This window comes from Pseudomonas sp. HMSC067G02, from assembly GCF_001813485.1.
GTDB lineage: Bacteria > Pseudomonadota > Gammaproteobacteria > Pseudomonadales > Pseudomonadaceae > Pseudomonas > Pseudomonas aeruginosa.
Genome location: NZ_KV812729.1, coordinates 145,397 through 202,483, shown reverse-complemented (window position 1 = coordinate 202,483; position 57,087 = coordinate 145,397). Strand labels below are relative to the sequence as shown.

The following is a 57,087-nucleotide window of genomic DNA, read 5'->3' as shown; positions in this document are numbered from 1 at the left end:
GGATGATCGGGCAGTTGAAGGGCCTGGATATTTCCCGGACGGGCTGAGCTTCGCGCCGCGCACCGTCGACGGGCGCGGCGGTAACACTGGGCACAATTATTGTGCACAATTTTCCCAATACGGCCTCCTGGCGTCCCGCTTTTTCCCCTCTCCCTCGTCCGTCCGCATAAGCCTATGAATCGGTTCGAAATTCTTACCTGATCGAAGCGACAGCTTTTTCCCAAGCGGTTTCAGGGGCTTGCCGCCGAAAGGCCGGTTTCCGCAGAGCGCGGAAAATTCGATCGAGAATCGGTTGGCACACAACTGGCTTAAATATTCGAAATTCTTGTATACAAAAACAACAGACGAACCCGACCTCGCGCCGAGTTCTTCCGACTGCCGGAGGAGACCGCCATGTCCAGCACCCCGAAGCCGCCCGCCTCGCCCCGCGAGTTTTCTCCCTCGCTGCTCGACCTCGGCACCCTGGAAAGCCTCGACAGCCTGCCGCGCGCCGGTCAGCGGAGCGCGGAGTTCTCCGCCTCGCTGCTCGACCTGGGCACTCCGGCCAGTCTCGACTGCCTGCCACGCGCCGGGCTGCGCGCAGCGGAGTTCTCGGCGGCGCGCCTGGACCTCGGCACTCCCGCCAGTCTCGATTGCCTGCCCCGCGCCAGCCATCACGCCGGCCACGAACTGCCGCCGCTGAGCCCGCGCCTGTACAGCGCCGATCTCGCCCCGACCAAGGCCGAAGGGCGCCGCTGGGGACGCTACAGCCTGTTCGCGCTGTGGACCAACGACGTGCACAACATCGCCAACTACTCCTTCGCCATCGGCCTCTTCGCCCTCGGCATGAGCGGCGCGCAGATCCTCGCCGCGCTGGCCCTGGGCGCGCTGATGGTCTACGGGCTGATGAACCTGTCCGGCTACATGGGCCAGAAGACCGGGCTGCCCTACCCGGTGATGTGCCGCATCGCCTTCGGCATCCACGGCGCACAACTCCCCGCGCTTATCCGCGCGGTGATCGCCATCGCTTGGTTCGGCATCCAGACCTATCTCGCCTCCATCGTCCTGCGCGTGCTGCTGACGGCGATCTGGCCGGGGCTCGCAGCCTACGACCAGGACGCCATCCTCGGCCTGTCGAGCTTGGGCTGGACGACCTTCGTCGCCATCTGGTGCGTGCAACTGCTGATCTTCGCCTACGGCATGGAGATGGTGCGTCGCTACGAATCCTTCGCCGGACCGGTGATCCTGCTCACCGTCGCCGCCCTCGCCGCCTGGATGTACCTGCGCGCCGGCGCCTCCATCGCCTGGTCCAGCGGCGAACCCATGAGCGGTTCGCAGATGTGGTTGAAGATCTTCGGCGGCGCGGCGTTCTGGGTGACCCTGTACGGCACCATGATCCTGAACTTCTGCGACTTCGCCCGCGGCTGCCCGGACCGGCGCACCATCAGCGTCGGCAACTTCTGGGGGCTGCCGGTGAACATCCTGCTGTTCGGCCTGTTCGCGGTGGTCCTCGCCGGCGCCCAGTTCAGGATCGACGGCCAGCTCATCCAGAGCCCCACCGACATCGTCGCCGCGATCCCCGACACCCTATTCCTGGTGCTGGCCAGCCTGGCGCTGCTGATCGTCACCGTGGCGGTGAACATCATGGCCAACTTCGTCGCCCCGGCCTACGTACTCACCAACCTGGCGCCGAACCTGCTGAACTTCCGCCGCGCCGGGCTGATCAGCGCGACCATCGCGGTGCTGATCCTGCCCTGGCACCTGTACAACAGCCCCGGGGTGATCCTCTACTTCCTCGGCGGCCTCGGCGCGCTGCTCGGCCCGCTGTACGGGATCATCATGGTCGACTACTACCTGGTGCGGAAAGGCCGGGTGAACCTGCCGGAGCTGTACACCGAAAGCCGCGCCGGCGCCTATCACTACGCGCGAGGGGTGAACCCGCGGGCCATCGCCGCGTTCGTCCCGGCGGCGATCATCTCCACCCTGCTGGCATTGTTGCCGGCATTCGCCGAGCTATCGCCGTTCTCCTGGTTCTTCGGCGCCGGCCTGGCCGGCCTGATCCACTACGCCCTGGCCAAGCGCCGCACGGCCTACCGCGAAGTTTCCGGCGAAGCGATCGCGGTGGACAGCGTGCAGCACTGACGGATACCTGGCCGGCCTGGGCGCGACACCCGCCTAGGCCGGCAGTAGCGCCTGCAATTCTTCCTCGATCGCATCCAGCGCCTGGAACGACCGCTCGACGCGGGCCACCGCGACCGCCCCCTCCAGCGCCGCGAGGATCAGCCAGGCGCGCGAGGCGGCGAGCTTTTCCGCCAGTCCGTCGGCGCGCAACGCACGCTCGATGCTGGCGTGCCAGGCGCGGAGCGCCCGGCGGCATTCAGCGTGCACCGGGGCCAGCTCGGCGTCGATGCTCAGGCTGGTGGAAAGCACCGGACAGGCCTCTTCGAAACGCGAATGCTCCAGCCAGCCACGCAGGGTCGCGGTGAACTGGCGGAGGACGTTGCGCGCATGGGGGGCCTGGGTCCCGGCGCGGTCGAGGAAGGATGCCACCTCGTCGGCGACGAAGCCGATCGCGGCGCTGGCGATCTGCGGCTTGCCCTCGGGGAAATAGTGATAGAGCGAGCCTTTCGGCGCCTCGGCGCGAGCAATGATGTCGCTCAGCCCGGTGCCGAAATACCCGCGGCTGGCCAGCAGCGAGGCGGTGGCATGGACGATCCGTTCGGCGGCATTGGACTTCTTCGGCAAACCTGACTCCCCAACTCACGGCAGACGACCGGGCAAGCATGCCCGAGCCTCAGGGCAGATGAAACACGCCGCTGGCGCTGGCCACCAGGCGCTCGCCGCTGTGCAGCCGGGCCGAGGCGAAGGCCATGCGCTGGCCGAGCTTGTCGACCCGGGTATGCACCTCCAGCCAGTCGCCGACCCGCGCGACCCCGCAGAAGTCCAGGCGCAGGCCGACGGTGACCATCGGCTGCGGCGGTTCGCGGGAGAACGCCATGGCGTAGCCGAGGCCAACGTCGGCCAGGGTCGAGAGCAGGCCGCCGTGGGCGGTGCCACCGTGGTTGCAGTGCTTTTCGTCGATGCGCAGCGCAACCACCAACTGGCGCTGGGCGTCGTGCCGGCAGAAGAAAGGACCGAGCAGGTCGAGCAACGGACTGCTGCGGAACAGCGGCTGGAACCCTTCGGGGACGTTCATCACGGTGCGGCCTCCGTTTTATATAGACTGGTCTATATAAAATATGCCCGGACGCTGGATCCACCAGCGCCGCGAAGGTCTTATCGAGGCGCTGAATGGCGCTTCATCAGGACGGCGCCCTGGGCGCCGCCCGCACTCCCTCTCAGCGGCTCATCGGACCGCGCACCGGCCGCTCGCGGGCGTGGCTGGTCGCGCTGAGCGGCGCGCCGGCCTCGCGCAGCGCCTGGCGCTGTTCGGCGACCGGGGTCTGCGCGGTGGCCTTCTCGAAACGCGCCAGATGCTGGAAGGCCGGCAGGGCGAAAGCGTCAGCCAACAGGCGCGCCAGGCGCGGCCAGCGCTCGCCGTCGACCTGGTAGCGCGCCAACTGGGCATTGCGGAACAGGCAGGCGACGGCGACATCGGCGATGGACAGCTCGCCGCACAGCCAGCCGCTTGGCGGGACCCGCCCTTCCAGGTAGTTGCAGATCGATGGCAGGTCTTCGTCGTAGGTGCGTTGCAGGATCGCCTGGTCGGGTTCGCGCTGCCAGATGCCGCGGTTGATCACCAACTGGTGGAACAACTGCCAGATGATCACCTGGCCCAGCCGCGAATCGGCGTACTCCTCCAGCCAGCGGGCCTGGGCGCGCTGGCCGATGTCGGTGGGATACAGGCTCGGCTGCGGGTAGCGCTCCTCCAGGTACTGGCAGATCACGCTGGAATCGTTGAGGACGAAGTCACCGTCCACCAGCACCGGAATCTGGCGCAACGGACTGAGGCGCTCGAAGGCCTCGTCGCCGAAGAACGGCACGATGGGGTCGATGCGGTAGGCGATGCCTTTCAGTTCCAGCAGCACCAGCACCTTGCGCACATAGGGGGACAGATAGGAACCGATGATCAGCAAAGGTTCGGCCACGGCAAGACTCCTGTTCTTGTTATGGGAACGCCGATCCTCCGGCAAACCGGTGGGACGACTCAAGTGGCTTCCCGACGGACGCCAATTGCAGGGATAGTCGCACTTTGCGATCATTTGCGAATAATTCTCGTTTTTCCATTCAATCCCGTTTCGGGATGGGGAGCGGCCGTGTCGGCGGGTGACGTCAGCAACAGCGAATTCGTGGGTAGCCTGTACCGGGACCACCGCGGCTGGCTGCTTGCCTGGCTGAACCGCAACCTCGGCTGCCGCCAGCGCGCCGAAGACCTCAGCCAGGATACCTTCGTTCGCCTCCTCGGCCGCCCGGAGCTGCCCGGCCTGCGCGAACCGCGCGCGTTCCTGGCGAAGGTGGCGCGCGGCCTGATGATCGACCACTTCCGCCGCGCCGCCCTTGAGCAGGCCTATCTCGCCGAACTGGCGCTGGTTCCGGAAGCGGAGCAGCCTTCGGCCGAAGAGCAGTACCTGATTCTCGAGGATCTCCGCGAGATTGATCGCCTGCTTGGCACGCTGTCGCTGAAGGCGCGCAGCGCGTTTCTCTATAGCCGCCTGGACGGCATGCCCCACGCGGAGATCGCCGAGCGTCTCGGAGTCTCGGTGCCGCGCGTGCGCCAATACCTGGCCCAGGGCCTGCGCCAGTGCTACATCGCCCTCTACGGAGAGCCCCGGTGAACGCCGACGATCGTCATTCGCCGGTACGCGCGCGGGTGCTCGACGAAGCCATCGCCTGGCAATTGCTGCTCGACTCCGGCGAAGCCCATCCCGACGATCACCGCGCCTTCCACCGCTGGTACGCGGCGCATCCCGAACACGAACGCGCCTGGGAACAGCTCGGCGGCCTCGACCGGCACCTGGCGAGAGCCGCCAACGGGCCGGCACGCAACGCCCTGCTGTCCGGCAACGCACGCTTCAAGCGCCGCCTGCGCCGGCTCGGCGGCAGCGCCCTGGGGCTAGTGCTGGCGCTGGGCGTCGGGCTCGGCGTGGCCAACCGCTACGTCCCGGTCCGCTACCTGCTGGCCGATGCCTACAGCGCCACCGGCGAGCAGCGCGAGCTGACCCTCCCGGATGCCACCCATGTGCGCCTGAACAGCCGCAGCGCCATCGACGTCCGCTTCGACGGCGAACGCCGCCAGGTCGTGCTACTGGCCGGCGAGATCCTGGTGGAAACCGCCCATGGCGACCCGCGCCCCTTCGTGGTCAGCAGCGCCGATGGCGACATGCGCGCCCTCGGCACGCGCTTCCTGGTGCGCCGCGAGGAACCCGGCACGCGCCTCACCGTGTTGCAGTCGGCGGTGGCCGCGCGCGCGGAAACGCTCAGCGAAGAGCGTGTGATCAAGGAAGGCCAGCAGGTGCTGATCCTGCCGCAAGGCCTGCAGGCCAGCGAAGCGGCCCCCGCCCTGGCCGGCGCCTGGGCACAAGGCATGCTGGTGGTGGAGAACGCCCGGCTGGCCGACCTGGTGGCGGAACTGGGGCGCTATTCGCCGGCGCTGCTGCAGGTCGACCCGAGCATCGCCGACCTGCGCGTCACCGGCAGTTTCCCGCTGAAGGACACCCGCCTCGCCCTTCAGGCTTTGGAGCCGAGCCTGCCGGTGCGCAGCGTGAGACACAACGCCTGGTGGTTCGAAGTGGTGCCACGCTGAACCGAACGGGCCGGCGAAAAATTTTTCCCGCCGGCCCTATCACTTTTTCCAACTCGTCCGGCAAGGAGGCATTGAGACTCGTTTCCATCCAGGAGCCCCGCACATGCCCCGCCCGACGTTCCGTCCCGGCCTGCTCGCCCTAGCCATCGCCCTCGCCGTTCCCGCACCGTTCCTCCACGCAGCCCCGGCCGAACAGGCCAGCGTGCGCGACTACCGCATCGCCGCCGGGCCGCTGGCAGGCACCCTGAACCGCATCGCGGCCCAGGCCGGCCTGGTCCTCACCCTGGACCCGGCGCTCGCCGAAGGACGCAGCGCCCACGCCGTACAAGGTCGCTTCGACGCGCCCGGCGCATTGCGCGAAGCGCTCAAGGGCAGCGGCCTGGAGCTGGTGGAAAATGCCGGCGGCACCTACAGCCTGCGCAAGGTGCCGGAAGACACCCTGTCGTTGCAGGCGATGACGGTCAGCGGCGCCGAGGAAGACCCACTGGGGCCGACCAGCGGCTACGTGGCCAAGCGCAGCATGACCGGGACCAAGACCGATACGCCGATCCTCGAGACCCCGCGCTCGATCTCGGTGGCGACCCGCCAGCAGATGACCGACCGCGCCGTGCACAACCTCGACGACGCGGTGCGCTACATGCCCGGCGTCGTCGCCAGCAGCTTCGGCAGCGACACCCGCTCCGACTGGTTGAAGGTGCGCGGCTTCAAGCCGACCCAGTTCCTCGACGGCCTGCCGATGGCGGTCGGCGTCTACAACAACCCGAAGCTGGAAACCTGGAACCTGGAGCGTGTCGCCCTGTTGCGCGGCCCGGCCTCCTCGGTCTACGGCCAGACCCCGCCCGGCGGCATGCTCGACATGGTCAGCCTGCGTCCGCAGAACGTCACCAGTCACGAGGTGAAGGCCGAGGTCGGCAACTACAACCACAAGCAGGTCAGCTTCGACAGCACCGGCCCGCTCGACGACGAGGGACGCTTTCTCTATCGCGTCTCCGGCGTGGTGCGCGACAGCAACACCCAGGTCGACCATATCGACGACAAGCGCTACAACATAGCCCCGAGCCTGACCTGGAACATCGACGACGACACCAGGCTGACCTTCCTCGGCCAGTTCAACCGCGACGATACCGGCATCACCAGCCAGTTCCTGCCGCTGCGCGGAACCAAGTACGACGCGCCGTTCGGCAAGGTTTCCCACCACAAGAACCTCGGCGATCCGGACTGGGAATACTACGACCGCACCTACTACTGGCTGGGCTACGCCTTCGAGCGGCGGATCAACGATGTCTGGCAGTTCCGCCAGAACCTGCGCTACCTGCGCAACGACCTGTCGTTCCAGGCGGTTACAGCGGGCACAGCTCATGCCGACGGCACACTGGAACGCAGCACCACCTCGGTGGATGAAGACGTCAGTCAGTTCGTAGTAGATAACAACTTCCAGGCCGACTTCGAAACAGGCGCCCTGCGCCACACCCTGCTGCTAGGCCTGGATCACAACCGCACCGACAATCAATACACATCAATCTTTGGCAGCGCGCCGCCGAGCAACGTCAACAACCCGATCTACGGCCAGCCGATCGTCAAACCGGATCGTTCGACGGCCTTCTACGACTACAAGCAGAAGACCTACCAGACCGGCCTCTACGTCCAGGACCAGATCGCCCTCGACAACTGGCGCCTGACCCTCGGCGGTCGCGAGGACTGGGTGCACACCGGGGCCACCTTCTACAACAAGGGCGACGCCACCAATACCAGCCGCGACAAGAAGTTCAGCGGCAACGCGGCGCTCAGCTACATCTTCGACAATGGCGTGGCGCCCTACATCTCCTATGCGGAGTCGTTCCAGCCCACCACTGGCGCCGATATGAACAGCACCAGTTCGCTGAAGCCGACCGAAGGCAAGCAATGGGAAATCGGTGTGAAGTACCAGCCGGTGGGCTCCGACTCGCTGTTCACCGCCGCGGTCTATGACCTGCGCCAGGAGAACGTCAGCGTGTCGCAGAACATAGGCGGCACGCCGGTCACTTCGCAGACGGGCGAAGTGAAGGTCTCCGGGATAGAGCTGGAAGCCACCAGCAACGTCACCGACAACCTGAAGATGATCGGCGCCTATAGCTACACCGACACCGAAGTGAAAAAAGGCCAGTACGCAGGCAACCGCCTGCAACAGGCGCCGCGCAACCAGGCCTCGCTATGGGCCGACTACACCTGGCACGAGGGGGCGCTGAACGGTTTCAGCGTGGGTGCCGGCGCCCGCTACGTAGGCTCGACCTACGGCGACCAGGCCAACACCTACGACGGCTACGCCGGCTCGTACACCCTGTACGACGCCGCCGTGCGCTACGACCTGGGCCAATTGAACGGCAGCCTGAAAGGCGTCAGCGTGGCGGTCAATGCCAACAATCTGTTCAACAAGGACTACCTGGCGTCCTGCGACGGCTACTACTGCTACTACGGCGACCAGCGCAGCGTGGTGGGCAGCGTCAGCTACAAGTGGTAAGCGACGCGTCACAGGTGCGCAACGGCGGATAACCGCTTCGCGGTTATCCGCCCTACCGCAGAACGTACCTTCCGGGCACCGGATGCCCTCCTCCCGCCTGTGGGAGAGGGCCGGGATATCGGTAGCCGGCGCATCGGGGAGGACCTGCATTCCGGGCGCCGGAGATCGTCGTTCACCCCGCGATCCGACCCCACAGCGCGCTGGCGTCGTCGTGGATCTTGAAACGCGGGAAAGCCAGGGCCTGGTCGTCGCCCTGTTCGATCTCGCGCAACTCGTCGAGCATGGCGCTCACTCCGACGTCCTCGAGGCGCCGCAGCAACTGTTCGTCGGTATAGCGGCGGAAAGGCTCGACCAGCCGGTCGAAGCCGTCGGTCATCAGCACGAAGGAACGCAACGCGGCGAGCGGCAAGGTCTCGCGCTGCACCTGGCCGAGCCAGCGGTCGCTGATGTCCAGCGCCCAGTAGCCCTCGGGCTTGTTCATCAGCAGGCGGTTCTGCCGCACGCGCGGGCGGCTGGCCTTGAACAGTTCGGCGTGATCCCACTGCGGATGTTCCTCGCGCATCCGGCAGAAATGCGCCAGGGATTGCCGATCCAGTTCGTACAGGGCCGAATCGCCGAAGCTGCGTACCTGGCCGTCGGCGCCTTCGACGAGAATCCGGCTGTCGCCGATGTTGAGCAGTTCGATTTCTCCGCCGCGAATCCGCAGCAGGCTCAGGCAGGCCGCCGGCATGTCTTCGAGGTCGTGCCAGTCGCGGCCGCTCTGGGCGCGGAAGTCGCCCTGGATATCGTTGAGCAGGCGCCGCAGCAGGGTCTCGCTGGATTGCTCGGGCTCGACTTCCAGCAGCAACCGCAGGTGCCGGTCCACCGCCTGGGCCAGCCAGCGCGCGTCGCTTTCCACGCCCAGCACGCTGCGACCGATGCTGGTGGCACCGTCGATCACCCAGGCGGCCTGCGCCGTGCAGCCCAGCGCATCGTCGTTCACCGCGCCCCCCGCGCGGCATTCCGCCCCGAGTATTTCCACTGTGGCCATTCGCAGTTCCTCCTATGCTCAATGCGCTGCCAGAATAGCAAGACAGAGCCTTTCCACGTTCCGCTCGTCGTTCCGGGAGAACCGTATGCGTCACCTGCCCTACCCGCTGCTGGGCCTGCTCCTGGCCCTGTCGTCGACCGGCGCCGCCCTGGCCGGCGAACAGTACTACCCGCTGGACAAGGGCTCCGCGCCCTACGCGGTCGCGCCCAGTGCACAGGGTGCGGTCTGGTACGGCGCGGACGGCGGGCATTCGCTGGGGCGCCTCGACCCGACCAGTGGCGAGAGCGTGCAGGTGCCGCTCGGCGAAGGCGCGCGGCCGCGAGCCATCGTCAGCGACGAGAGCGGCAACGCCTGGGTGCTCGACAGTGGCCTCAACGCCATCCTTCGCATCGGCGGCGAGCGCCTGGGCAGCGAACGTTTCCCGCTACCGGCCAAGGCCGCGCCGGCCGGGCTCGAGTCCGCGGTATTCGACGACGACGGGCGCCTCTGGTTCACCGGCAGCCGCGGCTTCCACGGTCGCCTCGACCCAGCCAGGCGCCTGGTGGAGGTCTGGCCCTCGCCCCAGGGCAAGGCGGCGAACGGCATCTGCGTCACCCCGGACGGCGAGGTCTGGTACGCGCAGGACGACGCGCTGGTGCATGTCGATCCGCTCGACGGCAGCGCCGAGCGGTTGCCCGCGCCTGAAGGCACGAAGGCCTTGCGCGGGATCGGCGCCGACTCCATCGGCAGGCTCTGGGCCAGCGACAGCGGTGGCGCCCGGCTGTACCGCTACGATCCCAGCGATGCCTCGTGGCAGAGCTGGCCGCTGCCGGACAGCCAGGCCCGCCCGGACAGCCTGCGGGTCGACGCCATGGACCGTGTCTGGCTGCACGACGCCGCCAGCGGGGCGCTCTTGCGTTTCGACAGTGAGCAGGCGACATTCCGCGTCCTGCCCAGCGACCGGCCGGCGCCCGGCAACGCCCTGCTCGGCGGTCGCCCCGGAGAAACCTGGAGCGCCGAGCCTGCCGCCGATCGTCTGCGCGTCGTCCGCGACTGATCCTTCCAAGGAGCCCGCATGAGCGCTACCCATACGCTGTTCTACGCCGCCGCCTCGCCCTTCGTGCGCAAGGTCCTGGTCCTGCTCCACGAAACCAGCCAACGCGAGCGCGTGGCGCTCGAGGAAGTCACGCCGACGCCGGTCGCGCCCATCCGGCAGCTCAACGCCAGCAACCCGGCCGGCAAGATTCCCGCCCTGCGCCTGCCGGACGGCCAGGTGCTGCACGACAGCCGGGTGATCTGCGACTACTTCGACCAGCAGCACGTCGGCGAACCGCTGATCCCCCGCGAAGGCAGCGCCCGCTGGCGACGCCTGACCATCGCCTCGCTGGCGGACGCCGTCCTCGACGCCGCGGTGCTGACCCGCTACGAGACCTTCGTCCGCCCCGAGGAGAAGCGCTGGGACGCCTGGCTCGAGGCACAGCGGGAAAAGATCGCGCGGTCCCTGGCATGGCTGGAGAGCGACTGCATCGCCGAACTGCAGGCGCGCTTCGACATCGCCGCCATCGGCGTCGCCTGCGCCCTGGGCTATCTCGACCTGCGCCAGCCGGAGTGGGACTGGCGCGGCCGCTACCCGCGACTCGCCGCCTGGTTCGCCGAAGTCAGCCAGCGCCCGTCGATGCAGGCCACCCGCGCCTGACCCCGAGGCCCGCCGACGCCTGCTGCCGCCGCAGACGTTCGGCGCGTTGCAGCCAGGCCGCCGAGGGGCCGGGGAACAGCAGGCCGATCCGCATCGCCAGGCGCTCGCCGTCGCGACGGTCGTCGCGCAGGCCGACATAGCCGTTCATTTCCAGCACACCAGGCGGAACAGCAGCAGGCCCAGCAACAGCGCGCTCTGTCCGAGCCCCATGCAAAGCTCCAGGAAGGAGCGCACGTGCGGATTGCCGGCGGCGCCCTCGATGCCGCTGAGGCCTTCCCAGAATCCGTCCGGCATCAGCACCAGCATGGCGTGGGCCAGGGGCTTGCCGCTGGCGATCCAGTACTCGATCAGGCCGAACTTGCCGAAGAACAGCAGAAAGATCAGGATCACGCCGCTGACCAGCAGGCCGAGGGCGGCACAGAGGGTGAACTCGAAGAACAGGCGCATGCTTTTCCTCCTTGGAAATCGGCGGCGGCCGGCGCCGCCGCCCTCGTCGTCAGGCCCTGGCGGGTACCGCCGGGAGGTCCTTGCGGCCGACCCCGTACCAGTCCAGGCGGCGGGTCAGCACCATCACCGCGGCAAGCACCGCGAACAGCAGCAGCGAGCCCATCAGCAAGGCGTAGTCCTCCGCGCTCAGCAAGCCGTAGAGCAGGCCGTACAGCCCTGCCAGGCCGGCGCTGAAGCCCAGTCCTCGGGCCACGCTGCGCAAGACGAAGCACAGGTAGAAGCCGATCAGGCCGACGCAGGCTCCGGCGGAGACCAGGTAGGCCAGCTCGAAGCCGACATGCTCGGCCAGCGACAGCAGCAGCAGGTAGAAGAACGCCAGCGCCAGGCCGACCAGCGCGTACTGGATCGGGTGTACCGCCAGGCGCTTGAGCACCTCGAAGAGGAAGAAGCCGGCGAAGGTCAGGGTGATGAACAGCAGCGCGTACTTGATCGCGCGGTCGGCCTTCAGGTACTGGTCCACCGGATCGACCAGGCCGACGCCGAAGGCGCGCGCCTGGAAACCGTCGCAGCGCTGCTCCTCCACGCAACTGCGCAGCGCCTCTTCCATGTTGGTGGCGAAGAAGCTGGTCTGCCAGCGCGCGGTGAAGCCCTGGGCGGTGATCTCCCGCTCGCTGGGCAGGAACTCGCCGCCGAAGCTCGGGTGCGGCCAGTCGGCCTTCAGGATGACCTGGCTGTCGCGGCCCACCGGCACGATGTCCAGCCGCTCGCTGCCGAGCAACGACAGGTCGAAGGCGTACTCCAGGCGCTGCGCCTGGCGCCCGTCGACGCCTTGCAGCGGTGCGTGCACACCGCTGCCGAGCAGGCCGACCCGGCTACCCGGTTCGAAGTCGACGCTGGCACCGTTGAGGGACAGGCGCAGGGCATTCTCGATGCCACGGATGTCGCTGATGCCCATCGCCAGGAACGGCGTTTCGAACTGGTAGTCCTCCAGGTCTTCTTCGATGCCATAGTGCGCAGGCACCTGGAAGTAGCCGGCGACCTTGTTGTCGACGTGGTACAGGCGCGCCTGGTAGATGCCACGGTAGCGCAGCTCGGTGCGCATCTGCCCGTCGAGGGCGAAGCGGTCGGGCAGGAAGTACAGCTCGCCGCGCTGCTCGCGCTCCTGCAACACGCGCTTCTCGGTCTTCTCCTCGGTGACCCACTCGCGCACCGTCCTGCGGTACGGCACCACCAGCAGCGGGCCGGTGAGGCGCTGGCTGTAGCTGGAGCTGCGGGCGATATCCTGCAGCACGCCGTCACGAACCTCCTGGCGATCACGGATCAGGCCGTCGATCATCAACAGGGGAATCAGCAATAGCAGGATGAGTAGGGCGATGGCGCCGAGCTTGTAGGCCAGCGTGCGGTTCATGGGGGGACTCTCCGTCGGGGTGATGGCGGAAAGTCTGCGGCGCCGCGATGGCGGGCTTCGGGTCGCCGTGTGGAGAGTTGATGGAGTTTCCGTGGAGACGCCTCAGCCGCGCGGCAGCCAGAGCAGCGCCTCGACGCCGTCGTCGCGGTTGCCGACCTGCAACCGGCCGCCATGCAGTTGCGCCACCTCGGCGACGAAGTTCAGTCCCAGCCCGGTGCTCTTGCGCCCGCTGGCCGGGCGCGGCAGCGAGTAGAAGCGTTCGGTGAGGCGCGCCAGGGCGTAGTCGGGAATCGCCGGCCCCTGGTTGAACAGGCGCAGGGCGATACCCTCGCCGTCGGCCTCGGCGAGCAGGCGAAGGATGCCGCCGGGCGGGGTGAAGTCGAGGGCGTTGTCGAGCAGGTTGGCCAGCGCCTGGCGCAGCAGGAACTGCTCGCCGCGAACCTCGCAGGGACCTTCCAGGCGGTTCTCCACCCGCAATCGCTGGCGCTGGATACGCGCCGCCTGGCCTTCCAGCAAGGACGCGGCGATCTCCCGCAGGTCGACCTTGCCGACCTCCTCCAGGCCTTGCCGCTGCTCCACCTGGGCCAGACTCAGCAGGCGCTCGATCAGTTGTTGCAGGCGCTCGCTCTCGCCGGCGATGTTGCCGACGAAGCGCGCCCGCTGTTCGGCCGGCATCTCGCCGTCGAGCAACTCGGCGGCGCCACGGATCGCCGCCAGCGGGCTCTTCAATTCGTGGGTCAGGGTATGCACGTAGCGCTCGACGTAGTCCTTGCCCTCCAATTGCGTGCGCATGCGCTCCACCGCGTCGGCCAGTTGCGCCATCTCGCCGCCGCGATAGCGCGGCAGCTCGGCGCGGCGCCCCTCGCTGACCGCCTGTGCGTACTGGGTGAGGCGCCGCAGCGCGCCGCTGAGCCACCAGGAGAGCAGGCCGCCGACCAGCAGCCCGAGGGCGATCAGCCCGGCACCGAGCCAGGCCAGGCGCCGCTGCGAGCGGTCGATGTAGGGTTGCAGGCTGCTGTTCGGCTTGGCCACCGAAACCACCCCGATGATCTTCCCGGCATCCTTGATCGGCGCCGCCACGTACATCACCGAGGAATCCGGGTCGTCCGGGTCTTCGCGGCTGGAGCGCGCGCCGTACTGGCCACGGAGGGTCAGGTAGACGTCGTTCCAGCGCGAATAGTCCTGGCCGACGGCCACCCCGGCGGAGTCCAGCAGCACCTTGCCGCTGGCGTCGGTGACGTAGATGCGGTGGTTCACCGCCTCCTTGCGCAAGCCCCAGATATCCGCCTGCGGCACCCGCTTGCCGTAGTCCTCGAGCATCTCCGGCAGGTCGCTCTGCGCCAGGGTGCCGTTCTTCACGTCCTGGCGGAGGATCTCGGCGAGCAGGTTGGCGGTGTCCACCAGGGTTTCCTCGGTGGACTGGCGCACGCCGGGGCGCACTTCGTCCATCACCGTGCTCAGCACGAAGTAGCCGGTGAGACCGACGAACAGGAAGTAGACCAGGAAGATCCGAACGCCGAGCGGCATCAGGCGTGGTCCGGGCTGTAGCTGTAGCCCAGGCCGCGATGGGTCTGGATCGCTTCGCCGCGTTCGTTCACCTGGCGCAGCTTGGCGCGCAGGCTCTTGATGTGGCTGTCGATGTTGCGCTCGTAGCCGGCCTCGCTGGCGACGCCGAGGGCGTCGAGCAACTGCTCGCGGCTGAATACCCGCTCGGGCTGCCCGAGCAGCGTCTGCAACAGGCGGAACTCGTGGCGGGTGAGGTTGAGCGGGGTGTCGCGGTAGTGGATCCGCACGCGCTCCTCGTCGACCTGGAAGGGCCCGCTCGGCGCGACCCCTTCCAGCGCCGCCGGGCGCGGCGCCATGCGCTTGAGGATGGCCTTGACCCGAGCCGCCACCTCGCGCGGGCTGAACGGCTTGACCACGTAGTCGTCGGCGCCGATCTCCAGGCCGACCACGCGGTCGATCTCGGCATCGCGCGCGGTGAGGAAGATCACCGGCACCTCGGAGAACCGCCGCAGGCGCTTGCAGGCCTCGAAACCGCTGATGTCCGGCAGACCGACGTCGAGGATCAGCAGGTCCGCCGGCTGGCGCTCCTGCAACGCCAGCGCCTCGCCGGCGAGGGTCACCCAGGTGGTGGCGAAGCCTTCGGCCTGCAGGGCGTAGAGCAGGGTGTCGGCAATCGCGGCTTCATCTTCGACGATCAGGATATGCGGCATGGTGTGACGGCGGCTGACGGGAATGCCGGAACGGTGCCGCAAGCCGGCGCGCGCGTCAATCGCGCCGCCGGTGGCGTAGGACGCTTACTTGCAGGTGGGCTTGTCGGCGACGAAGCGCTCGGAGGGATCGACCGCGACGTGGAATTTGCGCAAGCCCTTGGTGCCCATCAGGAACGGATAGTTGAAGGCGCTGCGGTCGGTGAGGTTGACCTCGATGGTCTTCATCGCTCCGCCCAGGCAGACCTGCAGGTCGATCACCGGGCGTTCGCTCAGGCGGTCCTCATCCTCGTCCTCGCCGTTGCGGTTGTCGGCGCGGTTCTTGATCTTGCCGATGCGCGCCAGCTTGTGCTCGAACACCGAGCCATCGGCCTCCTTGGTGGCCAGGCGGAAGCGCACCCACTCCTCGCCGTCGCGCTGGAACAACTCGATGTCCTTGGCCGACAGCGAGGAGGTGTAGGCGCCGGTGTCCATCTTCGCCTGCAGGGTGCGGTCCAGCTCCGGCAGGGAGACCCATTCGTAGCGGCCGTAGAGGTTGGGCTCGGCGGCGAGGACCGGCAGGGCGAACAGCGAGAGCAAGGCAAGGGCACGCTTCACGCGGGCATCTCCTGAAGTGATACGAGGTCCACATAGGACTAGCACGGCGCGGTTTCGTTCGCCACGCCGGCGGCTTGGGCGGCGCGGCGCGGATGCGTATGATGGGCCGCGTCGACCCACACCCAGGACAGGGAAACCAACCATGCGGGAACTGTTGACCGGCCTGACCAGCAGCCTTCTGCTGCTTCTCAACACGCTGATCCTGATCGGCCCGATGATGCTGATCGCACTGCTCAAGCTGGTGCTCCCCGGCCAGCGCCTGAAGGATCTCTGCTCCAGGGGCGTGATGTGGATCGCCGAGACCTGGGCGGAGATCGACAAGTGGATCTTCGCCACCTGCACGCCGACGGTCTGGGACGTGCGCGGCGCCGGCGACCTGCGCCAGGACACCTCGTACCTGGTGGTGAGCAACCACCAGTCCTGGGTCGACATCCCCGCCTTGATCCAGGTGTTCAACCGGCGCACCCCGTACTTCAAGTTCTTCCTCAAGAAGGAGCTGATCTGGGTGCCCTTCCTCGGCCTGGCCTGGTGGGCGCTGGAGTATCCGTTCATGAAGCGCTATTCCAAGGCCTTCCTGGAGAAGCACCCGGAACTCAAGGGCAAGGACCTGGAGATCACCAAGGCCGCCTGCGAGAAGTTCAAGCGCATCCCGGTGACCGTGGTGAACTACCTGGAAGGCACGCGCTTCAGCGAGCAGAAGAAGGCCCAGCAACAGTCGCCCTATCGCCACCTGCTCAAGCCCAAGGCCGGCGGGGTGGCCTTCGTCCTCGCCGCGCTGGGCGAGCAGCTGGACGCCCTGCTCGACGTCACCGTGGTCTACCCGAGCGACAAGGTGCCGGGATTCTGGGACCTGCTCTGCGGACGGGTGCCGAAGGTGATCGTCGACATCCAGACCCGGCCGATCGATCCCGCCCTGTGGCAGGGCGACTACGAGAACGACCCGGTGTTCCGCCAGTACGTGCAGGAATGGGTCTCGCGCATGTGGGAAGAAAAGGACGAACGCATCGCCCGCTTGCGGCAACTGCGCTGAAGTACCGGCCGAAGCACACCCATCTCGTAGGGCGAATAACCGCAACGCGGTTATCCGCCGTTTCCACGGAGCGGCGGCGGATAACGCCGAGGGCGTTATTCGCCCTACCGGTGCGGGCAGCGAATACCCGGGCGCCGCACCCACTTCGTAGGGCGGATAACCGCAACGCGGTTATCCGCCGATCCGCTGGCGGCAGATCAGAGCAGCGACGAGCCGCCCGCCTTGCTCACTCCCCAGAGATTGCTCAGGCTGCCCAGCAGCTCGCTGTTGGCGCCCTGCTTGCCGAAGTAGTCGACCAGCACCTGGGCGAACTTCTCGGTCATCCCGCTATCCATGCCCAGGGTGCCGAAGGCCTTGTTCACGTCGCCCATGCTGTCCGCATTGCCGAGCAGCGAACCGAGGCCCTTGCTGTCGCCGCCGCTCTTGCCGAGCACGTTGCCGAGCCCGCCGAGACCGGCCAGGGCGTTGTTGCCGGCCAGCTTGTCGAGGCCGGGGATGGTCTTAACCAGTTGCGAATAATCGTTGCCGGCCAACTGGTTCTTGGCCAGGCCGAGCAGGGCGCCGGTACCGCCGACCGCCTGCTCCTGGCTGACCCCGAGCTGACCGGTGAGTGCGCCGAGCAGACCGCTGGTCTGCGGGGTGGTGGCTACCTGGGCGGAGTCGCCCTGGGACGCCCCGGCGACCGCCTTGGCGGCATCCCCGAGATTGAAGGCGAACGCGGAGGCGGCGCTGAGCAGCAGGGCCGCGGCCAGGGTAGCGTGAGTGGTGACGCGCATCGGCAATTCCTCATGAGATATCGAACGCCCCGGCCGCATTCGCAGGCCGGGGTGAGATTTCGACCGGCCGGCCGGTGCCTTGTTCCCCAACCTTGGTCGGGTCACTTGGCCTTCGGCTTGTCGGCCTTGCCCTTGGCGGCGGCGCCTTTCTTCGCCGCCGGCTTCCTCGCCGCCGTCGCGCGGCCCCTGGGCGTCTCGCCGGCACCGGACTTCTTGCGTGCCGCCGGCTTCGGCGCGGCGCCCTTGCGGTAGCCGACGCCGTCCTTGGCGTCGTAGAAGAAGGTGACCGTCTCGCCCTCCTTCACCTCGCCCTTGAGCATCGCCGTGGCCAGGCGCGTCTCCAGCTGCTGGCGGATCTGCCGCTTCAGTTCGCGGGCGCCGAACTCCGGCTGGTAGGCCTCTTCGGCGAGGTGGCCGACCAGGCTGTCGTCGATGTGCAGGTAGATGTCCTGGGCGTGCGCGGCGCGCTTCACCCGCTCCAGTTGCAGGCGCACGATGTCCTCGATCTGCGCCTTGCTCAACGATTCGAAGACGATCACCTCGTCGAGGCGGTTGAGGAATTCCGGGCGGAAATGCCCGCGCAGGGTAGTCATCAGTTCGCGCTTGAGCTTCTCCGGCGGCTGGGCGAACTCGCCGGCCTGGGCGTTCTTCATGATCAGCTCGGAGCCGAGGTTGCTGGTGGCGATGATGATGGTGTTGGTGAAGTCCACCACGCGCCCCTTGCCGTCGGTCAGGCGGCCGTCGTCGAACACCTGCAGGAGGATGTTGTTGACGTCGGCGTGGGCCTTCTCGATCTCATCGAGCAGGATCACGCTGTACGGCCGCCGGCGCACCCGCTCGGTGAGCTGGCCGCCCTCGTCGTAGCCGACGTAGCCCGGCGGCGCACCGATCAGCCGGGACACCGCGTGGCGCTCCATGTATTCGCTCATGTCGATGCGGATCATCGCGTCTTCGTCGCCGAACACCACCTCGGCCAAGGCCTTGGCCAGCTCGGTCTTGCCCACCCCGGTCGGGCCGAGGAACAGGAAGGTGGCGATCGGCCGGCTGCCCTGGCGCAGCCCGGCGCGGGCCAGGCGCACGGCGTCGCTGACCGCGGTGATCGCTTCCTGCTGGCCGATCACCCGCTGGTGCAGGCGCTCTTCCATCTGCAGGAGCTTCTCGCGCTCCTCGGCGGTCAGTTCGGTGACCGGGATGCCGGTGAGCTTGGAGATGATCTCGGCGATGTCCTCGACCCGCACCTCCTCGGTCTTCGACCCCTGGGTCTGCTGCCAGCGCTCGGTGATCTGCTCGAGGTGTTCCTTGCGTTCCTGGATGCGTTTCTCGAAGACCTTCGCCTCGTCGTACCACTTGCGGCTGGCGGCGTAGTCCTCCTCGCGCTTGAGCTGCGCCAGCTCGGCCTCCAGTTCCTGGATCTCGGCCGGCCGCGAGGTGCTGGCGATGCGCACGCGGGCGGCGGCCTGGTCGATCAGGTCGATGGCCTTGTCCGGCAGGAAGCGGTTGCCGATGTAGCGGTCGGACAGCTCGGCGGCGGCGACGAAGGCCTCGTCGCGGATGGTCACCTTGTGGTGGCCTTCGAGCTTGTCGCGCAGGCCACGGAGGATGGAGATGGTCTGCTCCACCGTCGGCTCGGGGACGAACACCGGCTGGAAGCGCCGCTCCAGCGCGGCGTCCTTCTCGATGTACTTCTGGTACTCGTTGAGGGTGGTGGCGCCGATCAGGTTCATCTCGCCGCGCGCCATCGCCGGCTTCAGCACGTTGGCCACGTCCAGCCCGCCTTCGCCGCCGCCCTGGCCGGCACCGACGATGGTGTGCACCTCGTCGATGAACAGGATGATCTCGCTCTGCGCCGCCTGCAGTTCGTCCATCACCTGCTTGAGGCGTTCCTCGAACTCGCCGCGGTACTTGGCGCCGGCGACCATGGCGTTGATGTTCAGTTCGACCAGGCGCTTGTCGCGCAGCACCTCCGGCACCTCGCCCTGGACCATGCGCTGGGCCAGGCCTTCGACGATGGCGGTCTTGCCGACGCCGGGCTCGCCGATCAGCACCGGGTTGTTCTTCTTGCGCCGGGCGAGCACCTCGATGGTGGTCTCGACTTCCTTCGAGCGGCCGATCACCGGATCGAGCTTGCCTTCGCGGGCCAGCCGGGTCAGGTCGCGGCTGAACTTGTCCAGTTGCGGAGTGTTGCTCGGGCCGTCCACGCGGCCGTCCTCGGCGCCCTTGCCGACCACCTTGACCGCTTTCTGCCGTAGCGCCTGCTCGGTCAGGCCGTACTTCTTCAGGAGCGTCCCGGCGAAGCTGTCCGGCACCGCTGCCAGGCCGAGCAACAGGTGCTCGGGGCCGACATAGCTGTGGCCGAGTTCGCGGGACAGGGCGAAGGCATGCTGCAAGGCGCTCTTCACCCGTGGCGAGATGGTCATGTCCTCGCTCGCCTCGCCCTTGCTGGCGCCGCGCACGGCGTTGGCCTCGATGTACTGCTTGAGGTCGGCCGGCGACAGGCCGAACTGCTTGAGCACCGCCTGCACCACGTCGGCGTCGGCCAGGGCGTAGAGCAGGTGCTCGGTGTCCACTTCGCGCTTGCCGAATTCGGCGGCGACCTGCGCGGCGCGTTGCAGGTACTCGGTGGTCTGCTTGCTGAAGTACTCGGCGATGTCCACCGCCTCCGGCTCGCGGGCGCGCACCGGGGTGACCGGGCTCTGCTCGCCGAAGCCGGAGAAGATCTCGTCGAACGGGCTGCCGCCGCCGAACAGCGACTCCAGCGGCGAGCGCATGCGCTGCTGGCGCATCAACTGGCGGTAGTGCAGTTCGCAGAGGGCGAGTTCGCGGCGCTGGCCGTTCTGTACCAGGCTGACGCGGGCGACGGCGGGACGTTCGTGGCAGATAGCGCAAAGTTCCTGGGCCATGGGAGGGCTCCTGTTTCCACGGAAGGTGGGCTTCGGCGACGGCGGCGGCGACCGGGGTCGCCGAGCGCTGCGTGGAGAACATCGCGACAAGGCGGTGAAGCACGCGCCGTCGAGCATGCAACGCGGGACATGTCCGTGCGATGACGAAGCGCCGGCGTCGCATCCGCAGCCACTGACGGGGTGACTCTTGAGTACTAGCACAGCAGCCGGCGAGCGCCAGCGCTTCGGCTTGACCCAGGACAATGAAAGGCGACCGCTCTGGCCCGCGACTTCCGCGGCAATGCCCGCTGTTCGCCCCGATCCGGTCGTCGGCCGTCCCATCGCGGCGAGAACTTCTCTATGCTTGGGCCCTGTCCGCCCGAGGGAGCCCGTCCATGAGCGAGCCGTTCCAGCTCACCCCCCGCATCGCCCGCCAACTGCCCTGGCTGGTCGCCGTCGCCTTCTTCATGCAAGCCCTCGACGGCACCATCCTCAACACCGCACTACCGAGCATGGCCAGTTCGCTGAACGAAAACCCGCTGCGCATGCAGGCGGTGGTGATCGCCTACCTGCTCACGGTGGCCCTGCTGATACCGGCCTCGGGGTGGATCGCCGACCGTTTCGGCACACGCCGGGTATTCCTCGGCGCGGTACTGCTGTTCAGCCTCGGCTCGTTGCTTTGCGCGCTGTCGCCGAGCCTCGAACTGCTGGTCGGCGCGCGCATCGTACAGGGCGTCGGCGGCGCGCTGATGATGCCGGTGGGACGGCTGGTGATCCTGCGCGTCTACCCGCGCCAGGACCTGGTGCGGGTGCTCAGCTTCGTCACCATTCCCGGCCTGCTCGGCCCGCTGGCGGGACCGACGCTGGGCGGCTGGCTGGTGGAGTACGCCTCCTGGCACTGGATCTTCCTGATCAACCTGCCGGTCGGCCTGCTCGGCTGCCTGATGGCGATGAAGCTGATGCCGGACCTGCGCAGCCCGGTGCCGAGCCGTTTCGACAGCATCGGCTTCCTGCTCTTCGGCGGCTCCATGGTGCTGATCTCCATCGCCCTGGAAGGACTCGGAGAGCTGCACCTGTCGCACCTGCGCGTGGTCCTGCTGCTGATCGGCGGACTGGTCCTGCTCACCGCCTACTGGCTGCGCGCGCTACGCATCGACAAGCCGCTGTTCCCGCCGAGCCTGTTCAAGGCGCGGACCTTCGCCGTCGGCATCCTCGGCAACCTGTTCGCCCGCCTGGGCAGCGGCGCCCTGCCCTTCCTCACCCCGCTGCTGCTGCAGGTGGGACTGGGCTACCCGCCTTCCACCGCGGGCATGACCATGATCCCGCTGGCGCTGTTCGCGATGGTCGCCAAGCCGATGGCCAAGCCACTGCTGGACTTCTTCGGCTATCGCAAGCTGCTGGTCGGCAACACCCTGATCCTCGGCTGCCTGATCGCCGGCTTCGGCCTGGTCGACCAGGACACCCCCTACGTCTGGCTGCTGCTGCACCTGAGCCTGCTCGGCGCGGTGAACTCCCTGCAATTCACGGCGATGAACACCCTCACCCTGATCGACCTGCAGGACAGCAACGCCAGCAGCGGCAACAGCCTGATGTCGGTGGTCGTGCAATTGTCGATCAGCCTTGGCGTGGCTTGCGCGGCGGCGTTGCTGGGCGGTTTCCAGACCGACCTGGATACGGGGCAGGACACCGTACTCGGCGCCTTCCACGCCACCTATGTCAGCGTCGGCCTGATGTCGATGCTGGCCGCAGCGATCTTCTTCCAGCTCGGCAGCGAGGACGGCCGCACCAGCCCACGCCGGGTCGATCCGGAAAAGGACCCGGACCTCTAGCCGGGCTCGCGAGGACGAGGCGCGCCCGCGCAACCTGTGGATGACGGCGCTGATCGTGCTGCCCCGGCTGGCGCTGGCCGCCGGACTGCCGCGCGGGTTCTTCTACTGAGCGGCAAGCGCGCCGCAGGTGGGTTTGCGGGTGAAGGTTCGGGACACGTCGACCGCGCCGAGGTGTTCGAGCGTGCGGCGGCCGAGCAGCACCGGATAGTTCATGTTGCCGCGGTCGCGCAGGGAGAACTGCTCGCGCAGCAGCTTGGCGCCCAGGCAGATGTCCATCGCCACCACCGGACGGCTGTCGCTGCCACCGGCGCCGCGCACCTTGATCAGCCGCAGCACCTTGCGCTCGAAGGTCACGCTGACCGGCGCCTTGCTGTCGGCGGTGGGCAGCACGACATCGAAGCGCACCCAGCGCTCGCCGTCCTTCCTGTAGCGATGGATATTCCTCGCGTCCAGCGACGAGGTCAGCGCGCCGGTATCCAGCTTGGCCTTGGCCTGCATGCGCTCGGGCATCAGCCAGGACTGCTCGATCCAGCCCCAGTGCTCGGTGGCGGCATGGCAGGACGCGGAAGAGAACGACAGCGACAACAGCGCGGCGAAGGCCAGACGACGGGATTGCACAGGCTTCATCGAAACGACTCCGAACGGGACCGGGCCACTCTGGGCGGGAACTCGTCAAGACAGGGTGAACGGCAGGCGAAGACAGTGTGACGGTTTTCTCCGGGCAATAAAAAACCCGGATGCTTCCATCCGGGTTCTTCGGGCTGGGCCCAGGGATCTTAATTGATCACCTGAACGCGCTCGGCCTGCATGCCTTTCTGGCCTTGTACGACTTCGAAGCTGACCTTCTGGCCTTCGGCCAGGGTCTTGAAGCCGTTACCTTCGATGGCACGGAAGTGAACGAAAACGTCCGGGCCGCTTTCCGGGGTAATGAAGCCGTAGCCTTTGGTTTCGTTGAACCACTTAACGGTGCCGTTCTGACGGGACATTGCAAGTTCTCCTTGGAACTATGGGTATTGATTTAGCCACGAAATCGTAGCCGGTAACTGAGTTGCAAGGAGTTACAAGGAGTCGAGCAGGACGGGCTGGAATTTCCGACCGCATCAGGTCACGATCGACGGCGACCCATGCAAACACAGTGTCAGCACTCTACGACAAAAAACTGAGGAAAGCGAACCTGTATAAAAATACAGAAACGCGCTTTTTTCGTTTTTCGGACGAACGGTACTGGCCAAAGATACATTGCCTGTCGCTGCTGCTCCGGCGGCGATCGCACGCGGCAAGCCGCCGCAGGCTGCTAGACTAGCCGCTCGTATCGCCTGCCGAGCCCTGCCCCGTGACCTCCACCGCTTTCTCCTCGCTGCCGCTTTCCGCGGACCTCCTGGCCAATCTCGACTCCCTCGGTTACCGGGAGATGACGCCGATCCAGGCGCAGAGCCTGCCGCTGATCCTCCAGGGTCACGACCTGATCGCCCAGGCCAAGACCGGCAGCGGCAAGACCGCGGCCTTCGGCCTCGCCCTGCTCAGCCCGCTGAACCCGCGCTACTTCGGCTGCCAGGCGCTGGTGCTGTGCCCGACCCGCGAACTGGCCGACCAGGTCGCCAAGGAGATCCGCCGGCTGGCCCGCGCCGCCGACAACATCAAGGTCCTGACCCTCTGCGGCGGCGTCCCCTACGGCCCGCAGGTGGCTTCGCTGGAGCACGGCGCGCACGTGGTGGTCGGCACCCCGGGGCGCATCCAGGAGCACCTGCGCAAAGGCACCCTGGTCCTCGACGGGCTCAATACCCTAGTCCTCGACGAAGCCGACCGGATGCTCGACATGGGCTTCTACGACAGCATCGCCGAGATCATCGGCCAGCTCCCCGAGCGCCGGCAGACCCTGCTGTTCTCCGCCACCTACCCGGACGGCATCGAGAAGCTGGCGAAGACCTTCATGCGCGATCCGCGACAGGTGAAGGTCGAGTCGCTGCACGCCGACAGCCAGATCGAGCAGCGCTTCTTCGAGATCGATCCGAAGCAGCGCATGGACGCCGTGGCACGCCTGCTCCAGCATTTCCGGCCGCAGTCCTGCGTGGCCTTCTGCCAGACCCGCCAGCAGTGCCAGGAGCTGGCCGACGCACTGAAGGCGCAGCGGATTTCCGCCCTGGCCCTGCACGGCGACCTGGAGCAGCGCGAGCGCGACCAGGTCCTGACGGTGTTCGCCAACCGCAGTTGCAACGTACTGGTGGCCACCGACGTGGCCGCCCGCGGGCTGGACATCGCCGCCCTGGAAACGGTGATCAACGTCGAGCTGGCGCGCGACCCGGAGGTCCACATCCATCGCATCGGACGCAGCGGTCGCGCCGGCGAGAAAGGCCTGGCCCTGTCGCTGGTGGCGCCGGCCGAGGCCAGCCGCGCGCAGGCCATCGAGGACCTGCAGAAGCAGCCGCTGGCCTGGTACGCCCTCGGCCAGTTGAAGGCCAGCCCGGAGCCATTGCTGCCGCCGATGAGCACCCTGTGCATCGCCGGGGGACGCAAGGACAAGGTGCGCCCCGGCGACCTGCTCGGTGCCCTCACCGGCGACGCCGGGCTGCCCGGCAGCGCGGTGGGCAAGATCGCCATCTTCGACTTCCAGGCCTTCGTCGCCATCGAGCGCGGCCTCGCCCACCAGGCCCTCAAGCGCCTGAGCGAAGGCAAGATCAAGGGGCGCTCGTTCAAGGTCCGCCTGCTGTAACGCGCCGCCGCTTCGCTCGCCGGGCCCGCTCCGGCGCGCGATATCGCCGCCGGGTAACTTCCGGCGCGGCGACGACGTCTTAGCGTTCGCAGGCACGAAGCCTGCATCCGCCAGATGCCCGGCTCGACCGAGTTGCCCACGGCAGAGTTTCCTGCGACTGCGGCGGGCAGCGGACTTCCAGTCGCGCGAAATCGGCCGATTGAATTAGCCGGACAGGCCACATAGGCTGAACCACGGACCATCGGATAGCACTCCGCCCCATGCCGCCCTCTTCGCTGACACACACGCTCCGCCGCCTCTGGGCCCTCGACAAGTTCGCCTACAGCCTGCGGGTGTTCATCGCCCTGGCCGGCGCCCTGCTGCTGTGCTGGTGGCAGGACCGCATCGAGCTGCTGATCCCGCTGTTCCTCGGGATCATCGCCAGCGCCCTGGCGGAGACCGACGACAACGGGCTCGGCCGCCTGCAAGCGCTGCTGGTGACCCTGCTGTGCTTCAGCGTCGCCGCCTTCGCCGTCGAGTTGCTGTTCCCCTATCCCTGGCTGTTCGTTTCCGGGATGGCGCTGTCGGCGTTCGGCATGATCCTCCTCGGCGCCCTCGGCGAGCGCTATGCGGCGATCGCCTCGGCGACCCTGATCCTCTCGATCTACACCATGATCGGCGTGGACCAGCGCGGTGGTGAGGTCGCCGATGTCTGGCACGAACCGCTGCTGCTGGTGGCCGGGGCGGCCTGGTACGGGCTGCTCTCGGTGCTGTGGAACGCGCTGTTCTCCAACCAGCCGGTGCAGCAGAGTCTTTCCCGCCTGTATTTCGAGCTGGGCGAATACCTGAGGATCAAGTCGAGCCTGTTCGAACCGTTGCGCCAGCTCGACGTGGAGGGCCAGCGCCTCGCCCTGGCACGGCAGAACGGCAAGGTGGTAGTGGCGCTGAACCAGGCCAAGGAGACCATTCTCAACCGCCTCGGCCATGGTCGGCCGGGCCCCAAGGTGAGCCGCTACCTGAAGCTCTATTTCATCGCCCAGGACGTCCACGAGCGCGCCAGTTCCTCGCACTACCCGTACAACCGGCTGGCCGAGGCGTTCTTCCACAGCGACGTGCTGTTCCGCTGCCAGCGCCTGCTCAACCAGCAGGGCAAGGCCTGCCAGGCCCTGGCGCGGGCTATCCGCCTGCGCCAGCCGTTCGACTACGCCGACCGCGAGCTGGCCCTGGAAGACCTCCAGGCCTCGCTCGAACACCTGCGCCAGCAGAGCAACCCGGCCTGGAAGGGCCTGCTTCGCTCGCTCGGCGCCCTGGCCGCCAACCTCACCACGCTGGACCGCAAGCTGGCCGGGGCGAGCAACCCGGACGCCATCGCCGACGAACAGGACAGCGCCCTGCTCGACCGCTCGCCGCGCAGCCTGAAGGACGCCTTCGAGCGCCTGCGCCAGCAGCTCACCCCGACCTCGCTGCTGTTCCGCCACGGCCTGCGCATGGCCCTGGCGCTGACCGCCGGCTACGGCGTGCTGCACTGGATCCATCCGACCCAGGGCTACTGGATACTGCTCACCACGGTGTTCGTCTGCCAGCCCAACTATGGCGCGACCCGCCTGCGCCTGGTGCAGCGGATCCTCGGTACGGTGGTCGGCCTGGTGGTCGGCTGGGCGCTGATCGACCTGTTCCCCAGCCCGCTGGTGCAGTCGCTGTTCGCGGTCGCCGCCGGGGTCGCCTTCTTCGCCACCCGCAGCAGTCGCTATACCCTGGCGACGGCGGCGATCACCCTGCTGGTGCTGTTCTGCTTCAACCAGGTCGGCGATGGCTACGGGCTGATCCTGCCCCGCCTGTTCGATACCTTGCTGGGCAGCCTGATCGCCGGCCTCGCGGTGTTCCTGGTGCTGCCCGACTGGCAGGGCCGCCGGCTCAACCGCATGCTCGCCAACACCCTCGCCTGCAACAGCCGTTACCTGCGGCAGATCATGCAGCAGTACGCCACCGGCAAGCGCGACGACCTCGACTACCGCACCGCCCGGCGCAACGCGCACAACGCCGACGCAGCGCTCTCGACCACCCTGTCGAACATGCTCCTGGAGCCCGGCCACTTCAGGAAGGACGCCGAGATCGGCTTCCGCTTCCTGGTCCTCTCGCACACCCTGCTCAGCTATCTATCCGGTCTCGGCGCGCACCGCGAAAGCCTGCCCGAGGACGCCAGCGACGGCCTCCTGGAGCGCGCCGCCGAGCGGCTCTCCGCCAGCCTCGAGGAAATCGCCGCGAGCCTGGAACAGAAACGCCCGGTCGCCATCTACAGCGAAGAGGAGGAAGCGCTGGCCAAGGAACTGGAGCAGATGCCCGAGGACATGGACGACAGCCATCGCCTGGTACAGACCCAACTGGCGCACATCTGCCGCCAGCTCGCCCCGCTGCGCACCCTGGCCGCGCACTTGCTGAAGAAGGAACTGGCCGGCGCGCAGCCGCTGCCAGGCCAGCCCTAGCGCGCGCCGTAGCGCTCCAGCAGGCGCTGGTAGCTGCCGTCGTCGCGCATGCCGCGGATGGCCAGGTCGAAGCCTTCGACGATCTCGTCATGCCGGGGATTCCTCAGGCTCACCAGCAGGTGCAGGCCGTTCTCGCCAAGCGGGATGGGCAGTACCTCCAGCTTGTCGCGCAAATCGGCCAGTTCGCCCTTGAAGGCGACCCCCAGCGCCAGCTCGTCCTCCACCGCCAGGTCGACCCGCCCCGCCTCGAGCATCCGCGCGGCGTTGGCGAAGCTGGTCACGTTGACCTTCTGCAGACGGCTGTCACGGTCGAATTCGGGCGCGTAGGCATAGTCGCGCACGACCGCGATGCGGTAGGGACGCAGGTCGCTCAGGCGGGAAAACTCGATACCCCGCCCCTTGCGTTGCAGCAGGCGGATGCGGTTGCTCAGGTAGGCGCGGGAAAACTGCCCGTAGAGGCTGCGGGCGGGCTCGTACCAGGCGCTCAGGGCGATGTCGTAGTCGCCGCTGCGCACGCCGTACAGGGCACGCGACCAGGGTACCTGCTGGAAACTCGAGTCGAAGCCGGCGCGCTTGAGCGCGGTGGTCACCAGTTCCACCGCCAGGCCGTTGCCAGGCAGGCGCGAATCGACGAAAGGCGGCCAGGAGTCGCCGACCAGGCGCAGGTTGGCGGCAGGCAGCGCGCAAGGGAGGAGCAATGTCAGCAGCAGGAGTGCGCATCGCAGCATGAAGGAGCGTCCCGGGAGTGGATCGCCACAGCATAGCCATCCCGACCCCGGGCACGCATGTCCCCGTGTCGCGGCTCGATGATATTTCCATCACAAACCGCACGCGTTCACCTCTCCTCGTCCTCTCCGGCGGCCTTTTCGTTTCGCGGCGCGGCACCTGCGTACTTGCCGCCGAAGAGTTCGATCGGCATCGGGAAGACGATGGTCGAACTCTTGTCGCCGGCGATCGCGCCGAGGGTCTGCATGTAGCGCAACTGCATGGCGCCACTCTGCCGGCCGAGCATCTGCGCCGCCTGCATGAGTTTCTCCGAGGCTTGCAACTCGCCCTCGGCATGGATCACCTTGGCCCTGCGCTCACGCTCCGCCTCAGCCTGCCGGGCGATGGCGCGGACCATCGATTCGTTGAGATCGACGTGCTTGATTTCCACATTCGCCACCTTGATGCCCCAGGCGTCGGTCTGCGCATCGAGCACCTGCTGGATATCCAGGTTCAGGCGCTCGCGCTCGGCGAGCATCTCGTCCAGTTCGTGCTTGCCCAGCACCGCGCGCAGGGTGGTCTGGGCCAACTGGCTGGTGGCGGCCAGGTAGTTCTCCACCTGGATGATCGCCTTCTGCGGATCGAGCACGCGGAAGTACACCACCGCGTTGACCTTCACCGAAACGTTGTCGCGGGAAATCACATCCTGCGGCGGCACGTCGAGAACGATGGTGCGCAGGTCGATGCGCACCATCTGCTGGATCGCCGGGATCACCAGCACCAGCCCCGGCCCCTTGACCTTCCAGAACCGCCCGAGCTGGAACACCACGCCGCGCTCGTACTCGCGGAGGATGCGCAGCGCGCTGAACAGCAGCAGCGCGAGGAACACCAGCAACATCGCCAAACCATAGGAAATACCCATCATCCACCTCCTTCATCGGCCAGCGCGACTTCCAGGAGCAGGCCCTTGCGCGCCAGCACCCAGACCGGCTGGCCCACCGCCAGCGGCCGCGCGGCGAGCACCCGCCAGCGCTCGCCCTGGAGCAGCACCCAGCCTGCGCAGGGTTGTTCGGAATCCACCGCCGCCACCGTCGCCAGGCTGCCGACCAATCCGGCGGTGCCACTTACCACCGCTTGCCGGCGAGTACGCAGGGCCATGCCCAGCAGACCGACGATCAGCGCGGCGCTGAGCAACGCCAGGGCCACCACCAGGCCGGGCGGAATGCCGTAGCCGGGCACCTCGGTATCGATCAGGATCAGCGCGCCGACCACGAACGAGACGATTCCGCCGATGCCGAGCACGCCGAAGCTGGCGACGAACGCCTCGCCCACCATGAACGCCAGGCCCAGCGCGATCAGCGCCAGCCCGGCGTAGTTGAGCGGCAGCATCTGCAGGGCGTACAGGCCGAGCAGCAGGCAGATGCCGCCGAGCACGCCGGGCAGCGCCATGCCGGGATTGGCCAGTTCGAAGATCAGCCCGTAGATGCCGATCATCATCAGGATCAGCGCCACGCTGGGATCGGTGAGCACCGCCAGCAACCGCGCGCGCCAGTCCGGTGCCTGGCGCTCGATCGTGGCGCCGGCGGTAACCAGGGTCAGCGCGCGCTCGCCGACGCGCAGGCTGCGGCCGTCGAGCTGGCGCAGCAGGTCGGGCAGGTCGCGGGCCTGCAGGTCGATCACCTTCTGCGCCGCCGCCTCGTGCGCCGCCAGGCTGACCGCCTCGCGCACCGCGCGCTCGGCCCACTCGACGTTGCGCCCCCGCAGTTGCGCGAGGCCACGGATATAGGCGGCGGCGTCGTTGACCTGCTTGCGCGCCATGGGTTCGGCGTCCCGCGCCGGGGGCTTCTCTGCGGGCTTGTCCGGCGTCCCCAGGCGCACCGGGGTGGCAGCGCCGAGGTTGGTGCCCGGCGCCATCGCCGCGATATGGCAGGCATACAGGATGTAGGTGCCGGCGCTCGCCGCCCGCGCCCCGCTGGGCGCGACGAAACCGGCGACCGGCACCTGGCTGGCGAGGATCGCCTTGACGATGCGCCGCATCGATGCGTCCAGGCCGCCGGGCGTGTCCAGTTCCAGCACCACCAGTTGCGCGCCGTCCTCGGCGGTACGCTCGATGCCGCGCACCAGGTAATCGGCGCTGGCCGGGCCGATCGCACCATCCACCGAGAGCACCCGAACCGGTCCGGAGGCCGCGAGACAGGCCGGGCCGGCGAAGCACAGCAACAGCGCCAGCGCGAGCCGGCACGGCATCCGCATATCGACCTCCCCGACCGCCCGGCCGGGCCACCCCGGGACGAAGGTGCTCGTCCCGCGCACCGGGCCGGCAAGCGACCGGCCCCGCCGCGCACTTCTGAGTCTAGTTCAGTGGCTCTCGCCTTCCCCGCGCGTGTCCGGATCGGCAAATCCCTCAACATGCCAACTTTTTAGCGACGAAATGATGGCACTCGCCACAGGAATTCATTAATCTTCGCGGCCGCAGCGGGCAGGCCGCCTGGCGCCCGACCCCATCCGGCTTCCGGCGGCCTCCCGCGGCCCTTGTCCTTTCTTCGCCAGACGAAGCCGGTATGCGCAAGACATAACTTGTCACAATCGCCTGCCCATCATGTGCCGGTCATCCCCAGCGCGGACCCGTACCATGACCTCCGATGTCCTTCCCGCCGACGCCGTCGCCAGTGCCGCCGGCAACGCGCACAAGCCCCATCTCGAGCAACGTCCCGGCCGCCTCACCGCCCTCGTATTCTTCGCCGTGCTCGCCACCGGACTGCTGTTCAGCGCCTACAGCCTGATGCAGGACGTCGATGACGTCGGTTCCACGATCACCACCTGGACGCCCTTCCTGCTGCTCGGCGTGGCCCTGCTGATCGCCCTCGGCTTCGAGTTCGTCAACGGCTTCCACGACACCGCCAACGCGGTGGCCACGGTGATCTACACCCACTCGCTGCCGCCGCACTTCGCGGTGGTCTGGTCGGGTTGCTTCAACTTTCTCGGCGTATTGCTCTCCAGCGGCGCGGTGGCCTTCGGCATCATCGCCCTGCTGCCGGTGGAACTGATCCTGCAGGTCGGTTCCTCGGCCGGCTTCGCCATGGTCTTCGCCCTGCTGATCGCCGCCATCCTGTGGAACCTCGGGACCTGGTGGCTGGGCCTGCCGGCGTCGTCCTCGCACACCCTGATCGGCTCGATCATCGGCGTCGGCGTGGCCAACGCGCTGATGCACGGGCGCGATGGCACCAGCGGGGTGGACTGGGGCCAGGCGACCAAGGTCGGCTACTCCCTGCTGCTCTCGCCGCTGATCGGCTTCGCCTGCGCCGCCCTGTTGCTCCTGGCGCTGCGCCTGCTGGTGAAGAACCGCGCGCTGTACAAGGCGCCGAAGGGCAAGGCGCCGCCGCCCTGGTGGATCCGCGGCCTGCTGATCCTGACCTGTACCGGGGTGTCCTTCGCCCACGGCTCCAACGACGGACAGAAAGGCATGGGCCTGATCATGCTGATCCTGGTCGGCACCCTGCCGATGGCCTACGCCCTGAACCGCACCATGCCGGCGGACCAGGCGGTGCAGTTCGCCGCCGTCGCCGAGGTCACCCAGCAAGCGCTGGTGAAGAGCGCGCCGCAACCGGCGCCGGCCGATCCGCGCCAGGTACTCTCCGACTACGTGCGCAGCAAGCAGGCATCGCCTGAGCTGATCCCGGCGCTGGCCGCCCTGACCGGCTCGATCGGCCAGGAAGTGAAAGGCTATGGCGCGTTCTCGCGGGTACCGGCGGAAGCCATGGGCAACGTGCGCAACGACATGTACCTGACCTCCGAGGCGATCCGCCTGATGGACAAGGACGGCGTCGGCCGCTTCGACGCCGACACCCGCGGCAAGTTGCAGGCGTTCAAGCGGAAGATCGACGATGCCACCAAGTTCATCCCGCTATGGGTGAAGATCGCCGTGGCCATCGCCCTCGGCCTGGGCACCATGGTCGGCTGGAAACGCATCGTGGTGACGGTCGGCGAGAAGATCGGCAAGACCCACCTGACCTACGCCCAGGGCGCCTCGGCGGAAACCGTGGCGATGCTGACCATTGGCGCGGCGGACCTGTATGGCTTGCCGGTCTCCACCACCCATGTGCTGTCTTCCGGGGTGGCCGGGACCATGGCGGCGAACGGTTCGGGACTACAGTGGAAGACCATCCGCAACCTGCTGATGGCCTGGGTGCTGACGCTGCCGGCGGCGATCCTGCTCTCGGCCTCGCTCTACTGGCTGCTTACCCGGCTGTTCTGAAACACGGCGGCCGGCATGGGTGCCGGCCGCTCGTCGCGCCGCTCAGGGCAGGACTTCGTCTTCCTTGAACTGGTCCTTGATGTAGGTGATCTCGGTCTTGCCGTGGGGCGCCGGCAGGCCGTCCGGGCCGAGGTTGACGAAGACCATCTTGTCGATGGTGAGGATGCTCTTGCGGGTGATCTTGTTGCGCACGTGGCAGGTCATGGTCAGCGAGGTACGACCGAAGTCGGTGGCGGTGATGCCCAGCTCGATGATGTCGCCCTGGCGCGCCGAGCTGACGAAGTTGATCTCGGAAATGTACTTGGTGACCACGCGCTGGTTGCCCAGCTGGATGATCGCGTAGATCGCCGCTTCTTCATCGATCCAGCGCAGCAGGCTGCCGCCGAACAGGGTGCCGTTGGGGTTGAGATCTTCTGGCTTGACCCACTTGCGGGTGTGGAAATTCATGTGAACTCCTGGTGTGGTGCTCCGCGGCCGCCATCCTGGCCGTCGTGGAGGATGCCCGGCGGTATCGCCGCCGCGGCTCCGCGGGACCCGGCGGATCGGCCCGGTCCCGGGGCGGCGCGTCCTGCCTGCGCCGCCCGATGTTCCTGCGCGTTCAGCCCAGCCCGTTGGCCTCGCGGTACTGCCTGGCCTCTTCCACCAGCCAGTCGCGGAAGGCATTGAGCATCGCCGATTCGACCCTGCGCTCGGGAATGATCAGGTAATACGCATTCTCGCTCAAATAGGCATGTTGCATGGGCACGATAAGCCTTCCGTCGGCCAGCTTGTCCTGGATCAGGAAGGGCGGTATCAGGGCCACGCCCATGCCGTGCATGGCCGCCTGGGCAAGCATGGAGAACAGCTCGTAGCGCGGCCCGCTCATGTCGTGGGCGACGTTCAGTCCCTGGGAGTGAAACCACTGGCGCCAAGCGTAGGGCCGGGTGCTCTGCTGCATCAGCGGCAGCCCGGCGACCTGCTCGGCGCTCAGCGTTCGACGCCCGCCCAGCAGCTCCGGGCTGCACACCGGCACCGGATTCTCGCGCATCAGGAAATGCGAGACGGTACCCGACCAGTCGGCGTCGCCGAAGTACAGCGCGGCGTCGAACTCGGTGTCGGCGAAGAGGAACGGGCGGGTGCGGTTGGTCAGGTTGATCGTGACCTCCGGGTGCAGCCGCTGGAAGCGCTTGAGCCGCGGCAACAGCCATTGGGTGCCGAAGGTCGGCACCACCGCCAGTTCGATCGCGCCGCCGCCCTGGTGCCCCATCACCGCCAGGGTGTCGCGCTCCACCGCGTCGAGGCGTACCGCCACCCGCCGGCTATAGGACAGCCCGGCCTCGGTGAGCTTGACCCCGCGCCGCGAGCGACGGAACAGCTCGACACCGAGGAACTCCTCGAGCGTGGCGATCTGCCGGCAGATCGCGCTCTGGGTCAGGGACAACTCCTCCGCCGCCTTGGTGAAGCTCTCGTGGCGCGCGGCGGACTCGAAGCTGACCAGCGCGGCGGTGGAAGGGATCTTGCGTCGCATGGAGGACTCTGGAGTGCCGGTTTCGCATCTATGACGCCCAGGTCACGATTCCTCGCGCCTCTTCAAGGGCATGAAATACGAGACTCATTTTCTCGGAGTGAGAAAATAGCACAAGTGCGTGCGAATTCCTCGTTTGCCGCCCCATTCGCTAGGCTCTTAGGATGCTTCCATTCCGGCTGGCCCACGCCAGCCTCCGCTACCGCTTGACGAGGATGTACGCATGGCCACCAAAGCTAGCTTCAACTGGGAAGACCCCCTGCTGCTGGACCAGCAGCTCACCGAAGAAGAGCGCATGGTTCGCGACAGCGCCCAGCAGTTCGCCCAAGACAAGCTGGCCCCGCGCGTGCTCGAAGCCTTCCGCCACGAACAGACCGACCCGAAGATCTTCCGCGAGATGGGCGAGACCGGCCTGCTCGGCGCGACCATTCCCGAAGCCTACGGCGGCAGCGGCCTCAACTACGTCTGCTATGGCCTGATCGCTCGCGAAGTCGAGCGCGTCGACTCCGGCTATCGCTCGATGATGAGCGTGCAGTCCTCGCTGGTAATGGTGCCGATCCATGAGTTCGGCAACGAAGCCACCCGGCAGAAGTACCTGCCCAAGCTGGCCAGTGGCGAATACATCGGCTGCTTCGGCCTGACCGAGCCGAACCACGGTTCCGACCCGGGCTCGATGGTCACCCGGGCGAAGAAGGTCGACGGCGGCTATCGCCTGAGCGGCAGCAAGATGTGGATCACCAACAGCCCGATCGCCGACGTCTTCGTGGTCTGGGCCAAGGACGACGAAGGGCAGATCCGCGGTTTCGTCCTCGAGAAGGGCTGGGAAGGCCTGAGCGCCCCGGCGATCCATGGCAAGGTCGGCCTGCGCGCCTCGATCACCGGCGAGATCGTGATGGACAACGTATTCGTTCCGGAAGAGAACGCCTTCCCCGAGGTGCGCGGCCTGCGCGGTCCGTTCACCTGCCTGAACTCGGCGCGCTACGGCATCTCCTGGGGCGCCCTGGGCGCCGCCGAATTCTGCTGGCACACCGCCCGCCAGTACGTGCTCGACCGCCAGCAGTTCGGCCGCCCGCTGGCCGCCAACCAACTGATCCAGAAGAAGCTGGCCGACATGCAGACCGAGATCACCCTGGCCCTGCAAGGCTGCCTGCGCCTGGGGCGGATGAAGGACGAAGGCACCGCGGCGGTGGAAATCACCTCGATCATGAAGCGCAACAGCTGCGGCAAGGCCCTCGACATCGCCCGCCTGGCCCGCGACATGCTGGGCGGCAACGGCATCTCCGACGAATTCGGCATCGCCCGCCACCTGGTCAACCTGGAAGTGGTGAACACCTACGAGGGCACCCACGATGTCCACGCGCTGATCCTCGGCCGCGCGCAGACCGGCATCCAGGCATTCTTCTGAGCCACCGAGCAACACCCCGGCGCGCTTTTTCACGGTAGCGCGCCGGCCGCCGGGGAGACGGGCAAGGAACCCGTCTTCCCGGCCATTTCCGTTTCCAGCCCCCAGCAGCGAGAACCGTCATGCCCGGCGCCCTTTCCCATATCCGCGTACTCGACCTGTCCCGTGTCCTGGCCGGCCCTTGGGCCGGGCAGATTCTCGCCGACCTCGGCGCCGAGGTGATCAAGATCGAGCGCCCCGGCAGCGGCGACGACACCCGCGCCTGGGGCCCGCCGTTCCTCAAGGATGCCGAAGGCAACGACACCAGCGAGGCGGCCTACTACCTGTCGGCCAACCGCAACAAGAAGTCGGTGACGGTGGACTTCACCCAGCCGGAAGGCCAGCGCATCGTTCGCGAATTGGCGGCCAAGGCCGACATCCTGCTGGAGAACTTCAAGGTCGGCGGGCTCAAGGCCTATGGCCTCGACTATGAATCGCTGAAGCAGGTCAACCCGAAGCTGATCTACTGTTCGATCACCGGCTTCGGCCAGTCCGGACCCTATGCCAAGCGCGCCGGCTATGACTTCATGATCCAGGGCCTGGGCGGCCTGATGAGCCTCACCGGGCGCGCCGACAACGAGGAAGGCGCCGGTCCGGTGAAGGTCGGCGTGGCGCTGACCGATATCCTCACCGGGCTGTACTCCTCCACCGCGGTGCTCGCCGCCCTCGCCCACCGCGACGTCAGCGGCATCGGCCAGCACATCGACATGGCCCTGCTCGACGTGCAGGTCGCCTGCCTGGCCAACCAGACCCTCAACTACCTGACCACCGGCGTGCCGCCGCGGCGCCTGGGCAACGCGCACCCGAACATCGTGCCGTACCAGGACTTCCCCACCGCCGACGGCGACATGATCCTCACGGTCGGCAACGACAGCCAGTTCCGCAAGTTCGCCGAACTGGCAGACCACCCGGAATGGGCCGACGACCCGCGCTTCGCCACCAACAAGGCGCGGGTGGCCAACCGCGAGGTGCTGATCCCGCTGATCCGCCAGGCCACGGTGCTGCACACCACCGCCGAGTGGATTCTTTCCCTGGAGCGCGCCGGCGTGCCCTGCGGGCCGATCAACGACCTGGCGCAGGTGTTCGCCGACCCGCAGGTGCAGGCCCGCGGCCTGCGCGTGGAGCTACCGCACCCGCTGGCCGGGACGGTGCCGCAGGTGGCCAGCCCGATTCGCCTGTCCGAGACGCCGGTGGAATACCGCAACCCGCCGCCCACCCTCGGCCAGCACACCGACGAGGTCCTCGAGACGCTCCTCGGCCTGGACGCGGCCGCGCTGGAAAGACTGCGCGACGGCAAGGTGATCTGAGCCCCGCGCGCCGCCCCAGCGACGCATCGGCGGACAACGCCCCACCGTACCCCGCGCAGCACCACGTAGGGCGCATAACCGCAACGCGGTTATCCGCCGCCCAGCCGCGCATCGGCGGATAACGCCCCTGGCGTTATTCGCCCTACCGACCCCGTGTAGAAGGCGGTCGATGCCGGCGCCTCGATGGAAGCGCCACTCAGGCCGCCAGGCGGCCGCCGGCGATCGCCTCGGAGGCCTTGAGCATGGCCCGCAACAGCACCGCGCAACCGGCGGCCAGGTCGTCGGGGCTGGCGTTCTCGATCTCGTTGTGGCTGATGCCGTTCTCGCAGGGCACGAAGATCATCCCCGCCGGACCGAGTTCGGCGAGGAAGATCGCGTCGTGGCCGGCGCCGCTGACGATGTCCATCTGCGGCATGCCCAGCGCCTGCGCCGCCTCGCGCACCGCGCCGACGCATCCCTGGTCGAAGTACAGCGGCGGGAAATCGGCGGTCGGCACCAGCTCGTATTGCAAGCCATGCGTCTCGCAGGTCGCGGCGATCACCTGGCGGACTTCGGCGATCATCGAGTCCAGGCGCTCCGGTTGCAGATGGCGGAAGTCCAGGGTCATCTTCACTTCGCCGGGTATCACGTTGCGCGAGCCGGGATAGGCGTGCAGGCAGCCGACCGTGCCGCAAGCATGCGGCTGATGGCCGAGGGCCGCGCGATTGACCGCCTCGACCACCGCCGCGGCACCGACCAGGGCGTCCTTGCGCAGGTGCATCGGCGTTGGCCCGGCGTGTGCCTCGACGCCGCGCAGGGACAGGTCGAACCATTTCTGCCCGAGCGCGCCGAGCACCACGCCGATGGTCTTCTCCTCGTCCTCGAGGATCGGCCCCTGTTCGATGTGCGCCTCGAAATAGGCGCCCACCGGATGTCCGAGGCAATCGCGCGCTCCCGCGTAGCCGATGGCGTCCAGCGCCTCGCCTACGCTGACACCGTCGGCATCGCGCTTGGCCAGGGTCTCCTCCAGGGTGAACTTCCCGGCGAATACGCCCGAGCCCATCATGCAGGGCGCGAAGCGCGAGCCTTCCTCGTTGGTCCACACCACCACCTCCAGCGGCGCCTCGGTTTCCACCCCGAGGTCGTTGAGGGTGCGGATCACCTCGAGGCCGGCCATCACCCCGAAGCAGCCGTCGAACTTGCCACCGGTGGGCTGGGTGTCGATGTGGCTACCGGTCATCACCGGGGGCAAGTCCGGGTTACGCCCGGGACGACGGGCGAAGATGTTGCCGACCCGATCGACGCTGACCGTGCAGCCGGCCGCTTCGCACCATTGCACGAAGAGATCGCGGGCCTGGCGGTCGAGATCGCTCAGGGCCAGGCGGCAGACCCCACCCTTGGCGGTGGCGCCGAGGCGGGCGAGATCCATCAGCGATTGCCAGAGGCGCTGGCCATCGATGTGTCGCTGGGTGGATTGCAGGACGTTCCGGGCAGTGCTCATTGTCGTCTCCTCAGGCTTGGAGTGGGTGTCGGCGGCTCGCCGGCCGCCTGTATGCCCATCAGGGCAGCGGTTTGGCCAATGCCGCCGGGCTCCGCGCGCGGCGGCCGCAGAGGCCGTAGTAGAGCGCGCCGCCGAGCAGCGAGCCGGTGAACCAGCCGTAGTCGTAGAACCAGTGGAATTGGCGGTTGCCGAGGGCCATGACGGTCAGCGCCACCGGCACCGCGAAGGCGGCGAAGCCGGGCCAGTTCCAGGCCGGGTAGACGTCGTCGCGGTAGAGTCCGGCGAGGTCGAGGCGTTGCCTGCGCACCAGGAAGTAGTCCACCACCATGATCCCCGCGATCGGCCCGAGCAGGCTGGAGTAGCCGAGCAGCCAGTTGGAGTAGACGCTTTCCAGGCTGAGGTCGGAAACGATCCAGCCGAGCTTCTTCAGCAACTCGTGGGCCATCAGCGCCAGGCCGATGAAACCGGTGAGCCAGACGGCGCGGGTGCGGCCGATGAGTTTCGGTGCGATGTTCTGGAAGTCGTTGGTCGGCGAGACGATGTTCGCCGCGGTGTTGGTCGAGAGGGTGGCGACGATGATCAGCGCCATCGCCACCGCCACCCAGCCGGGGCTGGGGATGTGGCCGATTAGGCTGACCGGGTCGGAAACCGTCTCGCCCACCAGCGAGGCCGAGGCGGCGGTCATCACCACGCCGAGGGCGGCGAACAGGAACATGGTCAGCGGCAGGCCGAAGATCTGCCCGAGTATCTGGTCCTTCTGGCTACGCGCATAGCGGCTGAAGTCGGGGATGTTCAGCGACAGCGTGGCCCAGAAGCCGACCATCGCCGTCAGCCCGGCCATGAAGTAGCCGGTGACGCTGGCGCCTTCCGGCCGCTTCGGCGGCTGCGCCAGCAGTTCACTGACCGATATGTGCGGCAGCGCCCACACCAGCAGGCCGAGGCCGACCAGCACCAGCAGCGGTGCCGAGAGTGTCTCCAGCCATTTGATCGACTCCGCGCCGCGCAGCACCACCCACAGGTTCAGCCCCCAGAACAGGAGGAAACCGATCACCTCGCCGGTGCCGCCGAGGGCCTTCCAGGCGGGAAAGATCGAACCGAGGAAGAGATGGATCGCCAGCCCGCCGAACAGCGTCTGGATGCCGAACCAGCCGCACGCGACCACGGCGCGGATCAGGCATGGCACGTTGGAGCCGATGATGCCGAACGAAGCGCGCAGCAGCACCGGGAAGGGAATGCCGTAGCGGGTGCCGGCGAAGGCATTGAGGGTCAGCGGGATCAGCACCACCAGGTTGGCCAGCAGGATCGCCAGCAGCGCTTCGCCGACGCTGAGGCCGAAGTAGGCGGTGAGGACGCCGCCGAGGGTGTAGGTGGGCACGCAGATGGACATGCCGATCCACAGCGCGGTGATGTGCCACCTGTTCCAGGTACGCTGTTCCACCCGGGTCGGGGCGATGTCGTGGTTGTAGCGGGGACTGTCGAGTACGTCGCTGCCGGCGGACAGCTCGACCAAGCCGTCGCGCTCGGTCACTTCCGATCTGCTCTGTTGCATGGGCCTCTCCAGAATTCTTTTAGTTATTCGCTCATCGGGCTAATGCGATGGCCGGAGTACCGCACCACCAGTACTGCACCTCCGGTCCGGACAATGCCGTGGCGGGCGGCACTCAATAAGCGTGCCGAAAACCCCGCGACGTCACTGGGCAGGCCGGTCTACTGGAGGTAACCGACTGATCTGAAACACTTCATCGACAACGTCGGTGACACGCCGACGGGCAGTCCGGCGTGTCACCGGGGGAAATGCGCGAGCCTGTCGCCCCGGTCAGGAACCAAAGGAGTGCAGGCGAACTTTTTTCATCTCCCCACAACCGCTCGAACACGGCTTTCAAGCGGCTGATTTTGCATGGGAAATCTCGACCTTTTTGAATTCTTGTCAAGCGCGTCAAAATGGTGAGAACCCTCACCATTTTGGTGATATTTATTTTTAATTATTTAAAATCAACAATTTACAAACTAAAACAACCATTTGAAAATAATCTTGCTCAATCGATGATCAGCATCTAGATTCGAATCCTGTCATCGCTGACAGGATTACAGAAGCCCTCGGCGCATGGCGAAAAAACAATTTCAAGAACCGGCAACGACCGGTCAGCCTGCGAGGAAAGACGGCATGTCCCTGTTGATCCGTGGCGCCACCGTGGTTACTCACGAAGAGAGTTATCGAGCCGACGTGCTCTGTGCCAACGGCCTCATCCAGGCCATCGGCGAGAACCTCGCCCCCCCCTCCGGCTGCGACGTCCTCGACGGCGGTGGCCAGTACCTGATGCCGGGCGGCATCGACCCCCATACCCACATGCAGTTGCCCTTCATGGGCACGGTGGCCAGCGAGGACTTCTTCAGCGGCACCGCGGCCGGGCTGGCCGGAGGGACCACCTCGATCATCGACTTCGTCATCCCCAACCCGCGACAGTCACTGCTGGAGGCCTTCCACACCTGGCGCGGCTGGGCGCAGAAATCCGCTGCGGACTACGGCTTCCACGTCGCCATCACCTGGTGGAGCGACGAGGTCGCCCGGGAAATGGGCGAGCTGGTGGCACAGCACGGGGTGAACAGCTTCAAGCACTTCATGGCCTACAAGAACGCCATCATGGCCGCCGACGATACCCTGGTGGCCAGCTTCGAGCGCTGCCTGGAGCTGGGCGCGGTGCCGACGGTGCACGCGGAGAACGGCGAACTGGTCTTCCACCTGCAGCAGAAACTCCTCGCCCAGGGCCTCACCGGCCCCGAGGCGCATCCGCTGTCGCGTCCGCCGCAAGTCGAGGGCGAGGCCGCCAGCCGCGCCATCCGCATCGCCGAGACGCTGGGTACGCCGCTGTACCTGGTGCATATTTCCAGCCGCGAGGCGCTGGACGAGATCGCCTATGCCCGCGCCAAGGGCCAGCCGGTCTACGGCGAGGTGCTGGCCGGGCACCTGCTGCTCGACGACAGCGTCTACCGCCACCCGGACTGGGCCACCGCGGCCGGCTACGTGATGAGCCCGCCGTTCCGTCCCGTCGAACACCAGGAAGCGCTGTGGCGCGGCCTGCAGTCCGGCAACCTGCATACCACCGCCACCGACCACTGCTGCTTCTGCGCCGAGCAGAAGGCCATGGGCCGCGACGACTTCAGCAAGATTCCCAATGGCACGGCCGGCATCGAGGACCGCATGGCGTTACTGTGGGACGCCGGGGTCAACAGCGGGCGCCTGTCGATGCACGAGTTCGTCGCGCTGACCTCCACCAACACCGCGAAGATCTTCAACCTGTTCCCGCGCAAGGGCGCGATCCGCGTCGGCGCGGATGCCGACCTGGTGCTCTGGGACCCGCAGGGCAGCCGCACCCTCTCGGCCGCCACCCACCACCAGCGGGTCGATTTCAACATCTTCGAAGGTCGCACCGTGCGCGGCATTCCCAGCCACACCATCAGCCAGGGCAAGCTGCTCTGGGCCGCCGGCGACCTGCGCGCCGAACCCGGCGCCGGACGCTACGTGGAGCGCCCGGCCTACCCGTCGGTGTACGAAGTGCTCGGCCGCCGCGCCGAACGCCAGCGCCCGGTCGCCGTCGAGCGCTGATCCTTCCCGCAATACCGGACCGGCCCGTAGAGGCCGGACGGTGCCGTATTGCCGTTGACTGCCCCGAGAAGAAACCAGAAGAGAGGCTACAACCGTGATCGATTCCCTGAACCACCTCCCCCGTCCGGACGCCGGCGCGGACACGCTCGCCGAGCGCTTCGCCGACCTCGCGCCGCCGCTCAACGCCCGCCAGGCCGCCCTGGAAAGCGCCCGCTGCCTGTACTGCTACGACGCGCCCTGCGTCAACGCCTGCCCGACCGAGATCGACATCCCCGGGTTCATCCGCAGCATCGCCCAGGAGAATGTCCAGGGCGCGGCGCAGAAGATCCTCTCGGCGAACATCCTCGGCGGCAGCTGCGCCCGCGTCTGCCCCACGGAAATCCTCTGCCAGCGGGCCTGCGTACGCAACAACGCCCAGGAATGCGCACCGGTGCTGATCGGCCAGTTGCAACGCTACGCCCTCGACCACGCTGGCTTCGGCGAACATCCGTTCAAGCGCTCGCCGGCCACCGGCAAGCGCATCGCCGTGGTCGGCGCCGGGCCGGCCGGGCTGTCCTGCGCCCACCGCCTGGCCATGCACGGCCACGACGTGGTGCTCTTCGAGGCCCGCGCCAAGGCCGGCGGCCTCAACGAGTACGGCATCGCCCGCTACAAGCTGGTGGACGACTTCGCCCGGCGCGAAGTGGAATTCCTCCTGCAGATCGGCGGTATCGAACTGCGCCACGGCCAGCGTCTCGGCGACAACCTGGCGCTCGGCGCCCTGCACGACGAGTACGACGCGGTGTTCCTCGGCATCGGCCTGGCCGCCAGCAAGCGCCTCGGCCTGGAAGACGAGGACGCCCCCGGCCTGCTCGCCGCCACCGACTACATCCGCGAACTGCGGCAGAGCGACGACCTGCTCGACCTGCCCGTCGCCGACCGTTGCATCGTCATCGGCGCCGGCAACACCGCCATCGACATGGCGGTGCAGATGAGCCGGCTCGGCGCCCGCGACGTCAACCTGGTCTACCGCCGTGGCTTCGAGGAAATGGGCGCCACCGGCCATGAGCAGGAGATCGCCAAGGCCAGCCAGGTGCGCCTGCTGACCTGGGCCCGACCGGAACGGGTACTGCTTGACGAGCACGGCCGGGTGCGCGGCATGCGCTTCGCCCGCACGCGCCTGGAGAACGGTCGCCTGGGCGACACCGGCGAGCACTTCGAACTGGCCGCCGACGCCATCTTCAAGGCTATCGGCCAGGCCTTCGAAGGCGCCAGCCTGGGCGATCCGCTGGCAGCGCAACTGCGGCGCGACGGCGAGCGCATCCAGGTCGACGGACAGATGCGCACCAGCATCCCCGGCATCTACGCCGGCGGCGACTGCGTGGCGCTCGGCGAGGACCTCACCGTGCAGGCGGTGCAGCACGGCAAACTGGCGGCGGAAGCGATCCACGCCCAACTCATGCTCAACGTGGAGGCTGCGTGATGGCCGACCTGTCTATCGAATTCGCCGGCATCAAGTCGCCCAACCCCTTCTGGCTGGCCTCCGCGCCGCCCACCGACAAGGCCTACAACGTGGTCCGCGCCTACCAGGCGGGCTGGGGCGGGGTGGTCTGGAAGACCCTCGGCGAAGACCCCGCGGCGGTCAACGTGTCGTCGCGTTATTCCGCGCACTTCGGACCGAACCGCCAGGTGCAGGGGATCAACAACATCGAGCTGATCACCGACCGCTCGCTGGAGATCAACCTGCGCGAGATCGCCCAGGTGAAGAAGGACTGGCCGGACCGCGCGCTGATCGTGTCGCTGATGGTGCCCTGCGTCGAGGAGTCGTGGAAATACATCCTGCCGCTGGTGGAAGCCACCGGCGCCGACGGCATCGAGCTGAACTTCGGTTGTCCCCACGGCATGCCCGAGCGCGGCATGGGCGCGGCGGTGGGCCAGGTACCGGAGTACGTGGAGATGGTCACCCGCTGGTGCAAGACCCACTGCTCGCTGCCGGTGATCGTCAAGCTCACCCCCAACATCACCGACATCCGCCAGTCGGCGCGCGCCGCCCATCGCGGCGGCGCCGACGCGGTGTCGCTGATCAACACCATCAACTCGATCACCAGCGTCGACCTGGAGCGCATGGTCGCCCTCCCCGTGGTCGGCACCCAGAGCACCCACGGCGGCTACTGCGGCTCGGCGGTGAAGCCGATCGCCCTGAACATGGTCGCCGAGATCGCCCGCGACCTGCAGACCCGCGGCCTGCCGATCTGCGGCATCGGCGGTATCGGCAACTGGCGCGACGCAGCGGAATTCGTCGCGCTCGGCTGCGGCGCGGTGCAGGTATGCACGGCGGCGATGCTGCACGGCTTCCGTATCGTCGAGGACATGCAGGACGGTCTCGCGCGCTGGATGGACAGCCATGGCTACCAGCGGCTGTCCGACTTCAGCGGCGGCGCGGTGGGCAATACCACCGACTGGAAGTACCTGGACATCAACTACCAGGTGATCGCCCGCATCGACCAGGACGCCTGCATCGGTTGCGGCCGCTGCCATATCGCCTGCGAGGACACCTCGCACCAGGCCATCGCCAGCCTGCCCCGGGCCGACGGTACGCACCGCTACGAAGTGATCGACGCCGAGTGCGTGGGCTGCAACCTGTGCCAGATCACCTGTCCGGTGGAGAACTGCATCGAAATGGTGCCGCAGGACACCGGCAAGCCCTATCTCAACTGGACCCAGGATCCGCGCAACCCCTACCGCGAAGCCTCCTGAACGCAGGGCGGCGCCCGCATCCCCGGCGGACGCCGCCCTGCCGCGCGCCGGCACGCTTCCTGCGTGCCGCTGCGGTCCGACGACGCGCAACGGCGTCTGTCGGATCGACCCGCCTTCGACTACCATTCGCCGCGGCCCGGCCGACGCTCCCGGACGGCCGGCGCCCCACGGAGACTCGCGCATGTCCGCAGACAGCAACTACAGCCAGCAACCGGTCCCGCTGGCGGCGCGCAAGAGCGCGCTGGCCCTGAGCGTGGTGATGCTCGGCCTGACCTTCTTTTCCGCCAGCATGTGGACCGGCGGCACCCTCGGCACCGGCCTGAGCTACGACGACTTCTTCCTCGCCGTGCTGCTGGGCAACCTGATGCTCGGCCTGTACACCGCGATCCTCGGCTTCATCGGCGCGCGCACCGGCCTTTCCACCCACCTGCTGGCGCATTACTCGTTCGGCAGCAAGGGCTCCTGGCTGCCCTCGGCGCTGCTCGGCGGCACCCAGGTCGGCTGGTTCGGCGTCGGCGTAGCGATGTTCGCCATCCCGGTGGCCAAGGCCACCGGCCTCGACGTCAACCTGCTGATCCTGGTCTCCGGGGCGCTGATGACCCTCACGGTGTTCTTCGGCATCGCCGGTCTGACCCTGCTGTCGGCCATCGCGGTCCCGGCGATCGTCGTCCTCGGCAGCTACTCGGTGTGGCTCGCGGTGCGCGACGCCGGCGGCCTGGCGGCGCTGCAGCAGGTGACGCCGAGCGCGCCGCTGAGCCTCTCGACCGCGATCGCCTTGGTGGTCGGCTCGTTCGTCAGCGCCGGCACCCTCACCGCCGACTTCGTCCGCTTCGGCCGCAGCGCGCGTACCGCCGTGGTGGTGTGCCTGGTGGCGTTCTTCCTCGGCAACTCGCTGATGTTCATCTTCGGCGCGGCCGGCGCGGCGGCGGTGGGCAAGTCGGACATCTCCGACGTGATGATCGCCCAGGGCCTGCTGATCCCGGCGATCCTGGTCCTCGGCCTGAACATCTGGACCACCAACGACAACGCGCTGTATGCCTCCGGCCTCGGCTTCGCCAACATCACCGGCCTCTCCAGCCGCTTCCTGGCGATGCTCAACGGCGCCCTCGGCACCCTCGCCGCGCTCTGGCTGTACAACCACTTCGTCGGCTGGCTGACCTTCCTCTCCGCCGCCATCCCGCCCATCGGCGGGGTGATCATCGCCGACTACCTGAGTCGCCGCCGGCGCTACCGCCAGCACCCCTGCGCGGACATCCAGGCGATCAACTGGGCGGCGATCCTCGCCGTCGCCTGCGGCACCGCCGCCGGCCACTGGCTGCCGGGGATAGTGCCGGTCAACGCGGTGCTCGGCGCCGCCATCGCCTACCTGTTGCTCAATCCCCTGCTGAGCCGCAGCCCGAACAAACCAGAAGAGGTCCTCCATGCTGATTGACAACCTGCGCCTGCGCGGCCGCGAAGGTCTCTGGCAACTGCGTGTCGCCGATGGCCGTATCGCCGCCCTGGTGCCGATGGAACAGGCCGCCGACGACGCCGGCGAGCGCCTGGACGGCGCCGGCGGTCTTGCCGTGCCGCCGTTCATCGAGCCGCACATCCATCTCGACACCACCCAGACCGCCGGCCAGCCGGAGTGGAACCGCTCCGGCACGCTGTTCGAAGGCATCGAGCGCTGGGCCCAGCGCAAGGCCCTGCTCAGCCACGAGGACGTCAAGCAGCGCGCCTGGCAGACCCTGAAATGGCAGATCGCCAACGGCGTGCAGCACGTGCGCAGCCACGTCGACGTCTCCGACCCGACCCTCACCGCGCTCAAGGCCATGCTCGAGGTGCGCGGCGAAGTGGCGCCCTGGGTCGACCTGCAGATCGTCGCCTTCCCCCAGGAGGGCATTCTCTCCTACCCCAACGGCCTGGAACTGCTGGAGGAGTCGCTGCGCCTGGGAGCCGACGTGGTGGGGGCGATCCCGCATTTCGAATTCACCCGCGAGCTGGGCGTCGAGTCGCTGCACAAGGCCATCGACCTGGCCAAGCGCTACGACCTGCCGGTGGACGTGCATTGCGACGAGATCGACGACGAGCAGTCGCGCTTCCTCGAGACCCTGGCCATGCTCGCCCATCGCGACGGCCTCGGCGCACGGGTCACCGCCAGCCACACCACGGCGATGCACTCCTACAACGGCGCCTACACCTCGCGGCTGTTCCGCCTGCTGAAACTGTCGGGAATCAACTTCGTCGCCAACCCGCTGGTGAACATCCACCTGCAGGGTCGCTTCGACGACTACCCGAAGCGCCGCGGCATCACCCGGGTCAAGGAACTGCTCGGTGCCGGGATCAACACCTGCTTCGGCCACGACGACGTGTTCGACCCCTGGTACCCGCTGGGCACCGCGAACATGCTGCAGGTGCTGCACATGGGCCTGCACGTGACGCAGATGATGGGCTACGACGAGATCGACGGCGGCCTCGACCTGATCACCCGCAACAGCGCCCGCACCCTCGGCCTGCGGGAATACGGCATCGAGGTCGGCCATCCGGCCAACCTGCTGGTGCTGCCGGCCCGCGACGGCTTCGACGCGGTGCGCCGGCAGGTCCCGGTGCGCTACTCGATCCGCGGCGGACGGCTGCTCGCCGAGACGGTCCCGGCGCAGACCACGGTGTTCCTCGAACAGGCGGAAGCGGTGGACTTCACCCGCGCCAGCTGAGCCTTCGCCGGAGCCTTCTAGCGAAGGCTCCGCTGCTCAGGGCTCCAATCCGATTCCGCGCAGGACCACGCTGGTCACCGTCTGTACCGCCCTTTCGAACTGCATGTCGCTGAGCGGCTGGTGGCCGTTGAGCACCTCGACCTGGTAGCCGAAGTCGGCGTAGTGCTGGGTGGAGGCCCAGATCATGTAGAGCAGGCTGCTCGGTTCGATCGACAGGATGCGCTTTTCCTCGACCCACTGGCGGATCTTCGCCTCCTTCATCTTGGCCCATTCGTAGAGGCTGTCGTCGAGGGTGGCGCCGAGCAGCGGCGCGCCATGCATGATTTCGTTGGCCCAGACCTTGGAGCCATGCGGGCGGGTGCGCGAATGGTTCATCTTCGCGCGGATATAGCTGGTCAATACCACCCTTGGGTCATCGAACATCTCGAAGCAGAGGGCGTCCTGCTTCCAGACCTCGAGCAGGCCGAGGAGGACGTCGCGGTACAGCTCGTCCTTGGTGCTGAAGTAGTAGTGCAGGTTGGAGCGCGGCAGTTCGGCTTCTTCGGCGATATTGCCCATGGAGGTGCCGGCGTAGCCTTTTTCGGCGAAGACTTTTTCGGCGGCCAGGAGAATCTTCTCGACGTTGCGGCGGCGGATCTCGATCTTGTGTGTGCCCATGTGCGATCCATTACTGCGAATTCAACCAAGGCTACCAGCAAATCCGGGCGTGCGGCGACGCCCAGTCTTGCCAGGTAGCCCCTCTCAGCGACGCTTCGGACGGCGGCCGCGCAGGCGACGCCAGCCGATCCAGCAGCCGCTGGCGCAGACCACCAGGCCGCCGAGGCTGAAACCGAGCATCCACAGGTCCCACAGCGGACGCCGGGTCAGCAGCGGCAGCCAGTCCCAGCTATGCAACAGGGAAAACAGCCAGCGGCTGCCGCGCCGACCGTCGTCGAGCACGCCAACCACCGCGCCGCTGTAGGGATCCAGGTGCACCCAGGTATGCCGGGGATCGTCGAAACGCAGGCGCCAGACCGGCAGGCGCCGTTCCAGGTAGCCCATCATGCTGTGTTCTTCGCGCGGGTAGTAATAGAAGTCGTAGCGTTCCAACCGTTCGGCCTGCATCGGCACGCCCGGCAGCAGCGCGCGAGCCGCCGCCAGCAGGCGATCCGCGGGTAGCTCGCGGAGGATTTCGCCATCCGCCGTCAGCAGCAGGCTGTTGCCGCTGGCGCTGCGCCCGAGCGCATAGGGCTCGCCGTCGAGCGCCCGCCACTCCAGCTCGCGCACCCGCAACCCGGCGGCACGCAAGCGCCGCAGGACAGCGTCCGCCTCCAGTCCGGCGGGCAGCGCCCGGTCCCAGCTACCGCCCTGGTAGGCCGCGAGGTCGAGCGGCGTGCCGCGGCCGAACAGGTTCCACGGATTCATCGACATCAGCCCGCTGAAGATCCAGCTCAGCACCAGCGCGCCGAAGAGCAGGCCGGCGAGGTGGTGCCAGCGCTGGAAACCGCCCGCATAGGGCGAGCGCGAGCCGCTGCGGTAGGGCTTGCGGAAGCGCCAGCGGAGCAGGCCGACGAGGATGCCGAGGACGGTCGCCAGGGTCGCCAGCAGCGACAGGCCGATCACCAGGTTCGCCCACTGCCCGTCGAACCAGCCGCCGCGCAGCGGATAGAGCCAGTGCAACCAGGCGCCGAGCCAGTTCCAGGCGCGCTCCCGGCGGCTGGCGTCGCGTACCACCTCGCCGGTCTGCGAGGACAGGTAGAGCAGCCGGCCCTGCTCGTCCGCGGTCTGCACCCGCCATAGCGGCCGGTGCGGATCGAGGTTGCGGGTATGGGTCCAGGCGTCTTCCTCGATCCGCCCTTGCAACTGCATCGGTACTTCGCCGCTGAAAGCACGGGCCGAAGCCAGCACCCTGTCCGCGTCCACCGCCAGCGGTCGGCCGTCGCGCGCCGCCAACGCACGCGTGCGTCCGTCGGCATCGTCCAGCAGGTAGGTCGGCAGGCCTCCTACGCTGGCCAGCCGGATGCTCCGCGGGGTCTTTCCATCGCCGCCGGCGAGGGCCGTCCGCAGCGGTACGCAGGCCTCGCAGCCGTCCAGCTCGGGCAGGTGGGCCAGGCGTTCCAGCGGAGTCAGCTTGGGATAGCCGACATACAGCATGACCATGCCGGAGACGAACCAGAGCACCATCAGCAGGCAGCAGCCGATGCCCAGCCAGCGGTGCCACAGGTACAGGTAGCGTTTCATCGACGACTCCTCAGAAGCGCGTCTGCACGCTCAGCTCGAAGGTGCGCGGGTCGCCGACGTAGTACAGCGGCGTGCTCTGCACGAAGCGCGCGTAGACCTCGTCGGTGAGGTTGCGCACGCGCCCGGTGATCCGCGTGCGCTCGTCCAGCCGGTAGCTGAGGAAAGTCCCGTAGACCGTGTAGGACGGCACGTGCCAGGTGTTGGCGTTGTTGGCGTACACCGAGGACACGTAGCGCGCGTCCACCCCGCCCTGCCAGGCCGGGTCGAAGTCGTAGGTCAGCCACAGGTTGCCGACCCGCTCCGGCACGTTCGGCGGCGTCTTGCCCTTGCGCGAGACGGCGACGCCGCCGACGTTCTCGGTGAACTCGTCGTACTGCGCGTCGACCCAGGCGAAATTGCCCTCGGCCAGCAGCTTCGGGGTGATCCGCAGGGAGGCGGCGGCCTCGATGCCCCTGGAGGTCTGCTGGCCCACCGGCACGCTGAGGTTGGGGTTGTTCGGGTCGGCCACCGAGAAGTCCCGGCGGACGATGCGGTAGGCGGCCAGGGTGGCGCTGCCGCGACCGTCGAGGAAATCGAACTTGCTGCCCAGCTCCCACTGGTCGCCGGTGGACAGGTCGTAGTCGCGGACCTGGCCGAAGCTGGCGCTGGTCAGCACCCCGCCCGGCGGGTCGGCGGCGGTACTGTATTGCAGGTAGACGTTGGCGTGCGGGGTGAACTGGTAGACCAGCCCGGCGCGCCCGGTGAGCACGTCCCAGCGCCGTTCGAAGTGTGCAGGATCGCTGGCGGTCACCGTCCGATGGTTGCGCACGTCGAGGTCGAGGTGGTCGTAGCGCAGCCCGGTGACCAGCGACAGCTCGTCGGTCAGGCCCAGGCGGTTCTCGGCGAACAACGCGCTGGTGCGCACCTCGTTGCTGCGGTCCTTCCGGTGGCCGGGACGCATGCCCGGCAGGTCGTAGAAGTGGCCCGGCTCGAAACTGGCCGGATCGACCGTACCGAACGGCCCGGAGGCGGTACTCGGGAAGCGCGTCTGCTTGTTGATGCTGTAGTCGAAGCCCAGCGCCCAGTCGCTGGCCAGTCCGAACAGCGGCTGGCTGTGCTGTAGCTCGAAGCGGTTGCCGTTGAGCTGCTGGTCGTGGCGCTGGAGGAATGCGTTGGAGCGCACCACCCCGCTGTTGTCGGCGTTGTAGCGGTAGGTCTCGAGGTTGCGGTAATCGCGCTCGGCGTCGTAGTGGTAGAAGGTGTTGCGCCAGCGCGTGCTGTCGCTGACCCGGTATTCGAGGATCGAGCGCAGCCAGCGCACGCGCTGTTCGTAGCGGCCATCGGCGACGTTGTAGTTCTCGCGGCGACGGCTCTTGTCGATCTTCAGCTCGCCGGCGTAGGGATTGAGCACCGGTGTGCCCCAGTAGGGGCTGTCTTCCTGCTCGTCCTGGTACTCCAGGGCCAGGGTGTGGGAAAGGTCCGGGGTCAGGTCGCTGAGCAGGGAGAAAGCGACGTTCCACGATTCGCGCGAATTGCGGTCGACGTAGCCGTTGCCGCCGCTGCGGCTGACGTCCAGGCGCACGAAGTGCTTCGGCTCGGGGCCGATGCCCAGGGCCTGGTTGAAGCCGAAGGCGACTTCCGAATCGTCGTAGCTGCCGTAGCGCACCCGGCCTTCCATGAAATCGCCGTAGCGGTCGGCGAGCTTGCTGATGTAGTCCAGCGAGCCGCCGACGGCACCGGCGCCGTTGAGGAAGGAGGACGGACCGCCGACCAGCTCGACGCGGTCGACGATCCAGTCGTCCAGCGGACGCATGGCGCTGCTGTATTGCACCGGAATGCCGTTGAACAACTGGTTGACCTGGTTCGAGCTGAAGCCGCGGTAGGTGACGAAGCCGCCGAAGCCGGGCGGCGCCGAGGCGTTCACGCCGGGCAGGCTGTTGGCGATGTCCTGGGTGCTGCGCAGGCCGCGCCGCTCGAAGCTGGCACGGTTGGCCACGCTTACCGAGCCGGGAGTCTCGCGCAGGCTCAGGCCCAGGCGCGAGCCGCCGCCGGCGCTGTCGTCGAGATCGAGGGCCGGCGGGGTTTCCCCGGCGGCGCCGGCGCTGACGGTGAGGGCGGGCAGTTCGGTGGGTTCCTCATCGGCCCAGAGCAAGGCCGGAACGCCGGCCAGGGTGAGGTTGAGACCCAGCGCGAGGACGCGGCGGGCCGTGGAGTGCTTTTTCATCGAGCGATCCTGAAGCAAGGCATGGTGGGCGCGCCCGCCTCGCCCGGATGGACAGCGGCGAGCGCTGCGCGGACGAGGCAGGACGGGCGACGGATGCAAATGCCCGGCGCGGCGGGCGTTCAGGATCAGGCGGGGGAAGCGCGCGGGTTGGCCGGCGGCCAGACGTACCGGGGCGGCACCGGCTCGCGCGTGGCGGGCGGGCGGAAACGCGCCTGGCGTCGCCGTTGCAAGCGCCAGGACCAGATCACCCCGAGCGCGACGAACAGCACCAGGGCGCTGCACATCGGGCAGCTCACCGGCAACTGGGGATTGACCGGTACCGGATCGCCGGCGGACCCGTCGTCGGGATCCAGGGATAGCCATTGGCTGGCACCGGCGACGCAGAACAGCCCGACGCTGGCCTTCTGCCCTTTGTCGCTGCCCACTCCCAGCGCCTGCAGGTGCAGGACGCCGCAAGCCAGCGCGTTGACCAGCACGCAGGCACAGAGGGCGAAGCTCAGCCACTGCAGCAGCGGTGAGCGGGAGATGGGAGCGATTCTCATGACCGCGCACTCTAGCATCCTGACACGCAAATTCCCCGCGCTTCTGCGCTGCGGTGCATCGCCGCAGCCCGAGGGCGCGACGCACGGCGACGAGCGGCGTATCAGGGGTGACTTGGGAGTTTCATGTGGCGCCGCTATAATCGCCCGCTCAGGCGGCCCTTTCGGGTCGCTCCCGCCTTCCGTTCGAGGGGCGCTGCAGCAGGCCTAGGCCTGTCAGGCTCGAACGGAGCGCGCTCTCAGGCCGGCCTCGCCGGTCTGTCAACGCACCAACGGCGCCCATTCGCAGACAACGAATGGAGAGTTACGCATGAGCGCTGTCATGACGCCCGCCGGTTTCACCGACTACAAGGTCGCCGACATCACCCTGGCCGCCTGGGGCCGCCGCGAGCTGATCATCGCCGAATCGGAAATGCCCGCACTGATGGGCCTGCGCCGCAAGTATGCCGGCCAGCAGCCGCTGAAAGGCGCGAAGATCCTCGGTTGCATCCACATGACCATCCAGACCGGCGTGCTGATCGAGACCCTGGTCGCGCTGGGCGCCGAAGTCCGCTGGTCGAGCTGCAACATCTTCTCCACCCAGGACCAGGCCGCCGCCGCCATCGCCGCCGCCGGCATCCCGGTGTTCGCCTGGAAGGGCGAGACCGAGGAAGAGTACGAATGGTGCATCGAGCAGACCATCCTCAAGGACGGCCAGCCCTGGGACGCCAACATGGTGCTGGACGACGGCGGTGACCTGACCGAGATCCTGCACAAGAAATACCCGCAGATGCTCGAGCGCATCCACGGCATCACCGAAGAGACCACCACCGGGGTCCACCGCCTGCTCGACATGCTCAAGAACGGCACCCTGAAAGTCCCGGCGATCAACGTCAACGACTCGGTGACCAAGAGCAAGAACGACAACAAGTACGGCTGCCGCCATAGCCTCAACGACGCCATCAAGCGCGGCACCGACCACCTGCTGTCGGGCAAGCAGGCCCTGGTGATCGGCTACGGCGACGTGGGCAAGGGCTCCTCGCAGTCGCTGCGCCAGGAAGGCATGATCGTCAAGGTCGCGGAAGTCGACCCGATCTGCGCCATGCAAGCCTGCATGGACGGCTTCGAAGTCGTCTCGCCGTACAAGAACGGCATCAACGACGGCACCGAGGCCAGCATCGACGCCGCGCTGCTGGGCAAGATCGACCTGATCGTCACCACCACCGGCAACGTCAACGTCTGCGACGCCAACATGCTCAAGGCGCTGAAGAAGCGCGCGGTGGTCTGCAACATCGGCCACTTCGACAACGAGATCGACACCGCCTTCATGCGCAAGAACTGGGCCTGGGAAGAGGTCAAGCCGCAGGTGCACAAGATCCACCGCACCGGCAAGGACGGTTTCGACGCGCACAACGACGACTACCTGATCCTTCTCGCTGAGGGCCGCCTGGTCAACCTGGGCAACGCCACCGGCCATCCGAGCCGGATCATGGACGGTTCCTTCGCCAACCAGGTGCTGGCGCAGATCCACCTGTTCGAGCAGAAGTACGCCGACCTGCCGGCCGCCGAGAAGGCCAAGCGCCTGAGCGTCGAAGTGCTGCCGAAGAAGCTCGACGAGGAAGTGGCCCTGGAGATGGTCAAGGGCTTCGGCGGCGTGGTCACCCAACTGACCCCGAAACAGGCCGAGTACATCGGCGTGAGCGTGGAAGGCCCGTTCAAGCCGGACACCTATCGCTACTAAGCGGACCACGGGGCAGGCGCCATGCGCCTGCCCCGTTCGCATGAGCGCTCCCACGATGTCCACGCACCTCGCCGATCGCTACAACCAGGCCTGGCTGTTCGCCGCCCGCGCCCACCGCAACCAGACCCTCAGCGGCTCGCCGCTGCCTTATCTGGTGCACCTGGGCATGGTCGCCAACGAGCTGCTGGCCGCCGATCGCGACGGTGCCATCGAACGGCTCGGGGAAACCCTGCAGATCGCGGTCCTGCACGACACCCTGGAAGACACGGCGACCTCACCCGAGGAGCTGCGGCAACAGTTCGGCGAGTTCGTCTGTGCCGGCGTGCAGGCCCTGAGCAAGCGCGTGGGCGACGGCCCCAAGCGTTCCCTCGACGACTATCTCCAGGCGCTTGCCGAGGGCCCGGCGCAGTACGCCCTGGTCAAGCTGTGCGACCGCATCACCAACCTGCAGCCACCGCCGCAGACCTGGAACCAGGACAAGATCGCGAACTACCACCAGGAGTCGCAGCTGATCCTCGCTCGCCTCGGCCATGCCCACGCCGCGACGGCCCGACGCCTGCGGGAAAAAATCGAGCACTACCGCCAGTACTACTGAAGTACCCGGCGCTAGTCGGAATCAACAAGAAGAGGCGCGGCCGTGGTCGCGTCCAAGGAACCGATCATGAGTCAGAGCGAACGCCGTTTCAGCTTCGAGTTCTTCCCGGCGAAGACCGAGGCCGGCCATGAAAAGCTGTTGGCCACCGCCCGCAACCTGGCGGGCTACAAGCCCGACTTCTTCTCCTGCACCTACGGCGCCGGCGGATCCACCCGCGACCGCACGTTGAGTACCGTGCTGCAACTGGACGGCGAGGTGAAAGTGCCGACCGCGCCCCACCTGTCCTGTGTCGGCGACTCGAAAGCCGAGTTGCGCGAACTGCTCGGCCGCTACCGCGAGGCCGGCATCCGCCGCATCGTCGCCCTGCGCGGCGACCTGCCGTCGGGCATGGGCATGGCCAGCGGCGAACTGCGCTACGCCAACGAACTGGTGGACTTCATCCGCACCGAGACCGGCGACCACTTCCACATCGAGGTCGCCGCCTATCCGGAAGTCCACCCCCAGGCGCGCAGCTTCGAGGATGACCTGGCGAACTTCGTGCGCAAGGTGAAGGCCGGCGCCAGCAGCGCCATCACCCAGTACTTCTTCAACGCCGATGCCTATTTCTACTTCGTCGAGCGGGTCGCCAAGCTCGGCGTGGACATCCCGGTGGTCCCCGGCATCATGCCGATCACCAACTACTCCAAGCTGGCGCGCTTCTCCGACGCCTGCGGCGCCGAACTGCCGCGCTGGATCCGCAAGCAACTGGAAGCCTACGGCGACGACAGCCGCAGCATCCAGGCCTTCGGCGAGCAGGTCATCAGCGAGATGTGCGAACGCCTGCTGGAGGGCGGCGCACCGGGACTGCATTTCTATACTTTGAACCAGGCCGATCCGAGCCTGGCGATCTGGAAGAATCTCCAGCTGCCACGCTGATACCGCCCACGCGGTTCGGCCCGGCAGCGTATACCGGCAGGGAAGCCTCTCACGCGATCCACGACAGACATGGCCAACTCACGCAAGCATCTGATCTACCTGGTCTACGGGCGACAGACCTACCACCAGGAAGCCCTGTTCAGCATCGCCAGCGCCTTCGCCCACCTCCGCGACGGGGCGGCGCATGGCCTGACGGTCAGGGTCTATACCGACGACCCCAGTCCCTACGCCGGCCTGCCGGTGCAGGTCCGCGAAGTGACGGCCGAGGAGCTGGTCGCCTGGTGCCAACCGCACGGCTATCACTTCCGCGCCAAGCACGTGGCCCTGCGCGACGCCCTGGAAGACGCCGACCAGGCATTGCTGATCGACACCGATACCTTCTTCCACAGTTCGCCCCTGCGCCTGTTCGACCGCATCCAGCCCGGCAGCCTGCTGTGCAACGCGATCGGCGCGCGCTATGGCGAACACCGTAACTTCCCGCTCTACCGCGACCTCTCGCCCTACCTGTTCGAGCGCGGCTGGGCCGACGACGAGATGCACCAGCTCAACTCCGGCGTCATCGGCCTGCCTCGGGAAGAGGCGAAAATACTCGACCGTTCGTTGGAATTAATGGATGAACTCTATCCAATTGCCAACGGTGCCTATACTCTTGAGGAATTCGTCCTGGCCGTCGCCGCCCACAAGCGGCTGGAGCTGGTGGGTTGTACCGACCTGATCCACCATTACTGGAGCCGGAAACAGCTGTTCCGCGCGAAGATCCAGGCCTGGTTGTGCAAGCACGGTTCCTCCCTTCTCAGCGCTGCAGCCCTCGACGACACCCTCAAGGTGACCGATCGACTGCCACGCCCACCGCGTGCCAAGCGTCTGCTGTACAAGCTGGGAACCCTGCCGTTGCCGGCTCCGATGCGCCAGTTCAGTATCGAACTGCTCTACGGTTGCCACGAATATAGTAACGAGTTCGACCGGGCCTGCGGCCCCGTCTGGTGGGAGAAAGCCGCGACCAATGCCATCGAACGCTATCCGCAGGAACCGATTGCGGAACAAATCGAGGATTGGCTGAATCACAGCTTGCTGCGCAACCTCCTTGGCTCCCGGGCCAACGAGATCCGCCAGCATTTGCGCCAACGTGACCTGCTCTGACCGCAGCCCTCCGTTGACGCTGCCCCCGGCCCCCCCACCCAGGGCCGGGAGCGAACCGGCCAGCGCCCCCGACCAGGTGCGCGGCCATGCCCGCGAGGGCACCCGTTCGACACCGGCCACCGAGCGCATACGCAGCGCCGCGGCCAGACCTTCCGCCCTGGCCGACAGGGCCCGAAGGTAGACAGGAGTTCGCAGAACTTGGTGATTTCACAGCAGCCGGCCTCGCCCCGGCCCATATAGGAAAACCCGCATGTCCTTTTCTTCCCTCGGACTCTCCGAGGCGCTTGCCCGCGCTGTGGAGGCTGCGGGCTACAGCCAGCCCACTCCCGTGCAACAGCGGGCGATTCCCGCCGTGTTGCAAGGTCGCGACCTGATGGTTGCGGCACAGACCGGCACCGGCAAGACCGGTGGTTTCGCCCTGCCGGTACTGGAGCGCCTGTTCCCCGCCGGTCATCCCGACCGCGAACACCGCCACGGCCCGCGCCAGGCGCGCGTGCTGGTACTGACCCCGACCCGTGAGCTGGCCGCCCAGGTGCATGACAGCTTCAAGGTCTACGCCCGCGACCTGCCGCTGAACAGCACCTGCATCTTCGGCGGGGTTGGCATGAACCCGCAGATCCAGGCCCTGGCCAAGGGCGTCGACGTACTCGTCGCCTGCCCCGGCCGCCTGCTCGACCTGGCCGGGCAGAACAAGGTCGACCTGTCCCACGTGGAAATCCTCGTCCTCGACGAAGCCGACCGCATGCTCGACATGG

General features: G+C 67.5%; 49 protein-coding genes and 1 riboswitch (1 of these 50 running past the window's edge). Of the genes, 24 read left to right on the top strand and 25 right to left on the bottom strand.

The annotated features are described in order from the left end of the window. Together HMPREF2914_RS29755 and HMPREF2914_RS29750 are read left to right on the top strand one after the other, a co-directional pair. Positions 1-47: the 3' end of a LysR substrate-binding domain-containing protein gene (locus HMPREF2914_RS29755; protein WP_023092329.1), read on the top strand. 880 nt of this gene lie to the left of the window's left edge; only the last 47 of its 927 coding nucleotides appear in the window; its start codon lies off the left edge, out of view; it ends in the stop codon at positions 45-47. A gap of 346 nt (positions 48-393) precedes the next feature. Continuing rightward, on the top strand, positions 394-2,121 hold the full coding sequence (locus tag HMPREF2914_RS29750; RefSeq protein ID WP_023092328.1) for an NCS1 family nucleobase:cation symporter-1: 1,728 nt from the start codon (positions 394-396) through the stop codon (positions 2,119-2,121). Positions 2,122-2,154: 33 nt separating this feature from the next. On the opposite strand, the gene HMPREF2914_RS29745 is transcribed toward HMPREF2914_RS29750, so the two are convergent. The 3 genes from HMPREF2914_RS29745 to HMPREF2914_RS29735 all read right to left on the bottom strand — a co-directional run bounded on the left by HMPREF2914_RS29745 (position 2,155) and on the right by HMPREF2914_RS29735 (position 4,067). Next, positions 2,155-2,724, bottom strand: a complete 570-nt coding sequence (locus HMPREF2914_RS29745; protein WP_003084771.1) for a TetR/AcrR family transcriptional regulator — start codon at positions 2,722-2,724, stop codon at positions 2,155-2,157. Positions 2,725-2,773: 49 nt separating this feature from the next. Next, positions 2,774-3,178 carry a PaaI family thioesterase gene (locus HMPREF2914_RS29740; RefSeq protein WP_003084769.1) on the bottom strand — a complete coding sequence of 135 codons (405 nt, stop codon included), beginning with the start codon at positions 3,176-3,178 and terminating at the stop codon, positions 2,774-2,776. A gap of 139 nt (positions 3,179-3,317) precedes the next feature. Next, the gene (locus HMPREF2914_RS29735; RefSeq protein ID WP_023092327.1) at positions 3,318-4,067 is read right to left on the bottom strand and encodes a glutathione S-transferase family protein; all 750 of its coding nucleotides are present in this window, start codon (positions 4,065-4,067) and stop codon (positions 3,318-3,320) included. Positions 4,068-4,235: 168 nt separating this feature from the next. Between HMPREF2914_RS29735 and HMPREF2914_RS29730 the strand changes: the two genes are divergently transcribed. The 3 genes from HMPREF2914_RS29730 (at position 4,236) to fiuA (ending at position 8,219) form a co-directional block, all read left to right on the top strand. Further along, a complete protein-coding gene (locus tag HMPREF2914_RS29730; RefSeq protein ID WP_003084762.1) occupies positions 4,236-4,754 on the top strand; it encodes an RNA polymerase sigma factor in 519 nt (172 codons plus the stop codon). Then, the gene (locus tag HMPREF2914_RS29725) at positions 4,751-5,722 is read left to right on the top strand and encodes a FecR domain-containing protein (RefSeq protein ID WP_023092325.1); all 972 of its coding nucleotides are present in this window, start codon (positions 4,751-4,753) and stop codon (positions 5,720-5,722) included. Before HMPREF2914_RS29730 ends, HMPREF2914_RS29725 begins: the two co-directional genes overlap by 4 nt. 103 nt (positions 5,723-5,825) lie before the next feature. Continuing rightward, positions 5,826-8,219, top strand: coding sequence for a TonB-dependent ferrichrome receptor FiuA (gene fiuA / locus HMPREF2914_RS29720; RefSeq protein ID WP_023092324.1), 2,394 nt, complete (start codon positions 5,826-5,828; stop codon positions 8,217-8,219). Between the two features lie 172 nt (positions 8,220-8,391). Here fiuA and HMPREF2914_RS29715 read toward each other — a convergent pair whose 3' ends face one another. Further along, positions 8,392-9,249, bottom strand: a complete 858-nt coding sequence (locus tag HMPREF2914_RS29715; protein WP_003084748.1) for a PP2C family serine/threonine-protein phosphatase — start codon at positions 9,247-9,249, stop codon at positions 8,392-8,394. An 85-nt stretch (positions 9,250-9,334) separates the two neighbouring features. On the opposite strand from HMPREF2914_RS29715, the gene HMPREF2914_RS29710 reads away from it, so the two are divergent. Beyond that, the gene (locus HMPREF2914_RS29710; RefSeq protein WP_003111755.1) at positions 9,335-10,285 is read left to right on the top strand and encodes a Vgb family protein; all 951 of its coding nucleotides are present in this window, start codon (positions 9,335-9,337) and stop codon (positions 10,283-10,285) included. Between the two features lie 18 nt (positions 10,286-10,303). Further along, positions 10,304-10,924: a glutathione S-transferase family protein gene (locus tag HMPREF2914_RS29705; protein WP_023092323.1), complete on the top strand. Its 621-nt coding sequence runs from the start codon at positions 10,304-10,306 to the stop codon at positions 10,922-10,924. Here the strand turns inward: HMPREF2914_RS29705 and HMPREF2914_RS29700 are convergent. From HMPREF2914_RS29700 to HMPREF2914_RS29675, 6 genes are all read right to left on the bottom strand, one after another. Continuing rightward, positions 10,887-11,072: a hypothetical protein gene (locus HMPREF2914_RS29700; protein WP_023092322.1), complete on the bottom strand. Its 186-nt coding sequence runs from the start codon at positions 11,070-11,072 to the stop codon at positions 10,887-10,889. The genes HMPREF2914_RS29705 and HMPREF2914_RS29700 overlap by 38 nt on opposite strands. After that, entirely contained in the window at positions 11,069-11,371 is a 303-nt protein-coding gene (locus HMPREF2914_RS29695) for a hypothetical protein (protein WP_003084737.1), read from the bottom strand. Before HMPREF2914_RS29695 ends, HMPREF2914_RS29700 begins: the two co-directional genes overlap by 4 nt. 49 nt (positions 11,372-11,420) lie before the next feature. After that, complete coding sequence (gene creD / locus HMPREF2914_RS29690) at positions 11,421-12,779, bottom strand: cell envelope integrity protein CreD (protein ID WP_023092321.1); 1,359 nt, start codon at positions 12,777-12,779, stop codon at positions 11,421-11,423. A gap of 102 nt (positions 12,780-12,881) precedes the next feature. Continuing rightward, a complete protein-coding gene (gene creC / locus HMPREF2914_RS29685; RefSeq protein ID WP_003084735.1) occupies positions 12,882-14,306 on the bottom strand; it encodes a two-component system sensor histidine kinase CreC in 1,425 nt (474 codons plus the stop codon). Beyond that, on the bottom strand, positions 14,306-14,995 hold the full coding sequence (gene creB, locus HMPREF2914_RS29680) for a two-component system response regulator CreB (protein WP_023092320.1): 690 nt from the start codon (positions 14,993-14,995) through the stop codon (positions 14,306-14,308). The genes creC and creB overlap by 1 nt, the downstream gene beginning before the upstream one ends. Before the next feature lie 84 nt (positions 14,996-15,079). After that, the gene (locus HMPREF2914_RS29675; RefSeq protein WP_003084733.1) at positions 15,080-15,589 is read right to left on the bottom strand and encodes a retropepsin-like aspartic peptidase RloA2; all 510 of its coding nucleotides are present in this window, start codon (positions 15,587-15,589) and stop codon (positions 15,080-15,082) included. 142 nt (positions 15,590-15,731) lie between these two features. Between HMPREF2914_RS29675 and HMPREF2914_RS29670 the strand changes: the two genes are divergently transcribed. Beyond that, on the top strand, positions 15,732-16,619 hold the full coding sequence (locus HMPREF2914_RS29670) for an acyltransferase (protein ID WP_003084727.1): 888 nt from the start codon (positions 15,732-15,734) through the stop codon (positions 16,617-16,619). Positions 16,620-16,816: 197 nt separating this feature from the next. Here the strand turns inward: HMPREF2914_RS29670 and HMPREF2914_RS29665 are convergent, their stop codons facing one another. Next, positions 16,817-17,395, bottom strand: a complete 579-nt coding sequence (locus HMPREF2914_RS29665; protein WP_003084725.1) for a DUF2780 domain-containing protein — start codon at positions 17,393-17,395, stop codon at positions 16,817-16,819. 101 nt (positions 17,396-17,496) lie between these two features. Beyond that, the gene (clpG, locus tag HMPREF2914_RS29660; protein ID WP_023092319.1) at positions 17,497-20,295 is read right to left on the bottom strand and encodes an AAA family protein disaggregase ClpG; all 2,799 of its coding nucleotides are present in this window, start codon (positions 20,293-20,295) and stop codon (positions 17,497-17,499) included. A 374-nt stretch (positions 20,296-20,669) separates the two neighbouring features. On the opposite strand from clpG, the gene mdtD reads away from it, so the two are divergent. Beyond that, positions 20,670-22,103 carry a multidrug transporter subunit MdtD gene (gene mdtD, locus HMPREF2914_RS29655; protein ID WP_023092318.1) on the top strand — a complete coding sequence of 478 codons (1,434 nt, stop codon included), beginning with the start codon at positions 20,670-20,672 and terminating at the stop codon, positions 22,101-22,103. A gap of 102 nt (positions 22,104-22,205) precedes the next feature. On the opposite strand, the gene HMPREF2914_RS29650 is transcribed toward mdtD, so the two are convergent. Next, the gene (locus tag HMPREF2914_RS29650; RefSeq protein ID WP_003117916.1) at positions 22,206-22,730 is read right to left on the bottom strand and encodes a retropepsin-like aspartic peptidase RloA3; all 525 of its coding nucleotides are present in this window, start codon (positions 22,728-22,730) and stop codon (positions 22,206-22,208) included. 149 nt (positions 22,731-22,879) lie between these two features. Next, complete coding sequence (locus tag HMPREF2914_RS29645) at positions 22,880-23,089, bottom strand: cold-shock protein (protein WP_003084710.1); 210 nt, start codon at positions 23,087-23,089, stop codon at positions 22,880-22,882. Positions 23,090-23,436: 347 nt separating this feature from the next. On the opposite strand from HMPREF2914_RS29645, the gene dbpA reads away from it, so the two are divergent. Together dbpA and yccS are read left to right on the top strand one after the other, a co-directional pair. Then, positions 23,437-24,813 (top strand): ATP-dependent RNA helicase DbpA, encoded by a 1,377-nt coding sequence (gene dbpA / locus HMPREF2914_RS29640; RefSeq protein WP_023092317.1) that lies wholly within the window; start codon positions 23,437-23,439, stop codon positions 24,811-24,813. 260 nt (positions 24,814-25,073) lie between these two features. Next, the gene (yccS, locus tag HMPREF2914_RS29635; RefSeq protein ID WP_023092316.1) at positions 25,074-27,275 is read left to right on the top strand and encodes a YccS family putative transporter; all 2,202 of its coding nucleotides are present in this window, start codon (positions 25,074-25,076) and stop codon (positions 27,273-27,275) included. Here yccS and HMPREF2914_RS29630 read toward each other — a convergent pair. From HMPREF2914_RS29630 to HMPREF2914_RS29620, 3 genes are all read right to left on the bottom strand, one after another. Then, the gene (locus HMPREF2914_RS29630) at positions 27,272-28,003 is read right to left on the bottom strand and encodes a substrate-binding periplasmic protein (RefSeq protein WP_003084696.1); all 732 of its coding nucleotides are present in this window, start codon (positions 28,001-28,003) and stop codon (positions 27,272-27,274) included. The two genes, yccS and HMPREF2914_RS29630, sit on opposite strands and share 4 nt — an antisense overlap. Positions 28,004-28,110: 107 nt before the next feature. Next, positions 28,111-28,905 (bottom strand): slipin family protein, encoded by a 795-nt coding sequence (locus HMPREF2914_RS29625; RefSeq protein WP_003084693.1) that lies wholly within the window; start codon positions 28,903-28,905, stop codon positions 28,111-28,113. Beyond that, entirely contained in the window at positions 28,902-30,233 is a 1,332-nt protein-coding gene (locus HMPREF2914_RS29620; RefSeq protein WP_023092315.1) for an NfeD family protein, read from the bottom strand. The genes HMPREF2914_RS29625 and HMPREF2914_RS29620 overlap by 4 nt, the downstream gene beginning before the upstream one ends. Positions 30,234-30,612: 379 nt before the next feature. On the opposite strand from HMPREF2914_RS29620, the gene HMPREF2914_RS29615 reads away from it, so the two are divergent. Beyond that, positions 30,613-32,235: an inorganic phosphate transporter gene (locus HMPREF2914_RS29615; RefSeq protein WP_019484385.1), complete on the top strand. Its 1,623-nt coding sequence runs from the start codon at positions 30,613-30,615 to the stop codon at positions 32,233-32,235. 42 nt (positions 32,236-32,277) lie between these two features. Here HMPREF2914_RS29615 and HMPREF2914_RS29610 read toward each other — a convergent pair whose 3' ends face one another. After that, complete coding sequence (locus HMPREF2914_RS29610; protein WP_003084686.1) at positions 32,278-32,682, bottom strand: acyl-CoA thioesterase; 405 nt, start codon at positions 32,680-32,682, stop codon at positions 32,278-32,280. Positions 32,683-32,833: 151 nt separating this feature from the next. Beyond that, complete coding sequence (gene gcvA / locus HMPREF2914_RS29605; RefSeq protein WP_023092314.1) at positions 32,834-33,742, bottom strand: transcriptional regulator GcvA; 909 nt, start codon at positions 33,740-33,742, stop codon at positions 32,834-32,836. Between the two features lie 220 nt (positions 33,743-33,962). Here gcvA and HMPREF2914_RS29600 point away from each other — a divergent pair, with 220 nt between their 5' ends. Next, positions 33,963-35,144, top strand: coding sequence for an acyl-CoA dehydrogenase (locus HMPREF2914_RS29600; protein WP_003084682.1), 1,182 nt, complete (start codon positions 33,963-33,965; stop codon positions 35,142-35,144). A 119-nt stretch (positions 35,145-35,263) separates the two neighbouring features. Further along, entirely contained in the window at positions 35,264-36,487 is a 1,224-nt protein-coding gene (locus HMPREF2914_RS29595) for a CaiB/BaiF CoA transferase family protein (protein ID WP_003084679.1), read from the top strand. Positions 36,488-36,683: 196 nt separating this feature from the next. Here HMPREF2914_RS29595 and HMPREF2914_RS29590 read toward each other — a convergent pair whose 3' ends face one another. After that, positions 36,684-37,967, bottom strand: coding sequence for a Zn-dependent hydrolase (locus HMPREF2914_RS29590; protein WP_019396478.1), 1,284 nt, complete (start codon positions 37,965-37,967; stop codon positions 36,684-36,686). Between the two features lie 58 nt (positions 37,968-38,025). Next, positions 38,026-39,516 (bottom strand): NCS1 family nucleobase:cation symporter-1, encoded by a 1,491-nt coding sequence (locus tag HMPREF2914_RS29585; protein ID WP_003084674.1) that lies wholly within the window; start codon positions 39,514-39,516, stop codon positions 38,026-38,028. A gap of 615 nt (positions 39,517-40,131) precedes the next feature. On the opposite strand from HMPREF2914_RS29585, the gene hydA reads away from it, so the two are divergent. The 5 genes from hydA (at position 40,132) to HMPREF2914_RS29555 (ending at position 47,000) form a co-directional block, all read left to right on the top strand. Beyond that, positions 40,132-41,571 carry a dihydropyrimidinase gene (gene hydA / locus HMPREF2914_RS29575; protein ID WP_023083905.1) on the top strand — a complete coding sequence of 480 codons (1,440 nt, stop codon included), beginning with the start codon at positions 40,132-40,134 and terminating at the stop codon, positions 41,569-41,571. A 94-nt stretch (positions 41,572-41,665) separates the two neighbouring features. Further along, positions 41,666-43,033 (top strand): NAD(P)-dependent oxidoreductase, encoded by a 1,368-nt coding sequence (locus HMPREF2914_RS29570; protein WP_003084667.1) that lies wholly within the window; start codon positions 41,666-41,668, stop codon positions 43,031-43,033. Beyond that, a complete protein-coding gene (gene preA, locus HMPREF2914_RS29565; RefSeq protein ID WP_083323312.1) occupies positions 43,030-44,307 on the top strand; it encodes an NAD-dependent dihydropyrimidine dehydrogenase subunit PreA in 1,278 nt (425 codons plus the stop codon). The genes HMPREF2914_RS29570 and preA overlap by 4 nt, the downstream gene beginning before the upstream one ends. A gap of 181 nt (positions 44,308-44,488) precedes the next feature. Beyond that, positions 44,489-45,739, top strand: a complete 1,251-nt coding sequence (gene codB, locus HMPREF2914_RS29560; protein WP_003084659.1) for a cytosine permease — start codon at positions 44,489-44,491, stop codon at positions 45,737-45,739. Beyond that, entirely contained in the window at positions 45,729-47,000 is a 1,272-nt protein-coding gene (locus HMPREF2914_RS29555) for a cytosine deaminase (RefSeq protein WP_003084657.1), read from the top strand. The genes codB and HMPREF2914_RS29555 overlap by 11 nt, the downstream gene beginning before the upstream one ends. Before the next feature lie 36 nt (positions 47,001-47,036). On the opposite strand, the gene HMPREF2914_RS29550 is transcribed toward HMPREF2914_RS29555, so the two are convergent. The 4 genes from HMPREF2914_RS29550 to HMPREF2914_RS29535 form a co-directional block, all read right to left on the bottom strand. Further along, a complete protein-coding gene (locus tag HMPREF2914_RS29550; RefSeq protein ID WP_003084655.1) occupies positions 47,037-47,657 on the bottom strand; it encodes a TetR/AcrR family transcriptional regulator in 621 nt (206 codons plus the stop codon). 84 nt (positions 47,658-47,741) lie between these two features. Continuing rightward, positions 47,742-49,220, bottom strand: coding sequence for a PepSY domain-containing protein (locus HMPREF2914_RS29545; RefSeq protein WP_003118826.1), 1,479 nt, complete (start codon positions 49,218-49,220; stop codon positions 47,742-47,744). Between the two features lie 10 nt (positions 49,221-49,230). Then, positions 49,231-51,423, bottom strand: coding sequence for a TonB-dependent receptor (locus tag HMPREF2914_RS29540; RefSeq protein ID WP_003084649.1), 2,193 nt, complete (start codon positions 51,421-51,423; stop codon positions 49,231-49,233). Positions 51,424-51,548: 125 nt separating this feature from the next. Continuing rightward, complete coding sequence (locus HMPREF2914_RS29535; RefSeq protein ID WP_003160904.1) at positions 51,549-51,965, bottom strand: DUF2946 domain-containing protein; 417 nt, start codon at positions 51,963-51,965, stop codon at positions 51,549-51,551. Between the two features lie 179 nt (positions 51,966-52,144). Further along, positions 52,145-52,250: riboswitch (S-adenosyl-L-homocysteine riboswitch) on the top strand. 22 nt (positions 52,251-52,272) lie between these two features. Here HMPREF2914_RS29535 and ahcY point away from each other — a divergent pair. The 5 genes from ahcY to HMPREF2914_RS29510 all read left to right on the top strand — a co-directional run. Beyond that, positions 52,273-53,682: an adenosylhomocysteinase gene (gene ahcY / locus HMPREF2914_RS29530; RefSeq protein WP_003099900.1), complete on the top strand. Its 1,410-nt coding sequence runs from the start codon at positions 52,273-52,275 to the stop codon at positions 53,680-53,682. Positions 53,683-53,722: 40 nt separating this feature from the next. Continuing rightward, positions 53,723-54,277, top strand: a complete 555-nt coding sequence (locus HMPREF2914_RS29525; RefSeq protein WP_003118822.1) for an HD domain-containing protein — start codon at positions 53,723-53,725, stop codon at positions 54,275-54,277. A gap of 66 nt (positions 54,278-54,343) precedes the next feature. Continuing rightward, positions 54,344-55,192 (top strand): methylenetetrahydrofolate reductase [NAD(P)H], encoded by an 849-nt coding sequence (gene metF, locus HMPREF2914_RS29520; protein WP_003084639.1) that lies wholly within the window; start codon positions 54,344-54,346, stop codon positions 55,190-55,192. Between the two features lie 69 nt (positions 55,193-55,261). After that, positions 55,262-56,332 carry a hypothetical protein gene (locus HMPREF2914_RS29515; protein ID WP_003084637.1) on the top strand — a complete coding sequence of 357 codons (1,071 nt, stop codon included), beginning with the start codon at positions 55,262-55,264 and terminating at the stop codon, positions 56,330-56,332. Between the two features lie 250 nt (positions 56,333-56,582). Then, positions 56,583-57,087 (top strand): DEAD/DEAH box helicase (locus tag HMPREF2914_RS29510; RefSeq protein ID WP_049262439.1); only part of this gene is annotated, 505 nt, incomplete at its 3' end.

Bases quoted from the DNA above. Each gene is read 5' to 3' on its own strand.
- HMPREF2914_RS29750 (WP_023092328.1), top strand. From the start codon at position 394: ATGTCCAGCACCCCGAAGCCGCCCGCCTCGCCCCGCGAGTTTTCTCCC.
- fiuA (WP_023092324.1), top strand. From the start codon at position 5,826: ATGCCCCGCCCGACGTTCCGTCCCGGCCTGCTCGCCCTAGCCATCGCC.
- HMPREF2914_RS29715 (WP_003084748.1), bottom strand. From the start codon at position 9,249: ATGGCCACAGTGGAAATACTCGGGGCGGAATGCCGCGCGGGGGGCGCG.
- HMPREF2914_RS29710 (WP_003111755.1), top strand. From the start codon at position 9,335: ATGCGTCACCTGCCCTACCCGCTGCTGGGCCTGCTCCTGGCCCTGTCG.
- HMPREF2914_RS29705 (WP_023092323.1), top strand. From the start codon at position 10,304: ATGAGCGCTACCCATACGCTGTTCTACGCCGCCGCCTCGCCCTTCGTG.
- HMPREF2914_RS29700 (WP_023092322.1), bottom strand. From the start codon at position 11,072: ATGAACGGCTATGTCGGCCTGCGCGACGACCGTCGCGACGGCGAGCGC.
- HMPREF2914_RS29695 (WP_003084737.1), bottom strand. From the start codon at position 11,371: ATGCGCCTGTTCTTCGAGTTCACCCTCTGTGCCGCCCTCGGCCTGCTG.
- creD (WP_023092321.1), bottom strand. From the start codon at position 12,779: ATGAACCGCACGCTGGCCTACAAGCTCGGCGCCATCGCCCTACTCATC.
- creC (WP_003084735.1), bottom strand. From the start codon at position 14,306: ATGCCGCTCGGCGTTCGGATCTTCCTGGTCTACTTCCTGTTCGTCGGT.
- creB (WP_023092320.1), bottom strand. From the start codon at position 14,995: ATGCCGCATATCCTGATCGTCGAAGATGAAGCCGCGATTGCCGACACC.
- HMPREF2914_RS29670 (WP_003084727.1), top strand. From the start codon at position 15,732: ATGCGGGAACTGTTGACCGGCCTGACCAGCAGCCTTCTGCTGCTTCTC.
- HMPREF2914_RS29665 (WP_003084725.1), bottom strand. From the start codon at position 17,395: ATGCGCGTCACCACTCACGCTACCCTGGCCGCGGCCCTGCTGCTCAGC.
- clpG (WP_023092319.1), bottom strand. From the start codon at position 20,295: ATGGCCCAGGAACTTTGCGCTATCTGCCACGAACGTCCCGCCGTCGCC.
- mdtD (WP_023092318.1), top strand. From the start codon at position 20,670: ATGAGCGAGCCGTTCCAGCTCACCCCCCGCATCGCCCGCCAACTGCCC.
- HMPREF2914_RS29650 (WP_003117916.1), bottom strand. From the start codon at position 22,730: ATGAAGCCTGTGCAATCCCGTCGTCTGGCCTTCGCCGCGCTGTTGTCG.
- HMPREF2914_RS29645 (WP_003084710.1), bottom strand. From the start codon at position 23,089: ATGTCCCGTCAGAACGGCACCGTTAAGTGGTTCAACGAAACCAAAGGC.
- yccS (WP_023092316.1), top strand. From the start codon at position 25,074: ATGCCGCCCTCTTCGCTGACACACACGCTCCGCCGCCTCTGGGCCCTC.
- HMPREF2914_RS29630 (WP_003084696.1), bottom strand. From the start codon at position 28,003: ATGCTGCGATGCGCACTCCTGCTGCTGACATTGCTCCTCCCTTGCGCG.
- HMPREF2914_RS29625 (WP_003084693.1), bottom strand. From the start codon at position 28,905: ATGATGGGTATTTCCTATGGTTTGGCGATGTTGCTGGTGTTCCTCGCG.
- HMPREF2914_RS29620 (WP_023092315.1), bottom strand. From the start codon at position 30,233: ATGCGGATGCCGTGCCGGCTCGCGCTGGCGCTGTTGCTGTGCTTCGCC.
- HMPREF2914_RS29615 (WP_019484385.1), top strand. From the start codon at position 30,613: ATGACCTCCGATGTCCTTCCCGCCGACGCCGTCGCCAGTGCCGCCGGC.
- HMPREF2914_RS29610 (WP_003084686.1), bottom strand. From the start codon at position 32,682: ATGAATTTCCACACCCGCAAGTGGGTCAAGCCAGAAGATCTCAACCCC.
- gcvA (WP_023092314.1), bottom strand. From the start codon at position 33,742: ATGCGACGCAAGATCCCTTCCACCGCCGCGCTGGTCAGCTTCGAGTCC.
- HMPREF2914_RS29600 (WP_003084682.1), top strand. From the start codon at position 33,963: ATGGCCACCAAAGCTAGCTTCAACTGGGAAGACCCCCTGCTGCTGGAC.
- HMPREF2914_RS29595 (WP_003084679.1), top strand. From the start codon at position 35,264: ATGCCCGGCGCCCTTTCCCATATCCGCGTACTCGACCTGTCCCGTGTC.
- HMPREF2914_RS29590 (WP_019396478.1), bottom strand. From the start codon at position 37,967: ATGAGCACTGCCCGGAACGTCCTGCAATCCACCCAGCGACACATCGAT.
- HMPREF2914_RS29585 (WP_003084674.1), bottom strand. From the start codon at position 39,516: ATGCAACAGAGCAGATCGGAAGTGACCGAGCGCGACGGCTTGGTCGAG.
- hydA (WP_023083905.1), top strand. From the start codon at position 40,132: ATGTCCCTGTTGATCCGTGGCGCCACCGTGGTTACTCACGAAGAGAGT.
- codB (WP_003084659.1), top strand. From the start codon at position 44,489: ATGTCCGCAGACAGCAACTACAGCCAGCAACCGGTCCCGCTGGCGGCG.
- HMPREF2914_RS29555 (WP_003084657.1), top strand. From the start codon at position 45,729: ATGCTGATTGACAACCTGCGCCTGCGCGGCCGCGAAGGTCTCTGGCAA.
- HMPREF2914_RS29550 (WP_003084655.1), bottom strand. From the start codon at position 47,657: ATGGGCACACACAAGATCGAGATCCGCCGCCGCAACGTCGAGAAGATT.
- HMPREF2914_RS29545 (WP_003118826.1), bottom strand. From the start codon at position 49,220: ATGAAACGCTACCTGTACCTGTGGCACCGCTGGCTGGGCATCGGCTGC.
- HMPREF2914_RS29540 (WP_003084649.1), bottom strand. From the start codon at position 51,423: ATGAAAAAGCACTCCACGGCCCGCCGCGTCCTCGCGCTGGGTCTCAAC.
- HMPREF2914_RS29535 (WP_003160904.1), bottom strand. From the start codon at position 51,965: ATGAGAATCGCTCCCATCTCCCGCTCACCGCTGCTGCAGTGGCTGAGC.
- ahcY (WP_003099900.1), top strand. From the start codon at position 52,273: ATGAGCGCTGTCATGACGCCCGCCGGTTTCACCGACTACAAGGTCGCC.
- HMPREF2914_RS29525 (WP_003118822.1), top strand. From the start codon at position 53,723: ATGAGCGCTCCCACGATGTCCACGCACCTCGCCGATCGCTACAACCAG.
- metF (WP_003084639.1), top strand. From the start codon at position 54,344: ATGAGTCAGAGCGAACGCCGTTTCAGCTTCGAGTTCTTCCCGGCGAAG.
- HMPREF2914_RS29515 (WP_003084637.1), top strand. From the start codon at position 55,262: ATGGCCAACTCACGCAAGCATCTGATCTACCTGGTCTACGGGCGACAG.